Source organism: Pseudoduganella sp. (genome assembly GCF_041914865.1).
GTDB lineage: Bacteria > Pseudomonadota > Gammaproteobacteria > Burkholderiales > Burkholderiaceae_D > Rugamonas.
In genome coordinates this window covers 56447-110449 of the sequence record NZ_JAYSCO010000002.1, presented here as the reverse complement: position 1 = coordinate 110449, position 54003 = coordinate 56447, and the positions used below count along the sequence as shown (strand labels likewise).

Annotated in this window: 59 protein-coding genes, 1 tRNA gene and 1 riboswitch (2 of these 61 only partly in view); of the genes, 34 read left to right on the top strand and 26 right to left on the bottom strand. The window is 64.5% G+C overall.

Annotation, left to right across the window (positions count from 1 at the left end; translation table 11 throughout):
- Together ACE3TQ_RS01530 and ACE3TQ_RS01525 are read right to left on the bottom strand one after the other, a co-directional pair.
- Nucleotides 1–44 carry the 5' end (the start) of a nuclear transport factor 2 family protein gene (locus tag ACE3TQ_RS01530; protein ID WP_374580145.1) on the bottom strand. The gene continues 1072 nt to the left of window position 1, outside the view, so only the first 44 of its 1116 coding nucleotides appear in the window; the start codon lies at nt 42–44; its stop codon lies off the left edge, out of view.
- Between the two features lie 105 nt (nt 45–149).
- Nucleotides 150–1148 (bottom strand): helix-turn-helix domain-containing protein, encoded by a 999-nt coding sequence (locus ACE3TQ_RS01525; protein WP_374580144.1) that lies wholly within the window; start codon nt 1146–1148, stop codon nt 150–152.
- Between the two features lie 89 nt (nt 1149–1237).
- On the opposite strand from ACE3TQ_RS01525, the gene ACE3TQ_RS01520 reads away from it, so the two are divergent.
- From ACE3TQ_RS01520 to ACE3TQ_RS01500, 5 genes are all read left to right on the top strand, one after another.
- A tRNA-Gly gene (locus ACE3TQ_RS01520) sits at nt 1238–1311 on the top strand.
- Between the two features lie 19 nt (nt 1312–1330).
- Complete coding sequence (locus ACE3TQ_RS01515) at nt 1331–2158, top strand: AraC family transcriptional regulator (RefSeq protein ID WP_374580143.1); 828 nt, start codon at nt 1331–1333, stop codon at nt 2156–2158.
- A gap of 47 nt (nt 2159–2205) precedes the next feature.
- Nucleotides 2206–3138, top strand: a complete 933-nt coding sequence (locus tag ACE3TQ_RS01510; RefSeq protein WP_374580142.1) for a DMT family transporter — start codon at nt 2206–2208, stop codon at nt 3136–3138.
- A gap of 69 nt (nt 3139–3207) precedes the next feature.
- Nucleotides 3208–3702 (top strand): DUF3592 domain-containing protein, encoded by a 495-nt coding sequence (locus ACE3TQ_RS01505; protein WP_374580141.1) that lies wholly within the window; start codon nt 3208–3210, stop codon nt 3700–3702.
- A complete protein-coding gene (locus tag ACE3TQ_RS01500) occupies nt 3699–4388 on the top strand; it encodes a DUF4197 domain-containing protein (protein ID WP_374580140.1) in 690 nt (229 codons plus the stop codon). Before ACE3TQ_RS01505 ends, ACE3TQ_RS01500 begins: the two co-directional genes overlap by 4 nt.
- Here the strand turns inward: ACE3TQ_RS01500 and ACE3TQ_RS01495 are convergent.
- Both ACE3TQ_RS01495 and ACE3TQ_RS01490 read right to left on the bottom strand, forming a co-directional pair.
- Nucleotides 4381–4614: a hypothetical protein gene (locus ACE3TQ_RS01495; protein ID WP_374580139.1), complete on the bottom strand. Its 234-nt coding sequence runs from the start codon at nt 4612–4614 to the stop codon at nt 4381–4383. The genes ACE3TQ_RS01500 and ACE3TQ_RS01495 overlap by 8 nt on opposite strands.
- Nucleotides 4615–4680: 66 nt before the next feature.
- The gene (locus ACE3TQ_RS01490; protein ID WP_374580138.1) at nt 4681–5397 is read right to left on the bottom strand and encodes a hypothetical protein; all 717 of its coding nucleotides are present in this window, start codon (nt 5395–5397) and stop codon (nt 4681–4683) included.
- Nucleotides 5398–5571: 174 nt separating this feature from the next.
- Between ACE3TQ_RS01490 and ACE3TQ_RS01485 the strand changes: the two genes are divergently transcribed.
- Nucleotides 5572–6336, top strand: coding sequence for a hypothetical protein (locus ACE3TQ_RS01485; protein WP_374580137.1), 765 nt, complete (start codon nt 5572–5574; stop codon nt 6334–6336).
- Here the strand turns inward: ACE3TQ_RS01485 and ACE3TQ_RS01480 are convergent.
- On the bottom strand, nt 6333–6836 hold the full coding sequence (locus ACE3TQ_RS01480) for a hypothetical protein (RefSeq protein ID WP_374580136.1): 504 nt from the start codon (nt 6834–6836) through the stop codon (nt 6333–6335). The genes ACE3TQ_RS01485 and ACE3TQ_RS01480 overlap by 4 nt on opposite strands.
- Nucleotides 6837–6973: 137 nt before the next feature.
- Here ACE3TQ_RS01480 and trmB point away from each other — a divergent pair, with 137 nt between their 5' ends.
- Entirely contained in the window at nt 6974–7654 is a 681-nt protein-coding gene (gene trmB, locus ACE3TQ_RS01475; RefSeq protein WP_374580229.1) for a tRNA (guanosine(46)-N7)-methyltransferase TrmB, read from the top strand.
- Here the strand turns inward: trmB and ACE3TQ_RS01470 are convergent.
- Both ACE3TQ_RS01470 and ACE3TQ_RS01465 read right to left on the bottom strand, forming a co-directional pair.
- Entirely contained in the window at nt 7644–8552 is a 909-nt protein-coding gene (locus ACE3TQ_RS01470) for a DMT family transporter (RefSeq protein WP_374580135.1), read from the bottom strand. The two genes, trmB and ACE3TQ_RS01470, sit on opposite strands and share 11 nt — an antisense overlap.
- A 52-nt stretch (nt 8553–8604) precedes the next feature.
- Nucleotides 8605–9168, bottom strand: a complete 564-nt coding sequence (locus ACE3TQ_RS01465) for a PEP-CTERM sorting domain-containing protein (RefSeq protein ID WP_374580134.1) — start codon at nt 9166–9168, stop codon at nt 8605–8607.
- Nucleotides 9169–9394: 226 nt separating this feature from the next.
- On the opposite strand from ACE3TQ_RS01465, the gene ACE3TQ_RS01460 reads away from it, so the two are divergent.
- Both ACE3TQ_RS01460 and ACE3TQ_RS01455 read left to right on the top strand, forming a co-directional pair.
- The gene (locus tag ACE3TQ_RS01460) at nt 9395–10369 is read left to right on the top strand and encodes a helix-turn-helix domain-containing protein (protein ID WP_374580133.1); all 975 of its coding nucleotides are present in this window, start codon (nt 9395–9397) and stop codon (nt 10367–10369) included.
- A 95-nt stretch (nt 10370–10464) separates the two neighbouring features.
- Nucleotides 10465–11496 carry a hypothetical protein gene (locus tag ACE3TQ_RS01455; RefSeq protein WP_374580132.1) on the top strand — a complete coding sequence of 344 codons (1032 nt, stop codon included), beginning with the start codon at nt 10465–10467 and terminating at the stop codon, nt 11494–11496.
- Here the strand turns inward: ACE3TQ_RS01455 and recQ are convergent.
- The 6 genes from recQ to ACE3TQ_RS01425 form a co-directional block, all read right to left on the bottom strand.
- Entirely contained in the window at nt 11471–13291 is a 1821-nt protein-coding gene (gene recQ, locus ACE3TQ_RS01450) for a DNA helicase RecQ (protein ID WP_374580131.1), read from the bottom strand. The genes ACE3TQ_RS01455 and recQ overlap by 26 nt on opposite strands.
- A 3-nt stretch (nt 13292–13294) precedes the next feature.
- Nucleotides 13295–14128, bottom strand: coding sequence for an undecaprenyl-diphosphate phosphatase (locus ACE3TQ_RS01445; RefSeq protein WP_374580129.1), 834 nt, complete (start codon nt 14126–14128; stop codon nt 13295–13297).
- Nucleotides 14129–14251: 123 nt separating this feature from the next.
- Complete coding sequence (locus tag ACE3TQ_RS01440; protein ID WP_374580128.1) at nt 14252–15394, bottom strand: MFS transporter; 1143 nt, start codon at nt 15392–15394, stop codon at nt 14252–14254.
- 52 nt (nt 15395–15446) lie between these two features.
- On the bottom strand, nt 15447–15710 hold the full coding sequence (locus tag ACE3TQ_RS01435; RefSeq protein WP_374580127.1) for a YkgJ family cysteine cluster protein: 264 nt from the start codon (nt 15708–15710) through the stop codon (nt 15447–15449).
- Between the two features lie 22 nt (nt 15711–15732).
- Nucleotides 15733–15990 (bottom strand): YkgJ family cysteine cluster protein, encoded by a 258-nt coding sequence (locus ACE3TQ_RS01430; RefSeq protein WP_374580126.1) that lies wholly within the window; start codon nt 15988–15990, stop codon nt 15733–15735.
- Nucleotides 15991–16029: 39 nt separating this feature from the next.
- Nucleotides 16030–16338, bottom strand: coding sequence for a hypothetical protein (locus tag ACE3TQ_RS01425; RefSeq protein ID WP_374580125.1), 309 nt, complete (start codon nt 16336–16338; stop codon nt 16030–16032).
- A gap of 108 nt (nt 16339–16446) precedes the next feature.
- Between ACE3TQ_RS01425 and ACE3TQ_RS01420 the strand changes: the two genes are divergently transcribed.
- The 11 genes from ACE3TQ_RS01420 (at nt 16447) to ACE3TQ_RS01370 (ending at nt 31893) form a co-directional block, all read left to right on the top strand.
- A complete protein-coding gene (locus ACE3TQ_RS01420) occupies nt 16447–18552 on the top strand; it encodes an acyltransferase family protein (protein WP_374580124.1) in 2106 nt (701 codons plus the stop codon).
- A gap of 25 nt (nt 18553–18577) precedes the next feature.
- A riboswitch (cobalamin riboswitch) is annotated at nt 18578–18796 on the top strand.
- A 37-nt stretch (nt 18797–18833) separates the two neighbouring features.
- Complete coding sequence (locus tag ACE3TQ_RS01415) at nt 18834–23312, top strand: cobaltochelatase subunit CobN (protein WP_374580123.1); 4479 nt, start codon at nt 18834–18836, stop codon at nt 23310–23312.
- Complete coding sequence (locus ACE3TQ_RS01410) at nt 23309–23752, top strand: MotA/TolQ/ExbB proton channel family protein (RefSeq protein WP_374580122.1); 444 nt, start codon at nt 23309–23311, stop codon at nt 23750–23752. Before ACE3TQ_RS01415 ends, ACE3TQ_RS01410 begins: the two co-directional genes overlap by 4 nt.
- The gene (locus ACE3TQ_RS01405) at nt 23749–24126 is read left to right on the top strand and encodes a hypothetical protein (protein WP_374580121.1); all 378 of its coding nucleotides are present in this window, start codon (nt 23749–23751) and stop codon (nt 24124–24126) included. The genes ACE3TQ_RS01410 and ACE3TQ_RS01405 overlap by 4 nt, the downstream gene beginning before the upstream one ends.
- Nucleotides 24123–26201, top strand: coding sequence for a TonB-dependent receptor (locus ACE3TQ_RS01400; RefSeq protein ID WP_374580119.1), 2079 nt, complete (start codon nt 24123–24125; stop codon nt 26199–26201). Before ACE3TQ_RS01405 ends, ACE3TQ_RS01400 begins: the two co-directional genes overlap by 4 nt.
- Nucleotides 26189–27658 carry a PepSY domain-containing protein gene (locus ACE3TQ_RS01395; protein ID WP_374580118.1) on the top strand — a complete coding sequence of 490 codons (1470 nt, stop codon included), beginning with the start codon at nt 26189–26191 and terminating at the stop codon, nt 27656–27658. The genes ACE3TQ_RS01400 and ACE3TQ_RS01395 overlap by 13 nt, the downstream gene beginning before the upstream one ends.
- A 29-nt stretch (nt 27659–27687) precedes the next feature.
- Complete coding sequence (locus ACE3TQ_RS01390) at nt 27688–28692, top strand: 2-hydroxyacid dehydrogenase (protein WP_374580117.1); 1005 nt, start codon at nt 27688–27690, stop codon at nt 28690–28692.
- A gap of 65 nt (nt 28693–28757) precedes the next feature.
- Nucleotides 28758–29402: a TetR/AcrR family transcriptional regulator gene (locus ACE3TQ_RS01385; protein WP_374580116.1), complete on the top strand. Its 645-nt coding sequence runs from the start codon at nt 28758–28760 to the stop codon at nt 29400–29402.
- 148 nt (nt 29403–29550) lie between these two features.
- On the top strand, nt 29551–30204 hold the full coding sequence (locus ACE3TQ_RS01380; protein WP_374580115.1) for a protein-L-isoaspartate O-methyltransferase: 654 nt from the start codon (nt 29551–29553) through the stop codon (nt 30202–30204).
- Between the two features lie 10 nt (nt 30205–30214).
- Nucleotides 30215–30538 (top strand): rhodanese-like domain-containing protein, encoded by a 324-nt coding sequence (locus ACE3TQ_RS01375; RefSeq protein WP_374580114.1) that lies wholly within the window; start codon nt 30215–30217, stop codon nt 30536–30538.
- A 44-nt stretch (nt 30539–30582) separates the two neighbouring features.
- Nucleotides 30583–31893: a TolC family outer membrane protein gene (locus ACE3TQ_RS01370; RefSeq protein WP_374580113.1), complete on the top strand. Its 1311-nt coding sequence runs from the start codon at nt 30583–30585 to the stop codon at nt 31891–31893.
- 85 nt (nt 31894–31978) lie between these two features.
- Here the strand turns inward: ACE3TQ_RS01370 and gloA are convergent, their stop codons facing one another.
- Genes gloA through ACE3TQ_RS01355 form a run of 3 tightly spaced genes read right to left on the bottom strand, consistent with a single transcriptional unit; the run spans nt 31979 to nt 33993 of the window.
- Nucleotides 31979–32389, bottom strand: a complete 411-nt coding sequence (gene gloA, locus ACE3TQ_RS01365) for a lactoylglutathione lyase (protein WP_374580112.1) — start codon at nt 32387–32389, stop codon at nt 31979–31981.
- Between the two features lie 12 nt (nt 32390–32401).
- Entirely contained in the window at nt 32402–33712 is a 1311-nt protein-coding gene (locus ACE3TQ_RS01360; protein ID WP_374580111.1) for a sorbosone dehydrogenase family protein, read from the bottom strand.
- An 8-nt stretch (nt 33713–33720) separates the two neighbouring features.
- Entirely contained in the window at nt 33721–33993 is a 273-nt protein-coding gene (locus ACE3TQ_RS01355) for a hypothetical protein (protein WP_374580110.1), read from the bottom strand.
- Between the two features lie 97 nt (nt 33994–34090).
- Between ACE3TQ_RS01355 and ACE3TQ_RS01350 the strand changes: the two genes are divergently transcribed.
- On the top strand, nt 34091–34963 hold the full coding sequence (locus tag ACE3TQ_RS01350; RefSeq protein ID WP_374580109.1) for a DUF3667 domain-containing protein: 873 nt from the start codon (nt 34091–34093) through the stop codon (nt 34961–34963).
- Nucleotides 34964–34979: 16 nt separating this feature from the next.
- On the opposite strand, the gene ACE3TQ_RS01345 is transcribed toward ACE3TQ_RS01350, so the two are convergent.
- From ACE3TQ_RS01345 to ACE3TQ_RS01320, 6 genes are all read right to left on the bottom strand, one after another.
- Nucleotides 34980–35354 (bottom strand): energy transducer TonB, encoded by a 375-nt coding sequence (locus ACE3TQ_RS01345; protein ID WP_374580108.1) that lies wholly within the window; start codon nt 35352–35354, stop codon nt 34980–34982.
- Between the two features lie 19 nt (nt 35355–35373).
- Nucleotides 35374–35628 (bottom strand): hypothetical protein, encoded by a 255-nt coding sequence (locus ACE3TQ_RS01340; protein WP_374580107.1) that lies wholly within the window; start codon nt 35626–35628, stop codon nt 35374–35376.
- A gap of 14 nt (nt 35629–35642) precedes the next feature.
- Complete coding sequence (locus ACE3TQ_RS01335; protein ID WP_374580106.1) at nt 35643–36053, bottom strand: hypothetical protein; 411 nt, start codon at nt 36051–36053, stop codon at nt 35643–35645.
- A 5-nt stretch (nt 36054–36058) separates the two neighbouring features.
- Nucleotides 36059–36472 (bottom strand): hypothetical protein, encoded by a 414-nt coding sequence (locus ACE3TQ_RS01330; RefSeq protein ID WP_374580105.1) that lies wholly within the window; start codon nt 36470–36472, stop codon nt 36059–36061.
- Nucleotides 36462–36707, bottom strand: a complete 246-nt coding sequence (locus tag ACE3TQ_RS01325; RefSeq protein ID WP_374580104.1) for a hypothetical protein — start codon at nt 36705–36707, stop codon at nt 36462–36464. The genes ACE3TQ_RS01330 and ACE3TQ_RS01325 overlap by 11 nt, the downstream gene beginning before the upstream one ends.
- A gap of 80 nt (nt 36708–36787) precedes the next feature.
- Nucleotides 36788–37228, bottom strand: coding sequence for a hypothetical protein (locus ACE3TQ_RS01320; RefSeq protein WP_374580103.1), 441 nt, complete (start codon nt 37226–37228; stop codon nt 36788–36790).
- A 160-nt stretch (nt 37229–37388) separates the two neighbouring features.
- Here ACE3TQ_RS01320 and ACE3TQ_RS01315 point away from each other — a divergent pair, with 160 nt between their 5' ends.
- Both ACE3TQ_RS01315 and ACE3TQ_RS01310 read left to right on the top strand, forming a co-directional pair.
- Nucleotides 37389–37751 (top strand): hypothetical protein, encoded by a 363-nt coding sequence (locus tag ACE3TQ_RS01315; RefSeq protein ID WP_374580102.1) that lies wholly within the window; start codon nt 37389–37391, stop codon nt 37749–37751.
- Complete coding sequence (locus tag ACE3TQ_RS01310; RefSeq protein ID WP_374580100.1) at nt 37751–38167, top strand: hypothetical protein; 417 nt, start codon at nt 37751–37753, stop codon at nt 38165–38167. Before ACE3TQ_RS01315 ends, ACE3TQ_RS01310 begins: the two co-directional genes overlap by 1 nt.
- Here the strand turns inward: ACE3TQ_RS01310 and ACE3TQ_RS01305 are convergent.
- Nucleotides 38106–38489, bottom strand: a complete 384-nt coding sequence (locus ACE3TQ_RS01305) for a VOC family protein (RefSeq protein WP_374580099.1) — start codon at nt 38487–38489, stop codon at nt 38106–38108. The genes ACE3TQ_RS01310 and ACE3TQ_RS01305 overlap by 62 nt on opposite strands.
- Nucleotides 38490–38628: 139 nt before the next feature.
- Here ACE3TQ_RS01305 and ACE3TQ_RS01300 point away from each other — a divergent pair, with 139 nt between their 5' ends.
- On the top strand, nt 38629–39528 hold the full coding sequence (locus ACE3TQ_RS01300) for an NAD kinase (protein WP_374580098.1): 900 nt from the start codon (nt 38629–38631) through the stop codon (nt 39526–39528).
- Complete coding sequence (recN, locus tag ACE3TQ_RS01295; protein WP_374580096.1) at nt 39528–41174, top strand: DNA repair protein RecN; 1647 nt, start codon at nt 39528–39530, stop codon at nt 41172–41174. Before ACE3TQ_RS01300 ends, recN begins: the two co-directional genes overlap by 1 nt.
- Here recN and ACE3TQ_RS01290 read toward each other — a convergent pair.
- On the bottom strand, nt 41128–42930 hold the full coding sequence (locus tag ACE3TQ_RS01290; RefSeq protein ID WP_374580095.1) for an ABC transporter ATP-binding protein/permease: 1803 nt from the start codon (nt 42928–42930) through the stop codon (nt 41128–41130). The two genes, recN and ACE3TQ_RS01290, sit on opposite strands and share 47 nt — an antisense overlap.
- A gap of 126 nt (nt 42931–43056) precedes the next feature.
- On the opposite strand from ACE3TQ_RS01290, the gene ACE3TQ_RS01285 reads away from it, so the two are divergent.
- From ACE3TQ_RS01285 to ACE3TQ_RS01255, 7 genes are all read left to right on the top strand, one after another.
- A complete protein-coding gene (locus tag ACE3TQ_RS01285) occupies nt 43057–43455 on the top strand; it encodes a VOC family protein (protein ID WP_374580094.1) in 399 nt (132 codons plus the stop codon).
- 40 nt (nt 43456–43495) lie between these two features.
- Nucleotides 43496–44548: a ferrochelatase gene (hemH, locus tag ACE3TQ_RS01280; RefSeq protein WP_374580093.1), complete on the top strand. Its 1053-nt coding sequence runs from the start codon at nt 43496–43498 to the stop codon at nt 44546–44548.
- 378 nt (nt 44549–44926) lie between these two features.
- A complete protein-coding gene (gene grpE, locus ACE3TQ_RS01275; protein WP_374580092.1) occupies nt 44927–45475 on the top strand; it encodes a nucleotide exchange factor GrpE in 549 nt (182 codons plus the stop codon).
- Between the two features lie 74 nt (nt 45476–45549).
- Complete coding sequence (gene dnaK, locus ACE3TQ_RS01270; RefSeq protein WP_374580091.1) at nt 45550–47493, top strand: molecular chaperone DnaK; 1944 nt, start codon at nt 45550–45552, stop codon at nt 47491–47493.
- An 86-nt stretch (nt 47494–47579) separates the two neighbouring features.
- Nucleotides 47580–48704, top strand: a complete 1125-nt coding sequence (gene dnaJ, locus ACE3TQ_RS01265; RefSeq protein WP_374580090.1) for a molecular chaperone DnaJ — start codon at nt 47580–47582, stop codon at nt 48702–48704.
- A 5-nt stretch (nt 48705–48709) separates the two neighbouring features.
- Nucleotides 48710–49366 carry a carbonic anhydrase gene (locus tag ACE3TQ_RS01260; protein WP_374580089.1) on the top strand — a complete coding sequence of 219 codons (657 nt, stop codon included), beginning with the start codon at nt 48710–48712 and terminating at the stop codon, nt 49364–49366.
- A 107-nt stretch (nt 49367–49473) separates the two neighbouring features.
- Nucleotides 49474–50244 (top strand): tetratricopeptide repeat protein, encoded by a 771-nt coding sequence (locus ACE3TQ_RS01255; RefSeq protein ID WP_374580088.1) that lies wholly within the window; start codon nt 49474–49476, stop codon nt 50242–50244.
- Between the two features lie 9 nt (nt 50245–50253).
- On the opposite strand, the gene ACE3TQ_RS01250 is transcribed toward ACE3TQ_RS01255, so the two are convergent.
- Nucleotides 50254–51522 (bottom strand): hypothetical protein, encoded by a 1269-nt coding sequence (locus ACE3TQ_RS01250; protein ID WP_374580087.1) that lies wholly within the window; start codon nt 51520–51522, stop codon nt 50254–50256.
- Nucleotides 51519–52427, bottom strand: coding sequence for an alpha/beta fold hydrolase (locus ACE3TQ_RS01245; protein WP_374580086.1), 909 nt, complete (start codon nt 52425–52427; stop codon nt 51519–51521). Before ACE3TQ_RS01245 ends, ACE3TQ_RS01250 begins: the two co-directional genes overlap by 4 nt.
- A gap of 65 nt (nt 52428–52492) precedes the next feature.
- Between ACE3TQ_RS01245 and ACE3TQ_RS01240 the strand changes: the two genes are divergently transcribed.
- Together ACE3TQ_RS01240 and ACE3TQ_RS01235 are read left to right on the top strand one after the other, a co-directional pair.
- A complete protein-coding gene (locus ACE3TQ_RS01240; RefSeq protein ID WP_374580085.1) occupies nt 52493–53947 on the top strand; it encodes a flavin-containing monooxygenase in 1455 nt (484 codons plus the stop codon).
- A 19-nt stretch (nt 53948–53966) separates the two neighbouring features.
- A protein-coding gene (locus tag ACE3TQ_RS01235) for a UdgX family uracil-DNA binding protein (RefSeq protein WP_374580084.1) crosses the window boundary here: on the top strand, nt 53967–54003 show its 5' portion. The gene runs 551 nt beyond the window's last position; 37 of the gene's 588 nt are visible here — the first part of the coding sequence; its start codon is at nt 53967–53969; its stop codon lies beyond the right edge, outside the window.

Sequence of the window (54003 nt, the reverse complement as noted above, 5' to 3'; positions counted from 1 at the left end):
AGGCACACGCCCAGCACGGCGCTCAGGAAATGATGCAGGCTCATGAATTGACCTCAAGTTGTTGTCGGGAGCTACAACTTAGCGGCCAAGTGCCTGGCCGGAGTCGCGAAGCATGATTTCGGACTCCGGATACATAATTCCGCAGTGATCTATGGGGCCGCAGCGGCGCGGAAACTGGCCGGCGTCTGCCCGGTGATCTTCTTGAAGGCGGCGAAGAAAGTGGAGTTGGAGTTGAAGCCGCTGCGCTCGGCCACCAGCTCCATGTTCAGGTGCGATTCGCGCAGCAGCAGGTCTTGCGCGTGCTGGATGCGGAATTCATTGATATACAGGTTAAAACTTTTTCCCAGGTTATCGTTAATTACCTGCGAAACCGTGGTCTGCAAATTGCCGACCTTTTTTGCCAGCAGCGCCAGGTTTAAATTCGGATTCAAATACAGCTGCTGCCCGCGCATGACTTCGTCCAGCGCGCCGATTAATGCGCGCGCCTCGGTTTCATCCAGCCTGCGGTTCTGGTATTTGTCCTTTTTCGCATCTGATTGCAGGAAAAAAGTCAGTACCGTGACATGGATCGAGAAAGTAAATGAAAGGGCGCCGACAATATAAGAAGTGATGGGCGTGCTCACATAGGCAGCGAGAATCAGGCAGCTGCTGAAGAAAACACTATGCAGCAAAATGGTCTGGCGCGACAGGACGCGCGCCTGCCATAACTCGCGCCCCGCCAAAAGCAGGTAGAGCAGCCAATAGATATGGACGCCGCCCATGACGTGGTGCCAGATGTAAGGGTAGGCGGAATACGGGAAGACGACCCCCAGGCCAACGATAAGGAGCGCCAGCAGGATGTGCCAGCGCCAGTGCCGGCTGACGGCGCGCTGTTTCAGGTCGGCCAGGCTGCAGTGCACATACAGGTAGGTCAGCGGTCCGATGAACAGGCAGGCCGACATGCCGAACTGCAGGAATTCGACCGCAAGGTCGGGGTTGAAGTAGTAAAAAGTCGATTTGCCGGTGCGTACGCCAACCGCCACCAGCAAGGCGCCCAGCATGCCGTTGGCCAGGCGCTGCGTGCGCCGGCTGAACAGGTAGCACGCCAGGAAGAGGCCATTGACCGCACCGAGGGCGCTAAAAAGGAAGAGAAGTTGTTTGGAAAGCATGGAGGCGCTGTCTGGCCGAAATTGCTCGCATTGCAACATCGGCATGCGATCTTGTCAACTACCATGAAGCCGCATAGAATGCGGGGCACGCGGGTGTAGTTCAATGGTAGAACGGCAGCTTCCCAAGCTTTAGACGTGGGTTCGATTCCCATCACCCGCTCCAGTCCCCTCTCGCACTCGCCATGGCCAAGACAAACTTCCAGGTGTTGCTGTGTGGTGATGCGCGCATCAAGGCAGTGGATGCGCATAGCGTCCAAACCTTTTCCCGGCATACCCACGAACAGTTCGGCATCGGCCTGGTCACGCGTGGTGCGCAGAAGTCCTTCAGCTGCCGTGGCATGGTCGAGGCCACAGCCGGCGACCTGATCACCGTGAATCCCAACGAAGTGCACGATGGCGCGCCGCTGGGCGATGCCGGGCGTAGCTGGAAGATGCTGTACCTGGAGCCTGGCCTGGCAGCGGAGCTGCTGCGGGATGGCTGCGATGATCCTGCGGCGGGCGGCGCCACGGCGCCGGGCGCGCTGGAATTCCAGGCGCCGGTGCTGCGCGACGCGGCGCTGGCGGCGGCGTTCGTGCGCGCGTATGACGCCGCCACCTCGACACTTCCCGGGGCGCGCCTGGCGGCTGAGCAGCATTTACTGGATCTGCTGGCGCAATCGCTGCTGCGGCATCGGCATGCCAAGGCTGGCGCCGTGGCATCGACCAGTGCGGCCCAGTCCATGATGCTGGACGACCCGCTCACCGACTGGTCGCTGGCCGAGCTGGCGCAGGCCTGCGGCATGAGCCGCTTCCAGCTGGTGCGCTCCTTCGCCCGCAACACGGGCTTCACCCCGCATGCCTATCTCCTGCATCGGCGCATTTTGCTGGCACGCCAGCTGATTGCCAGTGGCACGCCTCTGGCCGAAGCTGCTGCGGCCAGCGGTTTCGCGGACCAGAGCCATATGACCCGGGTCTTCGTGCGCAAGTACGGCATTGCGCCGGGAGCCTTTGCAATTTCGTTCAAGACCTGAAGTCCTGCCGGGCCTAGCCTGTCGTTTTCTACTGCGGAGGACGACAAATGGCAGGATATCTGTATTGCGCGCTGGCGATGTTAACGGTCGGCAGCACGGTGGTGGTCAGCAAAAACATTGGGGCCACCTTGCCCCCGTTTACCGCGACGGCACTGCGGTTTTCCATGGCCCTGCCGGTTTTCCTTGTGCTGTGCTGGCTGCTGCGGGCGCGCATGCCGCGTGTTGGATTGCGCGATACGGTGCTGCTGGTGATGCAGGCTTGCGCGGGAAGCGTCGGCTATACGGTGCTCTTGATTTCGGGGACCACGCTGACATCCGCCGCAACCGCTGGCGTATTGCTTGGCACGCTGCCCATCGTCTCGGGCGCCTTCGCGGTGTTGGTGCTGGGCGAGCGCCCCACGCTGCGCCTGCTGGCTGCAATCGGGCTGGCGGCGATCGGCGTGATCGTCGCCAGCGGCATCGCCTGGCCGGCGGCAGTGGCGGTTCCGGCTGCACACTTGATGTCCGATGGGCACGCGCCGGCCCATGCCGTCAACGTCCAACAGGTGCTGGGCTCGGCGCTGATGCTGGCGGCGGTGGCCTGCGAGGCATTTTTCATCTTGCTGCACAAGCGCCTGCGTGCGCCGATCGATGCCTTGCCGCTGTCCACGCTGATGTGTGCCATGGGCTTCCTGTTTGCCGGCGTGGTGGCCTTGTTCGCCGAGCAGCCGTGGCAACTGCAGATCGATGCCGCCACCTGGAAGGCAATGGCGTTCTATGCGCTGGTGCCGACGGTGTTGGGTTTCCTGCTCTGGTATGTGGGGACTTCACGCGTCAGCGGTATGGAGGCGGCGCTGTTTACCGCGCTGGCGCCAGTGTCCGCCACGATACTGGCCAGCACCATCCTGCGCGAACCGATCATGCTGCACCAGCTGGCCGGCCTGGCATGCGTGCTGGCGGCCGTGGCCAGCCTTACCGGCGCCCGGAACAGTCTTGCCTAGGGGATATAATTGACTGGAAGTTCGATCTCTTTAACTACCTTTTCAACGCCTATGCACCGTCGGGATAAAGTGACCAGTTTCCTGATGCTCGGTGCCGCTGCTATTGCGGTACTTGCCATGGCAGGCTCCTTGCTGGTCTCGATGGTATCGATTGGCTCAACGATTTACCACGGCAGTATCGCAGCTGCTAAATGGGAGATGACCGGGGGCGAGATCACCAGTGTTACGGCCGAAAAGGCATGTGGGAGGTCCGGCCAACGGCGCGAGGTCGTTGTTGCATACCGGTATAGTGTGAATGGCGCCCCGTATACGAATGACTGGGTAGGTTTCGACGTCGACGAGTGTGCCTCACCGCGCGAGGCTGATGAATTGCTGGGCGCCTACCGTCGCGGCGCCTTTACAAACGTCTTCTATAACCCGGACAATCCGGCGCAAGCAATTTTGCGCACGGGACTCAAAAGCGAAACATATATCGCCGGTGCGCTATCGCTCCTGTGGATGGTTGCAGCAGTGTATTGGGCTTTCCGCAAGTGGCAACGAATTCAAAGAAGGGTGATGACATGAAAATCTTCAAATACGTAAGCGGCTTTGTGGCCGGGATGGTGCTGGCTGCCAGCGTTCACGCGGACCCGCTGGCTGCGTTGACCGAGAAGGAAGCGGGCGGCGGGCTCAAAGCGGCCCTGGAGGCGGGGTCGGTGGCGGCGGTCGGCAAGCTTGGCGTTGAGGGCGGCTTCCTGAACAACGACGCAGTGCGCATCAAGCTGCCGCGCGCCTTGGAAAAAGCACGGCCCATCCTGGCCCTGGCCGGCCGCGCCGAGCAGTTGGATGAACTGGAAACCGCGATGAACCGCGCGGCTGAGCAGGCCGTGCCGCTGGCCAAGCCGCTGCTGGTGAACGCGGTGAAGTCGATGACGGTGCAGGATGCAAAACAGATCCTGACCGGCGGCGATACCTCGGTGACCGATTTCTTCAAGGAGAAGACGGCGGCGCCGCTGGCGCTCAAGTTCAAGCCGATTGTGAAACGCGTGACCGACAAATCCAAGCTGTCGGCCAAGTTCAATGGCGCCATGGCGCAGGCGAGCAAATTCGGCCTGGCCAGCGAAGAGCAGGCCACGGTGGAAGCCTACGTCACCCAGCGCGCGCTGGATGGCCTGTACCTGATGATTGCGGAAGAAGAAAAGAAAATCCGCGAGAACCCCGTGTCTTACGGCAGCAAGGCGATTGCCAAGGTATTCGGCCTGCTCAAATAAGCGTGCGCCGGCGCGGGTTGCGCGCCTGGGCTGCTGAGTTCAATACTTCCAGCTGCCCGGATTTGAAGGTTTGCTGGTGCTCGCCGTCGCTGTCGCGCCAGCGGCACAGCACATCCTCGTCATCGCCGAGGCCCGAGCGCCCCGGCGTAGTGCGGATCACCAGCATCTTATGGCGCCAGCCCATTGGCCGCACCGCATCGCCTGCCTTTGCCCGTTCACGTTCCATGATTGCCTCCTGCGCGCTACTGGCATCATGATACGCCTGCCGGGGCGGGCAGGGCGCGCGCCAGGCTTAACTGCCGACCAGCTGTACCGCGTCGATTTCCAGACGGTCCGTGGTCACATTGTTGGATTTGGTGATGCGGGCAGCCTTCACCTTGTAGCTGGTTTTCTCGATCGGCTGCACAAACCAGGTACGGGCACCGCGCTTGTCGGCCTTCACCGTATGTACGCCGCTCCAGATGGTGTTCCACTTGCCTTCGGTATCCTGCAGCTCGACCTTGGTGATGCCTTCCAGGCCGTAGCCGTCGTTGATCGCCAGGCGCAGCTGCGTGGCGTTGACGGGTTTTTCGAACGACACTTCCAGCGAGTCGAAACCGACATCGGAATTATTGGTGGACCAGTATTTGCCATCTACCTTTCCGGTTGCGCGCACTGGCTCATAGCTCGAACCGTAGCTGGAAGTGGCGTTGGCGCTGCTGGCCCACTGCGCGCTGGCGTCGTTGATATAGCCGTCTTCCATGTTCGAGTAATCGAGCTTGGCCTGGCGCTTGGCGACTTCTTTTTGCTCGTCGCTCAGGTTCTCCGTGTCGACCTGCGGCGTTTGCAGCGGACCATTGCCGCTGGAAGCGGTCGCAGGGGCGGTTGCCGCCGGGGCCGGCGCTGGCGCTGGGGCAGCGGCAGGTGCTGCAGCTGGCGCGGCCTCCGGAGTTGGGGCTGGCGGAGGTTCCTTCTTGGCGCAGGCTGCCAGCAGTAAGGCTGGCAAGAGCAGGGCGTACTTGACGTTCATGGCTTCCCTTAAATGATTATTAAAACAACAACCATGAAATCTTGGCACAAATGCCAGTGCCATTCAATTGTGCGCGGGGTGCCGGACCTGTTTTGCGCAGCTCTGTGACTTTTCGAGAGAAACAGGTGATGAATTTCCGTTAACCTCGGCCAGTCGTGACCAGATGGGAATTCAATGAAAACACTGTTGTCGGTAATCGCTGCCGTGGCACTCCTGGGGGGCAGCCATTGGTACCTGATGAATGAACCCGCATTCCAGTCAGTCAAACAGGCGCTGTTTGACTCCCGCATTGGCGATCAATTTGCGGAAGGTATCCATACCCTGGTGATTTATCGATACAGCTCCAAGGTCTTTAGCTCCGAAAATGAGCGCGAACAGATCGTGAATGGATGTCGTCGCTATTTCCTCTACGCGCAAGGGCGGCGCGAGCACCGCTTCCTGCAGGTCACCATGCGGCTGGATGTAAGCAACGATCGCGGCTGGCGCATTGTGAGCATTCGGGACGCGGATGAATCGGAGGCGGCATGCAAACCCGGTCTCAGGTCGGCATATACCGCCGCGCAGGTACGCGGCTGGATGGATGACCTCACGACGTCGCCGGACAGCCAGCAAGCGGCCTTGGACAAGTTGTCCTTGCTGGAGGGGACGGGAGAGGGGTACCTATTCCGCTACCTCGAAGACCCCCGGCGACTGGCGGATAGGCAGTTGCGTTTCCTGAATACGCGGCCGGGAGCTGTAAGGCCGCACTATATGGTCGAAGCCAGCACGGTGCAGGAGGCGATGTTGCGCTACCTTTGCTGGCAATCCGATGTCTGCAATCCGCAATTGCCGGCAGGCGAGCTGGTGGCGGCGCGCAAGCAGCTGCTGGCCTATTGCCGCAAAGATGAAGCTTGCGCCGCGCGGGCCATGCTGCACATGGTGGCGGCGCCCGATGTTTAGGCGAGGTTGATGTCGAGCAGCACGGCGTACGACAGGCGCTTGCCTTCGTACAGGTGGCCGCCGCGGATCACGGCATCGGACGAAGTGAGCTGGCCGCTGATCTCGTGCCGGGCCAGCATGGCGCGGAAGGCCAGCGCGTCTTTCGGTGCCAGGTAGCCCACCATCTGGTTGTTGAGGAAGACCGCCACCGCCTTGTCCTCGTAGGGATTGTTATCGTCCGGCAGCAGCAGTGCCTTGTGGTGGGCGTCGGCCGGGGCATCGCCATGCTGGCCGGCCAGCGCGTGGATGGTGTCCGAGTAGCGCGACTCTCCCAGCACTTCCAGCTGGAAGCGGCCCTCGTCGCTCCAGTGGTGCACCGGTTCGCCTTGCGGCAGCGGGGTGTAGGAGCCGCCCGCCGGCTTGCCGCTTGGCGCCGGGGCTGCCTTGGGGCCGCCCTTGAGCAGGAAATACAGCGTGACCAGTGCCAGGATGATGATGACGATATTCAGTGCGAGGGCCATAAAAGGGAGCTTCCAGGGTTGCGTGACCCGCTATTATCGCAGGCCGCCGCGTAAAGGGCGAATAGGCTGCAATGGTATAATCGCCCCTTTTCCTTGCACGTTTAGCCATGTCTTCCGAAACCACGCCAAAGGGCAAAATGCTCTATGACCCGACCGAACACCGCATCCGCAGCTTTGTAACGCGCGCGGGACGCCTGTCCACGGCACAAGAGCGTGCGCTGAAGGACTTCGGGCCACAATTCCTGATCGAACACAAGAAAGAGGCGCTCGACTTCGAGCAGACTTTCGGCCGCAAGGCGCCGGTCGTGCTGGAAATCGGCTTCGGCATGGGCGGCACCACGGCGCACATCGCCAAAGTGATGCCGGAGAAGGACTTCATCGGCGTGGAAGTGCACACTCCCGGCGTGGGCAGCCTGCTCAAGATGATTGGCGAGGAAGGCATTCCCAACCTGCGCGTGATCCAGCATGACGCGGTGGAAGTGCTGCGCGACATGATCCCGGCCGGCTCGCTGGCGGGCGTGCATATCTACTTCCCCGACCCTTGGCACAAGGCGCGCCACAACAAGCGCCGCCTGATCCAGGCGCCATTCGTGAAGACCCTGTGCGAGCACCTGGCGCCGGGCGGCTACATCCACCTGGCCACCGACTGGGAAGACTACGCAGTGCAGATGCTGGAAGTGCTGTCCGCCGAACCAGCGTTGCAGAACACCGCCGACGGCTACGCGCCGCAGCCAGCCTACCGCCCGCTGACCAAGTTCGAAAACCGCGGCCTGAAACTGGGCCACGGGGTGTGGGACCTGGTGTTCGTCAAGAAGTGATTTTTGCGCCGGCGGGCGCACCCGCCGGTTTGCGTGCTGGCATAAAGGCCAGCAGATTCCCCCCGATGACCAGCAGCAGTCCGGCCAGCGCCAGGCTGCTCCACTGGTAGCCTTCGAAGAAGGTCGACACCGTCAGCGCCACCACCGGGAACAGCACCGTGCAGTAGGCCGCGCGGTCCGGCCCGATCCTCCCCACCAGCAGCAGGTAAGCCGTGAAGGCGATCACCGATCCGGGCACGGCCAGGTAGAGCAGTGCGCCGACGTAGCGCGCGCTTGGGTCGAAGGTGAACGGCATGCCAAGCAGCAGGGCACCGAGCGTGAGGATGGTGGCGCCGCACAGCATGGCCCAGGCATTGGTCAGCCATGGCTGCATGCCCAGCGCCTGCATGCGGCTGGAGAGCAGGTTGCCGGTCGAGAAGCACAAGGTGCCCAGCAGCGCCAGGCCCAGGCCGGCCAGCATGCCGCTGTCGTTCCAGTGGCCATGCATGGAGGGCAGGAACAGCATCACGATGCCGGCCAGCCCCAGCACCGCGCCGCCCAGCACTTGCGGGCGGATCGGGCGTTGCATGAACAGGCGGCCGTTGATGGCGTTCCAGATCGGTGCGGTGGAAAACACCACGGCCACCAGGCCGCTCGGCACCCACATGGTGGCGTAGTAGAAGCACAGGAAGTTACAGCAGAACAGGGCCAGGCCTTGCGCCAGCAGGTAGCGCCACGCCGTGCGCGGCGGCAGCATCGGCTGGCGGCGCGCGAGCAGGATCAGCATCAGCACCAGCGCGGCGATCCAGAAACGGTAGGCGATCGAGACCGGCGCCGGCACCACGCCCAGTTGGAATTTGATCGCGATCCAGGTGGTGCCCCAAATGAGCACCGTAGTCAGGTAGAGGGACAGGTTCATAGTGCTGCCAGTGTGCCGCGCCGCGCACACTGGCAGTTGTCTGGCCTTGCGCTTAGTTGCGGCGGCGCGCCAGGCCCAGCGCCGCCAGGCCCAGGCCGAGCAGGGCCAGGCTGCCGGGCAGTGGCACCTGGCGCGTTGGCGCGTCGTTGACGTTGATTTCGGAAATGCCGACGCCTTGCGTGCCGCCATCCTGGTCGATATTGAAGACCACCGAGGTCACATTGCCCATGCCGGCCACGGCCAGCGTGCCGAGCCCGGACAGGACTTGCGTGGCGCCGTTGGAGCCGGTCAGCGTGAGCGAGCTGGCGCCGTCGCTGTAGCCGGCAATGTTCACGTTGAGCAGGCTGAAGCTGGCGCCGAAGAAGTCGAGCACCCAGCTCACATCATCGCCATTCGAAAAGCTGTTGTGGATGCCGATGTCGCCCAGGAAGCCGGGGTCGTAATGGTCGCCGGCGCGCACCATGCGCAGGCGGAAGCCGTCCTCGGTGTAGGTATCGAAGACCACCGAGCCGTTCAGGTTGGCATGCGTGCCGCTGGTCATGTCCAGCGTGACCGGGGCTGCTTGTGCTGCGGAGAAGCAAAGTGCAAGGGCTGCAAGGCAAGCGAGCTTCTTCATCGACCTTCCCCTTTCATCATAATAGTTCTGTTGGCAGTATTGCCGTCGCGACAAGATGCAAGTTTCATGCCCCGCGCCAACAAGTCACTGATTCGCAGGGTTATTTGGTTTCAGCCCGGGCAGCCATGTAAATTTTCCCGACAGGGCTGGGCCCGCATTGTCTGGCCTTGCGCATATCTTGCCGGCACGCCGGCAAGCGCACGGGGCGCGTGCTAGACTTTTCGGCGTGAAGCCTTCGACCGCACCCTCCGAGCAAGCCAAAGCACCACGCCAGCGCGCGGGAGCCGCCGCGCGCGCGGCGCTGGCGGCGCAGCCGGGCGACGCGATGTCGCATGCGGTATTCCGCACCATGTCCGGCACCGACGCCACGCTGGAGCGCTTCGCCTGGCTGGGCGACGGCCTGGCGGCGGCGGTCTGGCAGCGCAATACGCCGGAGGCGCTGACCGAGTACCGCCAGCCGGGCCATCACACCCTGTCCTGCTACCTGGGCGGCGGCTACAGCGTGGAGCGCGAGGGCTTGCCGGGGCAGTATGGCGCGCCCGAGCGCCTTTGCTCGCTGCCCGACTGGCATGAGTCGGAGTGGGTGGTGCGCGGCCAGCTGCGTATGCTGCATGTCTACTTCATGCCCGGGCATTTCACGCAGCGTGCGGTGGCGGAGCTGGACCGCGAGCCGCGCGAACTGACTTTGCAGGACCGCACCTACTTCGAGAACGAGCGCCTGGTGCGCCTGTGTGGCGCCTTGCTGGAGCAGCCGTGGCAGGATGCCGACCAGCTGCTGCGCGCCAACGAGATCACGCATGAAGCCTTGAGCGAGCTGCTGCGATCCCAGTCGGCCCTCAAGCCCGGCCAGCGCCTGCGCGGCGGCCTGGCGCCCCTGGTTAGGCGGCGCCTGCATGACTACATCGAAACCCACCTCGACCAGAACATCACACTGGGCATGCTGGCGCAGCTGGCCTGCATGTCGGAATTCCACCTGGCGCGCATGTTCCGCATCAGCTTTGGCATGCCGCCCTCGGCCTGGATCGCGGCACGCCGCATCGAACGCGCCCGCGGCCTGCTGCGCGCGGGAAGCCTGCCCTTGCAGCAGGTGGCGCAGGCCTGCGGCTATGCCGATGTAAGCCACTTCAGCCACCGCTTCAGTGCCGCGGTCGGCGCACCGCCGGGCCGCTACCGCCAGCTGCTGAGCGGCCTCAAGTCCTGATCCTATCGCGCCACCCCGCACGATAGCGGATGCTGCGCGCGTGCTTGCCGGGCTAAGTGCAGCATGGGCTTCCATGCCTACGCCGGGAGAATGCCATGCTCAAGTTCACCTCCATATTGCTAGCAGTGCTGCTATGGCCGGCGGGCGCCGTTGGCCAGGTAGCGCCCGCTTACCGTGCCACGCTGATTGCCGATTTCTGGGGCGATATGCACATCAACGATCAGGGTGTGATCGCGCTGACACGCTACGGCACGCCCTACACCTGGAGCCGCGGCACGGGCCTGACGCCCATCGCTACCGGTGCGGTCGATGTCCTGATACGCGGATTCAATAACGAGGGCACGGCGGTGGGCTCGGCCATGTGGCCGCCGCACAATGAGGAAATGACCTATTACCTGCCGGTGGCGTCGGTGCAGGGCGGGCCCTTTGAGCGCGTGAATGACTTTGGCCGCAGCGGCGGGGCGGCCGGCATCAACAACCACGGCACGATTGTCGGCGGTGTGCAAGGCGGCTTCGGGGACAGCTGGTACCGGCGCGGTTTCATGCAGCGCGACGGGCAGGATACACAGTTCGTCGACTTCATCCCGCAGGCGATCAACGATGCCGGCGCCATGGTGGGCGTGGGGCTGGAAAACGATGGCGCGACGATTGCCGGCATCAAGGTCTGGCGCGACGGCCAGCTGTCAACGCTGGAGGGCGTGCCGGGCGAGCGGCCCATGTTCATCAACCAGCGCGGGTGGATCGCCGGCACCACCGATGATTACCAGCCCTGGCTGTGGCGCGACGGCGCGCTGACGCAATTGTGGAACGGCACCATTACCGACATGAACGACGCTGGCGTGGTGATCGGCGAGTACTACATCGGCCGCACCGTGCTGTGGTTCGAAGACCAGGTCTACGAGATCGGCGAACGATGGCATGAAGCCGGCTGGGAGGGATGGGAGCTGGCGCACCTTGCCACCATCAATGAAAAAGGTGAGATCGGCGCCTTGCTGTGGGACGAGGGCTTTGGCCAGCGCATGGTCTTGCTGTCGCCGGTGCCGGAGCCGGGCCTCGCGCTGCAGCTGGCGGCCGGGCTGGCGCTGCTGGGCGCCATGCGCCTCAGGAAAGCTCGGCGATCAGCCTGACGATTTCGTCGCCGTAGGACACCAGCTTCTTCTCGCCCACGCCCGACACCACGCGCAGCTCGCCCAGCGAGGATGGGCGCACCTTGGCAATCTCGCGCAGGGTGGCGTCGTTGAAGATGACGTAGGCCGGCACATTGTGCTCGCGCGCCGCGCCCATGCGCCAGGAGCGCAGGCGGTCGAAGATGCGCTGCTCGTCGCCATCGAGGTCGGTCTCGGCATAGCCTTTCGGCGCCGCGCTGCGCTTTTGCTTGACCGGCTTCTGGTACTGGCGCAGCTGTACCTTCTGGCCGCCCTTCAGCACCGGGCGCGCGGCGTCGGTCAGCTTGAGGGAGCTGAATTGCTCATGGTCGACGGTGACCAGACCGAGCGCGATCACCTGGCGCAGGATGGCGCGCCATTCCTGCTCGCTGCGGTCGGCGCCGATGCCGTACACGGACAGCTTGTCGTGGTGCCAGGTCTGGATGCGTTCAGTCTCCACCCCGCGCAGCACCTCGATCACGTGGCCGGCGGCAAAGCGCTGGTCGCAGCGGTAGATGGCCGACAGCAGCTTCTGCACCGGTACCGTGCCGTCGAAGGAGACGGGCGGGATCAGGCAGGTGTCGCAGTTGCCGCATGGGGTGGCCGGTTCGCCGAAGTATTCCAGCAGGCGCATGCGGCGGCAGCTCAGCGTCTCGCACAGGCCCAGCATCGAATCGAGCTTGGCTGACAGCACGCGCTTGAAATTCTCGTCCGCTTCCGACTCGTCGATCATGCGCCGCTGCAGCACCACGTCCTGCAGGCCGTAGGACATCCAGGCACTGGCGGGCAGGCCGTCGCGGCCGGCGCGGCCGGTCTCCTGGTAGTAGCCTTCGATCGACTTGGGCAAATCGAGGTGGCAGACGAAGCGCACATCCGGCTTGTCGATGCCCATGCCGAAGGCGATGGTGGCCACCATCACAATATTGTCTTCGCGCAGGAAGCGCGCCTGGTTGTCGGCGCGTTTGGCGTGCTCCATGCCGGCGTGGTAGGCCAGGGCGCGCACGCCGTGCTCGTTCAGGAATTCCGCCGTCTCTTCCACCTTCTTGCGCGACAGGCAGTAGACGATGCCGGAGTCTCCCGCATGTTCGGAGGTGATGAAGTCCAGCAGCTGCTTGCGGCCGTTGGTCTTCTCCACGATCTGGTAGCGGATGTTGGGGCGGTCGAAGGAGGAGACGAACTGCGCGGCGTCGTTCAGCGCCAGGCGGTGGATGATTTCGTCGCGCGTCTGCTGGTCGGCGGTCGCGGTCAGCGCGATGCGCGGCACGTTCGGGAAGTGCTCGTGCAGCACCGACAGCTTGATGTATTCGGGGCGGAAGTCATGGCCCCATTGCGACACGCAGTGCGCCTCGTCGATGGCGAACAGGGCGATCTGCGAGTCCTGCAGCAGGTCGAAGCAGCGCTGCGTCAGCAGGCGCTCGGGCGCCACGTACAGCAGGTCGATCTGGTTGGTGCGCACCAGGCGTTCGATGCGCGCCGCTTCCTCATAGGTCTGGGTCGAGTTGAGGAAGGCCGCGCGCACGCCCACTTCGGCCAGGGCGTCGACCTGGTCCTGCATCAGCGCGATCAGCGGCGAGACCACCACGCCCACCCCGTCGCGCAGCATGGCCGGGATCTGGTAGCACAGCGATTTGCCGCCGCCGGTCGGCATCAGCACCAGGGCGTCGCCGCCGTTGCCGACATGCTCGACGATCTGCCCCTGCTGGCCGCGGAAGGCTGGGTAGCCGAAGACGGTCTGCAGCAGGTGCAGGGCGCGCTGGCTGGTGTCTTGCTGTTCCATTGTTTATACGTGCCAGGTAACGATGCCGGTGTAGGCGGTGAGCAGCACCACCAGGCCGAACACGATGCGGTACCAGGCGAAGAAGGTGAAGCCGTGGGTGCTGACGTAGCGCAGCAGCCAGCGCACGCACAGGAAGGCGGAAATGAAGGCCGATACGGTACCGACGGTGAACATCGGCAGGTCGGCGAGCGACAGCAGCGCGCGCTCCTTCCACAGCGAATAGAAGGTGGCCGACAGCAGGGTCGGGATGGCCAGGAAGAAGGAGAACTCGGTGGCCGCCTTGCGCGACAGGCCGGCCAGCAGGCCGCCGATGATGGTGGCGCCGGAGCGGCTGGTGCCGGGGATCAATGCGAAGGCCTGGGCGCAGCCCACTTTCAGCGCGTCGCCGATGCTCATGTCGTCCACCGACTGCACGCGCACGGTGACCGGGTTGATGCGCGCGCGGCGCTCCACCCACAGGATGATGAAGCCGCCGATGATGAAAGCCAGCGCCACCGGCACCGGGTGGAACAGCAGGGCGGTGATGCTCTTGTTGAACAGCAGGGCCAGCACGCCGGCCGGCACGAAGCCGACCAGGATGTTGAGCGCGAAACGCTGCGCCTTGGGGTCATGCGTGATGCCGGCCAGTACCTCGCCGATCTTGCGGCGGTATTCCCAGATCACGGCCAGCATGGCGCCGCCCTGGATCACGATTTCAAACACTTTCACCTTGGCCCCCGTGAAGTCGAGCAGGCTGCCGGCCAGGATCAGGTGGCCGGTGGACGAAATTGGCAGGAATTCGGTAAACCCTTCGACCAGACCCATGATCAGAGCCTTCAGTGCGAGAACGATATCCATTGTGAATTTGTTAAGTGTGTCGGTGGCGGGATACTACGCGGGCACGAAGCTTACCATGAGCGCCGGGGCCGAACGACTTAATCCAAGATTAACGTTGCCGGCCCGGGCGCGATTTGCGCTGGATCAGGAATGCACGCGTACCAGGCGCGCGCTGGCGGCCACCAGCAACAGGGCGCCGCCCAGGGCGGCAAAGGCCAGGGTCAGGCTGGAGAGGTGGGCCACGAAGCCGATCAGGGCCGGTCCGGCCAGGATGCCGGCGTAGCCGATGGTGGTGATGGCGGCAATCGCCAGGCTGGCCGGCATGGCCTTCTGGTTGCCGGCGGCCGTAAACAGGATGGGCACGATATTCGAGGCGCCCAGGCCGACCAGCACAAAGCCCACCAGCGCCAGGGCCGCGCCGGGCGCCGCCACCGCGGTGAAGAAGCCCGCGGCGGCGCATAGGCCGCCCGCCAGCAGCACCGGACGCGCGCCAAAGCGGCCCACCACGCGGTCGCCGGTCAGGCGGCCGACGGTCATGGCCACGGCAAAGGCGGCGTAACCGAGGCCCGCACGGCCTTCCTCCAGGCCGCGTTCGGCGGTCAGGAAGACGGCGCTCCAGTCCAGCATGGCGCCTTCGGCCAGGAAGACGATGAAGCACAGGGCGCCGATAAAGATCACCGCGCCGTGCGGCATGACGAAGGCCGGGGTTCCGCCTTCGCGCGCCTCCGGCTCGTGCAGCAGGTCGGGGCTGGCGCGCCACAGCAGCAGTGCCACCAGGGCGACGATGGCCAGGCAGGCGCCGAGCGGACCGCTGCCCAGCCACAGCAGCAGGGCCATGCTGCCGGCGCCGGCAAAGCCGCCCAGGCTGAACATGCCGTGGAAGCCGGACATCAGGGCGCCGCCGCTGGCCTTTTCCACCATCACCGCCTGTACGTTCATGGCCACGTCCATGGTGCCGAGCGCGGCGCCGAAGACGAACAGCACCAGGCCCAGCAGCAAAGGCGTCGGCGCCAGCGCCAGGCCGGGCAGGGCCAGGCACACCAGCAGCGACGACCACAGCACCACCGCGCGGCAGCCAAAGCGCGCCGCCAGCGCGCCGGTCAGCGGCATGGCCAGCAGCGAACCGGCGCCCAGGCACAGCAGGAGCAGGCCGAGCGGCCCCTCGGCCAGGCCCAGGCGCTCCTTGGCATACGGCACCAGCGGCGCCCAGGCCGACATGGCCAGGCCGGCGGTCAGGAAGGCAAGGCGGGTGGAGAGGCGGTGGCGGTGGTCGATAACTTGGTTCATAGCTGAACATTTTAGCCTGAACCGCGCGCCCGGTGCGGCACGCCTGCCGGCGTCAGGCCGGCGCCGTCGCGCGTTCCAGCGCGGTCAGCCAGTGCATGGCCTGCTCGCGCGTCGCGCCGCACATCTCCGCCGAGGGCTGCAGGCCGGCGCAGAAGGCGGGCCGCTCGGGGCGGCCAAAGATCAGGCAGCGGTTATCCTCGCCCAGCTGCACGCAGCGCACACCGGCCGGCTTGCCGTTCGGCATACCGGGAATCGGGGACGTGATGGAGGGCGCCGTGCAGCAGGCGCCGCAGGCGGGGCGGCATTGGAAACTCATGATGGGGCGATATTCTACCTGTTCACGCCTCGGCCCAGCCCAGCCAGCGCATGGCCTGCTCGCGCGTTTCGCCGCAGATCATTTCATCGGCAATGAAGTCGAGGCAGACCTGGGGCCGTTCGGGCAAGCCGTACAGCTTGCAGCGCCGCTGCGCGTCCAGGTGGAGGCAAGGCACACCCGCCGGTTTCCCTTGCGGCATGCCGGGGATGGGGCTGTCGATGGCGGGCGCTGTGCAGCAGGCGCCGCACTGCGGGCGGCACGGGATCGGGTTGCGGTTCATGGCGCACCCACTCCTGCGCGTTGCGCAGTACTGCCTGCGTCAATGCATGACGTGTTGCGCGCGACTGCCAAAGGCTTTCAGTGCATCGGACAGGGAGACTTCGATCTGGCCGAGGTGGGCGTCGGCCATGACCCAGGGCGCCTGTTCGCGCGCGGGCTGGCGCTTGGCCACCTCGCGTTCGACCATGGCTGCCATGCGTTCATGCAGCACTTGCTGGTAGCGGGGCGAATCGGGGTTGCCGGCCTGCGCACGGGCATACATGTCTGCGCCTTCCCACAGTTCCTGTATGCGCTCGTCCCCAAGTCCCGAGGCGGCGGCCAGGACTTGCAAAGTTGTCTTGTTATGCATTTTTCTCTCCCAGACGCGTTCGTAGACGCGCATTTACCAGTAAATACCTTTTCTCTTTGATTTACCAATAATTCTGTAGAATTACATCCTTATAACAACAGTTGTTGTATGCCTAGCTATATTTCAGCGCCACCGGCAGCCCCTGCCTATTACCCCCATATCGATGGATTGCGCGCCCTGGCGGTAGTGGCCGTGGTAGTGTTCCACACCTTTCCGCAGGCACTCCCCGGCGGCTTTGCCGGCGTCGACATCTTCTTCGTCATTTCCGGTTACCTGATCACGGGCATTTTGTTGCGGGCGCTCGATGCCGGTAGCTTTAGTCTTGCCAGCTTCTATGCGCGCCGCGTGCGCCGTATCTTCCCCGCCCTGCTGGTGGTAATGGCCGCCACGCTGGTGCTGGGCTGGCTGCTCATGTTGCCGGAAGAGCTGTCCCAGCTTGGCCGCCACGCGGCGGGGGGCGCCGGCTTCGTGGCCAATTTTCTGTTTTGGCATGAATCCGGCTATTTCGACAATAGTGCGGAAACCAAGCCTTTCCTGCACTTGTGGTCGCTTGGCGTGGAGGAGCAGTTCTATATCGCCTGGCCCTTGCTGCTGTGCTTGCTCTCTCGCTGGCGCCGCGCTTTTGTCCCGGTCACACTGCTCCTGGCACTGGCGTCCTTCGGCTACAGCGTGTACGCGGCGCTCCATGCGCCGGATGCCGCGTTCTACTCGCCAGCGTCACGTTTCTGGGAACTGGCCGTGGGTGGCCTGCTCGCCTGGTGGCATACCTACCACCCGCCGCGTACCACGCCGGCCCCGGTGTGGACACTGGCTGCTGCCATTGCGATTGCGTCGGCTTTCCGGCTAATCGATAAGACCAGTTTATTCCCCGGCTACTGGGCCTTGTTGCCGGTGGCGGGTACCACTGTCCTGCTGGCGGCCGGTCCGGCGGCGACCTTGAATGCATCCCTGTTCCGCCTGGCGCCGGTCACCTGGCTGGGACGTATCAGTTATCCCCTGTATCTATGGCATTGGCCGCTGCTGTCCTTTGCCCATATCCTGCAAGGGGGAAATGTGGCCGAAGCGGTACTGTGGTCGGCATTGGCGCTCAGCGTGCTGTTGGCATGGCTGACCTGCGTTGTCGTGGAAGGACGGCTGCGTTTTGCGATGCAGGGCAAACCGGCGTTGCCGGTGGCGTTGGCGGCGCTGCTGTGCGCACTCGGCGGCTTCGGCTTCCAGCTGTACCGCATGGACGGCGTGCCGCAGCGTGAGTTGCTTAGCCTGAGCCGGTACTTGCCCATGGCCGCCACAGCACCCAGCGTAGCCGCAACGGCGCCGGCCCCGGTCGCCGCCGTGTTGCCGGCCGCCGTGCCGGTGGCGCTCACCCAGGCCGCTATCTTGCCCGACACGCCGGCCACCGCACTGGCCTTGCAGCGCCTGCGCGCCATGCGCGCGGCTGACTACCACTATGTGGGCCGCCTGCAACTGGAGCGCAACCGCATTGAGCGCTACCACAGCTGCCATTTGATGGATATCGAAAGCGCGCCATCCTCCTTCGCAGACTATTACGCGGGGCATGCCGATTGCATCACGCTGGCGCCGCAGCGCCGCAATGTGCTGGTGTATGGCGACAGTGCTGCCGCGGAACTGCACGCGGCGCTGGTGCGCGCCTATCCCGATGTGAACTTCCTGCAGATTACGGGGTCGGCCTGCAAGCCTTTCCAGGCCGCGTACCGCAACAAGGAGCACTATTGCGTGCGTCAGTTGGCGTATGCGCAGCAGTTCGCCGCCAGCCATAAGCTCGATGGTGTGGTGGTGGCATCGGCCTGGCAGGATGATTTCCGCGTTGCGCGCGAGGACCTGCAGCGTTTTCGCGCGGCAGGTCATCCCGTGCTGTTGGCGGGGCCGCCATTGACCTTCAGCGACAACCTGGCCATGGCCATGCTGCGCCTGGACCGCAAACAATCGCTGGCGGCCATTGCCCAAAATATGCTGGAACCGTCGGCGCTGAAGCATGCAGACGCGATGCATGCCTTTGCGCTGGAAAACCGCTTTGGTTACCTGAACCGCCTGCAGTTGTATTGCGAGGGCGGTTGCCCGCTGATATCGCCCAAAGGGGTACCGCTGATCCTCGATCACTTCCACCTGAGTCCACAAGGCGTCGAGTTGCTGGCTGACCGGATCCGCAGCAGCCAGGTGCTCGAACACCAGCTTTGGCTTGGCCAGGGTGGATAGAACGCTGCGCATTCTCTGCTAGAATGGCGCCCGTTACTTGATTGGTTCCGCCTTGCAAGCCTGTAAGGTGGTGAAACGGGAAGCCGGTGACGCGCGGGATAACCATCCCCCGCCAGTCCGGCGCAGCCCCCGCTGCTGTAAGCCAGACGAAGCTGACCAACGCCACTGTGCACATGCACGGGAAGGCCGGGCCAGGGGAGGATGAAGGCAAGCCAGAAGACCGGCCAGTCTTGTTTGATTGTGCAAAACCCGGGGTGTGGTTTTGCGTGCTCGGATTTCCTGTGCCTACCTCTACCTTTGCCCGGATCATTGTGGTCCTGCTATGTGCGTTCGCCTGTGCGCGTCTTAACGCTGCCACGCTGTTCGCCATCGTGACCGAACGTGCCGCACCGGCGGCCATCGAAGCGGCCCACCGCCACCTGGCCGCCTATCCCAGGGACCGCATCATCCTGCGCACGCCGGCGCAGTGGATGGCGGCCGACGACAGGCAGGCCGCGCAATGGCTGGCGCAGGCCGACAGCATCCTTGCGGTTTCGCTGTTCGGCGATCCGGCGCGGCGCCTGAAGGATGCCTTGCCGCGCCACGCGCGCGCCTCGGCAACGGTGCTGGCTTTTAACGGCGAAGCGTCATTGAGCCTGCTCTCGCGCGGGCGCCAGGGCAGCCTGCAGGGCTTTTCACCGGAGACCTTGCGCCAGCTGTCGAGCGAACAGCCGCCGGCGGCGGCCTTGCAGGCGGCGCGCGCGTTGCCGGCGGCCGCCCAGTGGCTGGCGGCACGCCAGGTGTGGCAGGCCGGTGGCCGCGACAACACGGCGGCGCTGTTCGCCCACCTGCTTGACCCGGCGCGCGCGCTGGCCGCGCCGCAGCCGGAACCGACGCTGCGCCTGCGTATGGGCGAGCGCGAGCTGCATGATGCGTCGGCCTGGGGCCGCGCGGCGCAGCTGGGCGTGCAGGCGCGTCCGACGGTGGTGGTGCTGGACCTGTCGAATATGGACGGCATGGTGCCGGCCGCCCTGTGCCGCCAGGTGGAGCGCACCGGCCAGCAATGCGTGCAGGTGCTGCCGCGCTGGGGCGGCGCTTCGCGCGAGGCGCTGGAGCGCTTGCCGGAGCTGATTGCGCCGGCCGTGCCGGCGGCGCTGGTGGTGCTGCAGGACTTCGTGGTGGGTGCGGCCGAAAACCGCGAGGCCGTTAGCGAGGCGTTCAAGCGCCTCGATATCCCCCTGTTCAAGGCGATCCGCCTGTCCGACCGCACCGCCATGCAGTGGCGCCTGTCGCCGGACGGCCTGCCGCCCGATTCGGTGCAGTACCGCGTGGCGCTGCCGGAACTTCAGGGCATCGGCCAGCCGATCGTGGTGGCGGCCCTTGGCGAGGCCCAGCGCGACAAGCTGACCGGCATCGAGAACCGTCCGCCGGTGGTGCTGGGGGCGGAGGCGGAGCGCCTGGCGCTGCGCGTGGAGCGCTGGCTGGCGCTGCGCGCCAAGTCCAACAAGAACAAGCGCGTGGCGCTGGTCTACTACAACCACCCGCCGGGCCGCCAGAACATCGGCGCCGACAACCTGGACGTGCCGGCTTCGCTGTTCGACATGCTGCATGCGCTGAAGGGCGCCGGCTATACGGTGGGCGAACTGCCGGCCACGCCGGAGGCGCTGCTGGACCGCATCATGGCGCACGGCGTCAACCTGCCGGAAGACCGCGCCGGATTGCGCGAGCTGGCGGCGTCTGTGAACAGCGTCAGCGCTGCCGATTACGCGCAGTGGTTCGGCACGTTGTCGCCGCGCGTGCAGGGCGAGATGACCAGCGGTCTGCTGGGCCGCCTGCACGCCGACGTGCTGCAGGCGGAAGCCGCGCGCGAGTGGGCACTGGGCCGCAAGCAGGCGGAAGTCGTGATCAAGGAACTGCAGCACCTGGTGGAGGGCGCCGACCATCCGCAGCGCGAGGCCGCCATGCGCGACCTGCAGGCGCTGGCCGACGGCTACGCCAAATGCCTGCAGGAGCGGGCGCCGCGCCGCTGTGCCGCGCTGGCGCCGCTGCAGCGCCGCCTGGCCACTTACCGCATCGAGGGCATGAAAGGCTGGGGCCCGGCGCCGGGAAAGATCATGGTGGACAGCGGCAAGCTGCTGGTGCCTGGCATCGTGTTCGGCAATGTGTTCATCGGCCCGCAGCCGCCGCGCGGCTGGGAGGTGGACGAGGAGCTGCTGCACGCCAATACCAGCGTGCCGCCGCCGCACCAGTACCTGGCCTTCTACCATTGGCTGCGCGACCGTTTCAAGGCGGACGCGCTGGTGCACGTGGGACGCCATTCGACCTATGAGTTCTTGCCCGGCAAGGCGGTCGGCCTGGCGGCGGACGATTTTTCCAGCCTGATCGCGGGCGACCTGCCGGGTGTCTATCCCTACATCGTGGACGGCGTGGGCGAGGGCACGCAAGCCAAGCGGCGCGGCCTGGCGGTGATGGTGGACCATCTGACGCCGCCGCTGGCGTCGACCCCGCTGTACGACGAGCTGCTGTCGCTGCGCCAGATCGTGGAGAGCTACGAGGCGGCCAGTTCGGAGTCGCTGAAGGCCAAGGCGGCGCAGCTGATGCGCGAGCGCGTGGTGGCATTGAACCTGAAGGCCGAGCTGGAGGCTTCGATGGCGGACGTGCTGGCGGTGCGCGGCATCGGTTTCGATGCGGCGGACGACGATCTGCTGGCGCACGAGGTGGGGCATTACCTGACCAAGCTGCAGGAAAAGTTCATGCCGCACGGCCTGCATATCTTCGGCCGCCAGTGGAAGCAGGAGTCGGTCGACCTGATGCTGGAGTCCATGAAGAAGGGCGGCATCGACGATCCGGAAGTGGCGCGCAAGCTGGCGCAATCGCCGGCCAATGAAATGCGTGCGTTGCTGGCGGGGCTGGATGGCCGCTTCATCGAGCCGGGCAAGGGCAACGATCCGCTGCGCTCGCCGGAGGCGCTGCCGACCGGGCGCAATTTCCATGCTGTCGATGGCGATATCCTGCCGACCAGGATCGGCTACCAGATGGGCGCCGGGCTGGCGGCCAAGGCTGCGGCGCGCGAGCGCTCGTCGGCCGGCAGCGAGGGCATTTTGCTGTGGGCCTCCGACGCGGTGCGCGACGAGGGCGTGATGGTGGCCTTCGCGCTGGCGATGATGGGCGCGGAGCCGGTATGGAATGCGCGCGGCATCGTGAACGACGTGCGCCTGCTGCCGGGGGCGGTGCGGCGCGATGCGCTGGTGACCACCTCCGGCCTGTTCCGCGACCTGTATCCCAACCTGATCCGCCTGATCGACCGCGCCGGCCGCATGGCGCTGGCCGCCTCCGCCGCCGGGGTGGCCGAGCAGGAGCCGGCCATGCGCGAAGCGCTGGAAGCCGCCCTGGCGCCGCTTGGCAGCGTCAGCGCCACCGGCGTCGGCGGCAACGCCGCGTGGGGCCGCGAGCCGGTTGCCGACAACCGCGTGGCGCGCGAATGGCTGGTACGCGTGCGCGCGCTGCAGGCTGGCGGCATGCCGCCGGCGGAGGCCGGACGGGCGGCGGCGCAACGCATCTTCGGCGATGCGCCCGGCGCCTATGGCGCGGGCGTCAACCGCCTGACCGAACGCTCCGGCGCCTGGCGCGAGCGCGATGAAATCGGCAAGGCCTACCGCCTGCGCATGGGCCATGCCTACGGCCTGGATGCGAGCGGCGAATCGAACCATGCCGCCTTCGACGCGGCGCTGGACGGCATCACCCGCACTTACCACGGCCGCGCCAGCAACCTGTACGGCCTGCTGGACAACAACGACGCCTTCGACTACCTGGGCGGCCTGTCGCTGGCGGTGGAAAGCCGCACCGGGCGCGTGCCCGACGCGCTGATCCTGCAGCATGCGCAGCCGGGCCGCGCCGACGTCGAACCGCTGGCGTCGGCCCTGCTGGGCGAGTTGCGCGGCCGCTTCCTGAACCCGGCCTGGCTCAAGCCCTTGATGGGGCACGGCTACGCCGGCGCCCGCACCATGGGCCAGGAATTCCTGGAGAACCTGTGGGGCTGGCAGGTGACCCGACCCGACCTGGTGAAGAACTGGGCCTGGGATGAGGTGAAGTCGGTTTACTTCGACGATGCCCACAAGATCGGCCTGCCGCAATTCCTCGGCCAGCGCCACAACGCGCATGCCAAGGCGCATATGCTGGCCATTTTCATGGTGGCGGCGGAGAAGGGCTACTGGAAGACGGATGACGCCACCATCAAGCAGATGGGCGGCGAACTGGCGCGCCTGGTTGCCAGCAACGGCCTGCCCGGCAGCGGCCACACCGCCCCCGATCATCCAATGTGGCAATGGCTGTCCCCGCAGCTGGAGGCGGCCGACGCGCAGGCCCTCAGCGCGACGCTGGCCAAGGCCCGTGGCGACATGCTGCCGGCCGATGCGGCACGCGGCACAAGCGCTGCGCAAGCCAGCCGCCCAGCGCAAGCCGCCGATGCCGCCCGCGCCGCCGCTGCCGCCGCTGCAGCCGCCGACGCGGCCCCCGCTGCCTGGCGCGCCGACGACGCTGCGCGCCGCGAGCCAAGCCGCAGGAGCACCGACCAGCCAACCGAAGTTGGCAGCGTAGCGCAAGCCGATGCCGCTGCGGAGCCGGCGCGCGCCTACGAGCTGCGCGACCTGGCCGAACCAACCGTATCCCCCGCCGAGCGCGCCATGAAGCTGCTCGCGATCCTGGCCGCCTGCCTGGCGATGTTCGCCCTGGGCCTGCTGCGCGGCACCCGAACAACCATTGCCCAAGGAGCATACAAATGATCGAAAACATCTCTTACGCCTGGCTGCACGACGGCGTCAGCCTGCTGCTGGCACCGGCCCTGCTGGCGCTGCTGGCTGCCTGCGCCATCGCCGCGCTGGAAGCGGGCATCGCCGTCGGCGAACGCTTCAGCGGCCTGGCCAAGCTGCGCGCCGCCGGCAACGCGGCCCGCGTACAGGCCCTGGCGCGCCACCGCCTGGAGCGCGCCGACCTGCTGGCACGCATTCCCCCGATGCTGGGCCTGATGGCCACCATCATCCCCCTTGGCCCCGGCCTGGCCGCGCTCGGCCAAGGCAATCCCGCGCAACTGGCCAGCGCCGTCACGGTAGCCTTCGACGCCACCGTGCTGGGCCTGGTCGCCGGCATCGCCGGCCTGGTGATCGGCAAGCTGCGCCGCCGCTGGTACGAAGAAACGCTGGACGCCATGGAGCAGGCAGCATGAGGGACCAGCCAGAAGCCCAAGCCCAGGCCGGTGCCGGGGCCTTAGGCGGCGCCGGCACCGGCCGCAAGCGCCTGCGCCTGTACCAGCACCTCGACTCGCGCTTCGACGACAGCGATGAAGACCCGCGTTCCAGCCTGGTCAACCTGGTGGACGTCATGCTGGTCTTCGCCTGCGGCCTGATCGCCGCCATCGCCGGCAGCCAGGGCGCGCTGGCCAAACACAAGCCGGTGGAGAAGGGCAAACAGATCGAGCGTCCCGCCGCCGGCATCAGCCAGGCCGGCAGCGGCTACGACCGCGTAGGCGAAGTATTCCGTGATCCAAAAACGGGCCAGCTGGTACTGGTCGAACCTGCAAAACCAGAAGCAAAGAAATGAAGACACACTTAAGCATCATCGCGGCCGCAGCCGCCGTCCTGTGCGCCGCAAGCGCAGCAGCCAGCGACGATATAGCCCTGCCGACCGTCACCGTCAACGGCAGCGCCGACAGCGGCCTGGGACTGGCGCGCCAGAACGCCACCGGCAGCCGCCTTGGCCTGAGCATCGAAGAAACGCCGGCCAGCGTGGAGGCACTGGACACCGACACCATCCGCGCGCGCGGCGACCTGCTGGTGAAAGAGGCCATTACCCGCACCACCGGCCTGACCGACAGCAGCTCGCCCGGCAACGGCATCAGCTATTCCGCGCGCGGCTTCAACGGCAACAGCTCGGTCGCCATGCTGGAGAACGGCCAGCGCCTGCTGGTCGGCTCCGGCACCGCCACCGGCCCTGCAGACCCCTGGGGTTACGACTACATTGAAGTGCTGCGCGGCCCCGGTTCCATCGTGTACGGCAGCGGCACCACCGGCGCCACCATCAATGCAGTGCGCAAGGCGCCGCAGCGCGCCAGCACCTTTGAAGCCCTGGCCGGCTTCGGCGGCGGCCGCGCCCTGCGCGGCGGCATCGGCGGCACCGGCGCGCTGGGCGGGAAGGGCGCTTTCCGCGTCGACGCCTACGCCGACCGCAGCGATGGTTTCATCGACCGTGGCGAAGCCCGTCGCGGCAAAGTGCTGACCAGCGCCGCCTTCGACCTGGCGCCCGGCCTCGACCTGGACCTGCAGCTGGACCACTCCGAGCAGAAGCCGCAACGCTACTTCGGTACGCCGCTGGTCAATGGGCGCATCGCCGGAGAGTTGCGCGGCCAGAACTACAACGTGGCCGACGCGCTGATCAAGTACGTCGACGACAAAGGCGTGGCGCGCCTGGCATGGCAGGCCACGCCTGCCCTCAGCATCAGCAACGAGCTGGCGTACATCAAGGCACGCCGCAATTGGCGCAACGTCGAGAGCTACGTCTACGACGCGCGCGCCAACATGGTTGAACGCAGCGACTACATCGCCATCCAGCACGACCAGGAGCACACCGGCAACCGCCTGGAAGCGCGCTGGAACGAAGGTGCGCACCGCGTGGTGGGCGGCTGGGAAATCGCCACCATCAACTTCACCCATACCAACAATTCGCCATACGGCGGTTCGTCCACCGTGGCGCCGACCGGCTTCCAGCCGGGCGTGTTCGACAGCCCGGACCCGTTCCGCCCCAACTTCACCACCGATACGGTGAGCAATGCGCTGTATGTGGAAGATGCCTACGCGCTGAACGAGCAATGGCTGCTGCTGGCCGGCGCGCGGCACGACCGCTACCGCGTGGCGCGTACCAGCCTGCTGGGCTCCGCCGGTTTCACCTCCACCCTGAACTCCAATGCGCTGCGCCTTGGCGCAACCTGGAAGCTGGCGCCGGGCACCTCGCTGTACGGCCAGGCCAGCACCGGCAGCGACCCGGTCACCAGCCTGCTGTCGCTGAACCTGGCCAATAGCCGCTACAAGCTGACCCGCTCGCGCCAGCTGGAGGCCGGCGTCAAGCAATCGCTGGCGCAGGGCAAGGCGGAATGGACCGCCGCGCTGTACCGCATCACCAAGGACGACATCATCACCCGCGACCCGGCCAATCCGGCGCAATCGATCCAGGGCGGTTCGCAGACTTCGCAAGGCGCCGAGTTCACCGCCAGCGCGGCATTGGCCCCGGGCTGGCGCCTGGATGCCAACGCGGCCTACACCGATGCGTCCTTCGACCAGCTGGTCGAAAGCGGCAACGTCTCGCGCGCCGGCAAGCGTCCGGCGAACGTGCCGAAGGTATCGGCCAACGCCTGGCTGGGCTACCGCACCGAGGCCTGGCGCGCAGGCGCCGGCCTGCGCCATGTCGGCAAGCGTTACATCGACAACAGCAATGTGCAAGCGCTGCCGGCCTACACCACGTTCGATGCCGCGCTGGGCTGGAATGTGAACCGCCGCATGCAGGTGCAGCTCAACCTGCGCAACCTGGGCGACAAGTTGTACGCGCTGACTTCCTACGGCGACAGCCAGTACCTGCTGGGCGAGCGCCGCCACGCGGAGCTCACCGTGCAATGGCAGTATTAAAGCGTCAGCTGCACCTGTGGCACCGCAGGCTGGGCATCGTACTCGGCCTGCTGGTGCTGCTGTGGTTCGGCTCGGGCGTGGTGATGATGTACGTGCCGTATCCCGCGCTCAGCGAGGCGGAACGGCAAGCCTGGCTGGCTCCGCTCGATCCCTCCGCCGTGCAGGTCAGCGCACTGGCAGCCTGGCAGGCGACCGGTTCGCCCTGCCTGCCCACTGCGGTGCGCCTGAACACCGTGGCCGGCCGTCCGGCCTACCACTTCCAGCCTGAAGGCGGCAAAGCGCCGCAAGTGTCGGTCTGGGCCGATACCGGCGCTGCCTTGCAAGTCAGCGACGAGCTGGCGGCCGACAGCGCGAGCCGCCACGCCGCGGCGGCCGGCGTCGGGGCGGGCACGCCCGCAACGGCAGGCCTGGGCATCCAATCCATCGAACGCATTGACCTCGACCAGTGGACCTTCGGCCGCGTCTCCGCGCACCGTCCGCTGTACCGCGTCGCCTACGCGGACGATGCGGGCAGCGTCCTGTACGTCTCCGGCCGCACCGGCGAATTGGTACGCGACACGACCCGCAGCGAACGCGCGTGGAACTGGGCCGGATCGGTCATTCACTGGCTGTACTTCACGCCCTTGCGCGACAAGGCCGAACCGTGGCGGCAAGCCGTCATGTGGTCCTCCGCCATCACCTTCGTGCTGGCCCTGAGCGGCATGGTGCTCGGCATCCAGCGCCTGCGCCTGCGCCGGCGCTACAAGGGTGGCCGCCGCTCGCCCTACAAAGGCTGGCAGGCCTGGCACCACTGGCTGGGCCTGGGCGCCGGCATGCTCACGCTCACCTGGCTGTTCAGCGGCTGGCTTTCCGTCACGCCTTTCGGCTGGCTCGATTCGCCCGGCATTACAGCGCGCGACAGGCTCGCATTCGCAGGCGGAGCGCTGCAACGGGACGACCTGGCTTTGCCGGTGGCCGCCGCCCTGCAAGCCAGCCCCGGCGCGCGGGAAATCGAATGGCGCCGCGTCGCCGGCGCTACCTACTTCGCCACCCTCACAGGCACCGGCCGCAACTTGCTCGACGCGCGCAGCGGCACGCCCGCCGCGCTGGACGCCACGACCCTGCTGCCAGCCGTGCAAGCGATGCGCCCCGGCGTGCCCGTGCAATCGGCTGTGCTGCTCGCCAGCGAAGACAATTACTACTACAGCCACCACAACGAACGCAGCTTCCCTGTCCTGCGCGTGCGTTTCGACACGCCGGAAGGGACCACGTTTTACATCGATCCGCGCCGCGGCCAGTTGGCCGGCTATGTCGACGACAACCGGAAATGGAACCGCTGGCTCTTCAACGGCCTGCACCAGCTCGATTTCATCCGTCCCCGTCCGGCCTGGGACATCCTGGTGATTGCGCTCTGCCTGCTGGGCGCCATGCTGTCCGCCACCGGCATCTACCTCGGATGGCGGCGCATCATCCATTAGAATGGAAGGCGACCGCCCAAGGAGACCATATGAAGACAGCCGTGTTCAGCGCACGCCGCTACGACAAGCTGATGCTGGCGCAGGCAAACCAGGCCGCCGGCCATGAATTGCTCTTCTTCGAAGAGCGCCTGACGCAGGAAAGCGCCGTGCTGGCGCAAGGCTGCCCGGCAGTCTGCGTCTTCGTCAACGACACAGTGGACGCCGCCGTGCTGGACATCCTGGCAAAGCAGGGCACGCGCCTGGTCGCCACGCGCTCCACCGGCTACAACCAGATCGACCTGGCCGCCGCCGACAAGCACGGCATCGCCGTTGTGCGCGTCGCCGACTATTCGCCGCACTCGGTGGCCGAATTCGCCGTCGGCCTGCTGCTGGCCGTGAACCGCAAGATCGCCCGCGCCAGCGTACGCACGCGCGAAGGCAATTTCGAGCTGGACGGCCTGATGGGCTTCGACCTGCACGGCAAAACCGTCGGCATTATCGGCACCGGCAAGATCGGCACCATCTTCGCCCGCATCATGGCCGGCTTCGGCTGTACCCTGCTGGGCAACGACCAGCACCCCAGCGCCGCCTTCCAAGCGCTGGGCGGCCGCTACGTGCCCGTCGACCAGCTGCTGGCCGCCAGCGACGTGGTATCGCTCCATTGCCCGCTGACCAAAGCCACGCGCCACATCGTCAACGCCGCCACCCTGGCGCAGGCCAAGCGCGGCAGCATCCTGGTGAACACCAGCCGGGGCGGCCTGGTCGACACGGAAGCTGCCATCGCGGCCCTGAAAACCGGCCAGCTGGGCGGCCTCGCCATCGACGTCTACGAGCAGGAGGCCAGCCTGTTCTTCCAGGACCTGTCTTCCTCCATCATCTGCGACGACATCATCCAGCGCCTGGTGTCCTTCCCCAACGTGATCGTCACCGGCCACCAGGCCTTCTTCACCTCCGAAGCCATCGGCCAGATCATGCAGACCACCATCGCCAGCATCACTGCCTTCGAGCGCGGCCAGCCGCTGGCCAACCAGGTGTCGTCATGCCCGGCGCCTTGACGTCTGGAGGCGCCGGAACTACCATTAATGACTCATAAGTAAGTTACCTAAACGCAACTTTTATCATGCAAGCCCCGACTGATACCAAGCCCCGCTGGGAGCGGCGCAAGGACGCGCGCCCGCAGGAATTGCTGGCGGCCGCGCTGGAGCTGTTCGTCGATCGCGGATTTGCCGCCACGCGCCTGGAGGACGTGGCCCGTGCCGCCGGCGTCTCCAAAGGCACGCTCTACCTGTATTTCGAAAACAAGCAGGAACTGTTCAAAGCCGTGGTGCGCGAAACCATCGTGCAGACCATCGGCCAGGCCGAAAGCGACGCCGCTGCGGCCGAAGGCATGTCCAGCTGCGAACTGCTGCGCCAGATGCTGCGCCGCTGGTGGACCCAGGTCGGCGCCACCAAGGCCGCTGGCCTGACCAAGCTGATGATGGCCGAATCCGGCAATTTTCCGGAACTGGCCCAGTTTTATAACGAGGAAGTGATTGAGCGCGGCAGCGCCCTGCTGACGCGCATCCTGGAACGTGGCGTGGCGCGCGGCGAATTCCGCCCGGTGGACCCGGTCATGATGACCAACGTGCTGATCGCCCCGGTGCTGACCCTGATGATGTGGAAGCACAGCTTCTTCCCCTGCGAGACGCACGACACGATCGACGCCGACGCCTTCATGGACACCTTCCTCGGCCTGGTGCAGCAAGGCCTGGCCCCGCAAAAATGACCGCAGATTGCCGATTTTGGTCGTTCACCCCCCCAAATCTGCAGACTGTCGCAATTTCCCGCAATCCGTTGTCTTAATCGTTAATATGCCCACCTGACCAGACAAACGATAAAATGACGGATTATTTATCCCTCACCGAGTCAACAAGATGAATATCGAACAAGCCCGTTTCAACATGATCGAACAGCAAATCCGTCCTTGGGACGTGCTGGATACGGACATCCTCGATCTGTTGCTGGTCGTAAAACGCGAGAATTTCGTGCCAGAAGCCTACAAAAACCTGGCTTTTGTCGACACTTTCATCCCGCTGCCGGGTGGCGAGCAAATGCTGACCCCGAAGCTGGAAGCGCGCATCGTGCAGGATGCGCAGATCAAGAAACATGAAAACGTGCTGCTGGTGGGCGCGGGCACCGGCTACCTGGCCGCGCTGCTGGCCCACCGTGCACGCCACGTCACCGCCGTGGAAATCGCGCCTGAACTGAAGGCGCTGGCGGAAAAGAACCTGGCGGACAACGGCGTTGCCAACGTGACCGTGGAACTGGGCAACGGCGCCCAGGGCTGGTCCAACGGCGCACCGTTCGACGTGGTCGTGTTCTCCGGCTCGCTGCCGGTGCTGCCGGAAGCAGTGCTGCAGCAAGTGAAGGTGGGCGGCCGTATCGTGGCCATCATCGGCGAATCGCCGGTCATGTCCGCGCACCGCATCACCCGCACCGGCGACCACGGCTACGACACCGTCAAACTGTTTGAAACCGATGTCAAACCGCTGGACCTGGCGGTGAAACCGTCGTCGTTCACTTTCTAAGGGAACGACAATGCAGCACATTACCGCACCGGAACTGGCTGAATGGCTGAATGACGAAAGCCGCGCCAAGCCGTTCCTGCTGGACGTGCGCGAGAACTGGGAGTACGAGACCTGCCATATCGCAGGCTCGACCCTGATGCCGATGCAGACCATCCCGGCCCGCATCGACGATCTCGACGAGGATGCGCAGATCGTCTGCATCTGCCACCACGGGGCGCGCAGCCTCAACGTGGCAGCCTTCCTCGAGCATCACGGATTCAGCAAGGTAAGCAATCTGACAGGCGGGATTCACGCCTGGGCTGTGCAGGTAGACAGCGCCATGCCCAAGTACTAAGGCACGAAAACTAACCCTTTTTGACGACTCCAACGGAGATGCAAATGCAGAAATCCCTTCTCGCCGTGCTGGTATCCAGCGCACTGTTCTCGCTGAATACGCAGGCGGCTGACCTGGTCCAGGTGTACAAACAGGCGCTCGCCAACGACGCCACCTACGCCAGCGCGCGTGCCGCGCTGGCGGCCGGCCAGGAACGCACGACCCAGGGACGCGCTCTGCTGCTGCCTACCATCGCCGCCAGCGGCAACAACCTGAAGAACGATGGTGAGGTGTCGAAAAACAAACTGGGTTTCGTTGATGCGGAAAACTACAGCGGCCTGATGCAACTGCAACTGACCCAACCGCTGTTCCGCTGGGCCAACTGGGAAGGCTACCAGCAAGGCAAGCTGTCGGCCGCCGCTGCCGAAGCGACCTTCGCGCAGGAACAGCAGAACCTGATCCTGCGTGTGTCGCAGGCTTACTTCGACGTGCTGACCGCGCAGGACAACCTGACCGCGACCCAGGCGCAAAAGGCCGCCACCACCGAACAGCTGGCATCGGCCAAGCGCAACTTCGAAGTGGGCACCCAGACCATCACCGACACGCACGAAGCGCAAGCGGCATACGACCTGGTGGTGGCGCAGGAATTCGCGGCCCAGAACGACCTGGAAGTAAAGCGCACCGCGCTGCAGCAGATCATCGGCGCCGTGCCGGGTTCGCTGGCGCCGCTGCGCACCGGCGTGAGCATCGCCAGCCCGCAGCCTGCCACCCTGGAGCCATGGGTGGCCGCTGCCGAAGAGCAGAACTACGGCGTGACCGGCGCCAAGCTGAATGTGGAAATCGCCAAGCGCGAGATCAGCAAGCAGCGCGCCGGCCATATGCCGACCCTGGACCTGGTGGCCAACTCCACCCGCCAGACCTCGACCGGCGTGACCGGCGGCATCAACAAGAACAACGCCATCGGCGTGAGCTGGAACGTGCCGATCTTCAACGGCTTTGCCGTGACCAGCAAGGTGCGCGAGTCGATCGCGCTGGAAGACAAGGCGCGCAACGACCTGGAGGCATCGCGCCGCCAGGCTGCGCAGACTGCACGCCAGGCATTCTTGGGCGTGAACAGCGGCCTGGCGCAGGTGAAGGCGCTGGAAGCGGCGGAAGTGTCGTCCAAATCCGCGCTGGAATCGAACAAGCTCGGTTACCAGGTGGGCGTGCGTATCAACATCGACGTGCTGAATGCGCAGCGCCAGCTGTACACCACGCAGAAGGACCTGTCCAAGGCGCGCTACGACACCATCATGAATGGCCTGCGCCTGAAGTCTGCTGCCGGTTCGCTGAAGGAAGAAGACCTGGAGCCGATCAACGCTCTGCTGCAGCACTAAAAAACCGCTGGAACCCGGAACCCCGGGTCAGACCCAAGGGTCAGACCCTTGGGTCTGACCCAGGTTTCCCGGGTTTCAGGTTTGCTCAGCGCAGTCCCGCCCCCTGCCCATCAAAGCTGCGCTCAATCAGCTCAATCTTGTACCCATCCGGATCGGTCACAAACGCGATCACAGTCGAACCACCCTTGACCGGCCCCGGTTCCCGCGTCACATTGCCGCCGTTAGCGCGCACCGCCTCGCAAGCCGCATAGATATCCTCCGCCGAGATCGCGATATGGCCATAAGCATTGCCCATATCGTACTTGTCCACGCCGTAGTTATAGGTCAGCTCCAGCTCCGCATGCTCCGGGTTATGCCCGTAGCCCAGGAAAGCCAGCGTGTACTTGTACTCTGGATTATCGCTGGTACGCAGAAGTTGCATGCCCAGCACCTTGGTGTAAAAGTCGATGGATCGCTGCAGGTCACCAACCCGCAGCATCGTATGTAGGATTCGCATGGGGCAATTGTATCAGCGCGCCGCCGGCGCTGCCGGCGCCACCCGCCACACCACATTGCCCACATCGTCCGCCACCAGCAGCGCCCCCGCCTTATCCAGCGCCACTCCCACCGGACGCCCCTTGGCCTTGCCATCGCGCGTCAGGAAACCGATCAGGAAGTCCACCGGCGGCCCGGACGGCCGCCCCTCCGCGAACGGCACGAACACCACCTTATAGCCAGCGAACTCCTTGCGGTTCCACGAACCGTGCTGGCCGATGAACGCACCGCCATGCCAACTGGACGGGAACAGCTTCGCATCATAGAAGGCCAGTCCCAGCGACGCGGTATGCGAGCCCAGGCCGTAATCGGGCATCAGCGCCTTCTGCACCATGTCCGGGCGCGGCGGCTTGACCCGCGTGTCGACACGCTGGCCGAAATAGCTGTATGGCCAGCCATAGAAGCCGCCATCCTTCACCGACGTCAGGTAGTCCGGCACCAGGTCGTCGCCCAACTCATCGCGCTCATTCACCACCGTCCACAGCACCTTGGTCTTAGGCTCCCAGGCCATGCCGTTCGGGTTGCGCAGGCCGGTCGCGAACAGGCGCGACTTGCCGCTGGCACGCTCGTACTCCCAGATCGCCGCGCGGCCTTCCTCCTTCTCCATGCCGTTCTCGGCCACGTTGCTGTTGGAGCCTACCGTCACGTACAGGAAGCGCCCATCCGGGCTGGCCGTGATGTTCTTGGTCCAATGGTGGTTCAGCGGCCCGGCCGGCAAGTCCATCACCTTGATGCCGGGGGTGGTGATCTCGGTCGCCCCTTCGGTGTAAGGGAAGCGCAGCACCGCATCGGTGGCGGCGACATACAAGTCCTTGTCCACCAGCACCATGCCGAACGGCGAATTCAGGTCCTTGAGGAAGACCGTGCGGGTCCTGGCCATTCCGCGCTCGTCGATGTCGCGCAGCAGCGTGATGCGGTTGGCGGAAGGCGTGGCCGAACCGGCCTTCTTCATCATGTGTTTCATGATGGCGCCTTTGATGCCCTTGCCATCCTCCGGTTTGGGCGGCGCCGACGTTTCCGCCACCAGCACGTCACCGTTCGGCAAAACGTACAGCCAGCGCGGGTGGTCGAGGCCGCGCGCCATGGCCGTCACGGCGAAGCCGGAAGCCGGCACCGGCTTGTCCTCGCCCTGCCAGCGCTCGACCGGCGCCACCTTGGCGGTGGGGATCAGCTTCTTGTTCGGCTCCGGCAGCACCGGGTTGGGACCCCAGCCCGTCGGATACGACTGCGCCAGGGCGGCGCTGGCGACAAGGCCGGCCAGGATGGCGACAAAGGCGGTTCGCATGGCGGGCCTCAATCGCGCTTGGTGCCGGGCAGGGGATGCGCTTGCGTGTCGCCGCCCGGCTGGTCGGCAGGCCGCGGCTTCTGCAGGCCCGGCTTGCCGTGCAGGTCGGTATCGACCAAGCCTTGCTCGACATCTTCCGCCGCCTGGCGGATCACGCTGCGGGTGCCCTGCTGGCTCGCACCCTGCGGCGATTCGTCGCGCTCGTGCGGCAGGCGCTTGCCGCCGCTCTTATCCACGGGCGCCTGCGTGTTGACCTTGCGGTCCTTGCTGTTCGGTTCCATGGTGTGACCCTCCTTAGCCCATGGTAGCGAAGCGCGCGTCCAACGGTCGCCACCTTGACTACGTGCAATTCTGCCAAGAAGCCAGTAGCATTATGGGATGGACCATGCAAGCGATCACACCTGCCGCAACTGCGGCGCCACGACTTCCGGTAACTTTTGCGCGAACTGCGGGCAGGAGACCCGCCTGCATGCGCCGAGCTTCGGCGAGTTCATGCACGAATTCATCGGCCACTATGTCGCGCTGGAAGGGCGGCTGTGGGGCACGATCAAACGGCTGCTGTTCCGCCCCGGCCTGCTGACCAACGAATACCTGGCCGGCCGCCGCAGGCGCTATGTCGAACCGCTGCGCCTGTACCTGTCGCTGAGCATCATCTTCTTCGCCGTGCTGAAGCTGACCGATGCCGACGTCGCCACCATCGACGCGCGTCCCGTTCCGCCGGAAGTGCAGCAGCAGGCCAGCCCGGCCGAGGAGAAGGAAAAGAAGGCGCATCCCGAGATCGTCAACGAGAACCTGGAGCAGGTGCTGGAGCGCGAGGCGCCGAGCGTGTTCCATGCCTTCGATCGCTTCGACAAGATGGATGAAAAGCAGAAGAATGCCGTTATCCAGGCCGGCTTTTACAAATACGCGCCGTATGCGATCTTCCTGTTGATGCCGGTGTTTGCCTTATGGCTCAAAGTGCTCTACCTGGGCACCGGGCGGAAGTACGGCGAGCACATGCTGTTCGCGCTGCACACCAATGCCTTTGCCTTCATCATGCTGGGCGTGTTCATCTTCCTGCCGGATGGTTTCCTGAAGTTCCTCGCGCTGTGCTGGGTCGGCGGCTACCTGCCGTGGGCCATGCAGCGCGTCTACCAGAAAGGACGCTGGGGAACCTTGTGGCGCTGGCTGCTGCTGGCCGTGCTGCATAGCGCCTCGCTGACAATCGCCATCCTGGGCGTAATGGCGGCGGGAATCATGTCGGCGCACTGAGGCGCGCCTGCCTTGCCTATTGCATTTTCCAGATCCAGACGAGGTTCATCCACGATTGGACGGGCTTTCCATTCTCTATCGCCGGGTGGAATGTGCAATTTCTGAGCGCGAAATGGGCTGCATTGTCGAGGTCGCGGAAGCCGCTGGACCTTACGACCTTTGAATCGAGCAGCTTGCCGTCGGCATCCACCAGGAACGCCAACGTGACAGCGCCGCTTTCTTCATTGCGGATTGATGATTTAGGCCAAACAGGCTTGCAGTCGGCGGTGTTGGTATAGGCGCGGTAGCTAGCGGGTTCTGGTGGCGATGGGGTGGCGTCTTGTGCGTTAGATATCGTTGCTGCGCATAATGCCGGGATTGCCAACGAAAATAGTCCGAAGTGTTTGGTCATGTTGGATGTTGGTTTGAAATCAGTGTCCCTGGCCCGAGTTGTCGATCAACGCACGGACCGCCGCCGCTTCCACCAGCGTTGACGCAAACGCCTCGTCGGTGGCCGCTGCGAAGTCCTTTTCGAGGAGCTTGAATCTTTGTGCCAGGCTGGCGGCGCGTGCCGCCACTTCGGGCGATACGCTCTTGGGCAGCGCGTCCGTGCTCAGGCCTTCAACTGGGCCGCATATGCGGTGGAAGGCGTAAATGAATCGGCCGATGCGTTCATAGTCTGTCATGCGGTGTCCGTCTCTCAGTTCAGTTGTCCTGCGCGTTGCAGGCGTATGCAATAGATAAAGATGCCGGTCGTGATCATCAGGTCGATCAGCCCCAGTCCTGAATTGGGATGGTAAAGGACCTTTTGCAGGCTCCAGGCAAAGTAAAGGCCGAAGAAATAGCTCGCCGACTTACGCATGTAGAACAGCTGGAGGCCCGCGACAAGGAGCAGGGTCGGGAACAGCAGTCGCCCGACGAACCTGGCCATAGGTTCCGCACCCATTTGCACCAGCGTGACCATGCTTTGCCAGTTATGGCTGACGAAGTAGGCAACGGCGGCGAACTGGATGGCACACCACGCCGCGATCAGGTAGACGGGAACGGTGCGGCGTTGCCGCTTGGGCGCCGGGAAGCCGGCGCCTGGTGGCGCGTAAAGATTGTCTGGCATTGTCGTCAGCGGGGGCACCGGATGGCCGGGTTATTGGTGCGCATCCTTTCGTAGCGGTCAGTTCCGATGCTGGCGGAAGGGATGCGGGTGCAATAGGTGGTGGTGCCGTTGGATATCTTGTATTGGCGCTCGCCTGTCACGGGCGTTGGGATTTCGGCGACCTGCGGTGTGCCAGTCCAGCGTGGAACCGCTGCAGCTGCAATGCCGGCACCAAGGCGTTTCAACGTTGGGTCTTCGGCAGCGCCAAGCTTGGCACCGGATTCGCTGCGCAGTTCCTGGTCGATGCCGGCGGAGGCCAGGCGGGCCCGCTCGATTGGCCCGGGTGCCTGTGCATCTGCCGATGCTGGCGCCGGGTGCAGGGTGGCGGCGAGGGCGAGGAGGAGGAGGCTTTTCGGCATGTTGCTTTGATCAAGCTTCAAAATGGTTGCACAGGCTGCCGCGGCGGGCCAGGAAAACGCCAAGCATCAGGAGCGGCGATTGTACGGCGCCGACAAGCAGGACCATCACGATGTCGGGCTGGTCAACGGTGAGCAGTTTGAGCACTGCGTAAACGGCAATGCTGGCAGGCACGCAAAGGCCAAACGCCATGTCGCCTTTCGGCACGAACTTGCCGATGGCATAACCGGCCATGAGCGCAAAGAACCAGATGAGCAAACCAGACTCCCAGACAGAAATGGGCGTCAGGTTACCAGCTTGTTATTTGTGAAAAATGCGCGAAATGTCACGCCCGACGATTAATAGTCGAATTTGGTGCTGCGTTCGTTCTTTTTGTTGCGCTTGGCGCGCTCGCTGGCGCCGTGCTGGCGGGCTTCGTTCTCGGCGCGCTGGCGCTGACGCAGCTCTTCCGCGACCTGGGCACGGACGGCGCGCTCGTGGTAAATGGCGTCGAGGCGGCACTGGGCTTCGTAGCGCTCGCTCATGTTGGCATAGTGCAGGGCTTGCTGGACGAGGGCGACCAGCCAGGCAATTGCCAGCGCCCACAGCACGAAGGTGTAGACAGATTGCCAAGTCCCGAACGAGCCTTCCAGCAGCGGCTGGGCCTGCGCCAGCGCGCTTTGGCCGACGAATGCCAGGAACGCAGCCATGATGCCCAGGACCACGGTGCCCAGCAGCTGGCGCTTGGCGTCCTGGCGCATGAGATCGAGTTCGGTCTGGATTTCGGAGACGGCTTCCATGATGCAGCTGGCGTGGGGCGGAGATCTTTAATAGCTCAATTTTACATCATATTGCCAGGTGGAAAGCCGCTTCTGGCCGGCGTTTGAGGTGGATCAGCAACCTGCGGAAGGCTTGCGCGCACCATAGGACTTTGTCTTGACACAGGGATGGGGCCTCACCATGATGGCAGCATCGAAGCCGCGCAAGGCGCACAGCAACAAGACGTTGCCGAAGTTGCGCATTCACGACCCGGGAGCAACGCACATTCCGCATCGATTAGGCGGTGGAATCGTGAAAGAGTATGCGGAAATCGAATTGGCGTCGGGCAAACTCTGGCGCTACTCGCCGGTCTACATAAACCCGGCAATTAACTCGCGGGACAACGGCAGGGTACTGGGCTACGACAATGCTCATGGATACCCCCACCGGCACCTGATGGGGAAGATTACGCTAGAGCAAACGATGTCTTGGCCGGAGGTTAGAGACAGGTTCAGGCGTGAGTGGCGTGAGATCGCCAAGCAGTTTGTAGAAGGAGATTGGTGATGGCTATCGTCCCTAAACCCCGCATTACCCTCGACGACTTCCATATTTTTGATGAGATGGAGGAGCGCGGACTCGCCGTTGCGAGAGCGATCGACTGCGGCCAGCCGATGCCCTACTCATTCATCGTCCCAGCCAACCGCGTCAAAGCGCTGCGCAAATCGATCACGGCGCAGCGCTGGGATATGTTGCTGCGGCTGCAGGCCGGGGCGCGCACGTTTGCCGAGCTGGCGGCCGCCCAGCAGCGCGCGGCGGGGGCGGTGGAGAGCGACTTTGCGCGGCTCAGGAAATTCGGGATCGTGCAGCTGGTGACGGCGGGCAGGCGCAAAGCGGTGCGGCTGGCGCCCGGCCAGTTCCTCACTCCGCAGCAGTCGCAGACGGCTCCCACAGTTCGACCTTGTTCCCGTCCGGATCGATGAACCAGCCAAAGCGGCCATAATCGAACGATTGCACGTCGCCCACCAGCGTACCGCCGCCCTCGGCTACCTGCTTGAGCGCGCCGTCCAGGTCATCCACCACGAAATTGATCATGAATTCGCGTTTGGATGGGGCGAAGTAGGAGGTGGTGCTTTTGAACGGGCTGAAGACGGTGGCGCCGTTGGCCGGCATCAGGGAGGGGGCGAAGGAGGCGTAGTCCTTCGATTCAGCGGGCAGGCCCAGGCAGGCCTGGTACCAGGACATCAGCGCTTGCGGGTCCTTGGACTTGAAGAAAATCCCGCCAACGCCCAGTGCTTTTGCCATTCTTGTCTCCCTTGTTATATACTGTGCAAATATACAGTATTTATTCGCGTATCGGCCTGCGTTGCAATGCATGGCATGAGCAAGCATTATGGGTTACTCTGCTGCGTGTTGCCACCCCCATATTTTGACTGAGATTGATATGTCCGCTACGCCACCGTTGTACAACACGATTGCCCTGGTCGTCCGCCCGAACACCACCGGCATCGAAGAACCGGTGCGCGATGTCCTCGACTTCCTGAAAAAGGGCGGCTTCAGCGTGGTGCTGGAGGCCGATACGGCGGAGCACCTGGCCATTTCCGACATCCCGTCCATGAGCGTGCAGGGCATTGGCGAGCGTGCCGATGCCGTGGTGGTGATGGGTGGCGACGGCACCATGCTGGGCATTGCGCGCCAGCTGGCGTCCTACGACACGCCGCTGATCGGCATTAACCAGGGGCGCCTCGGCTTCATGACCGACATCCGCCAGGAAGACATGCTGCCCGTGCTGGGCCGCATCCTGGGCGGCACCCACAAGGCCGAGCGCCGCACCCTGCTGGAAGGGCGTGTGGTGCGCGACGGTAAAGCCATCTTCTTCGGCACTGCGGTGAACGACGTGGTGGTGTCGCGCGGCGCCGGCGCCGGCATGGTGGAGCTGAGCGTCGATGTCGACAACCAGTTCATGTACAACCAGCGTTCGGACGGTTTGATCATCTCCACCCCGACCGGCTCCACCGCCTATGCGCTGTCGGCCGGCGGCCCGCTGCTGCACCCTACGCTGGGCGGCATCGTGATGGTGCCGATCGCGCCGCATGCCTTGTCCAACCGCCCGATCGTGCTGCCCGATTCCAGCGAGATCGTGATCGAGATCAAGCGCGGCAGGGACATCACGGTGAACTTTGACATGCAGACCTTCGCCAGCGCGGCGATTGGCGACCAGATCCACATCCGCCTGTCGCCGCACACCATCACCTTCCTGCATCCGGAAGGCTGGAGCTACTACAACACCTTGCGCGAAAAGCTGCACTGGAACGAATACCCTTCTACTGACGGCAAAATCTGATGCTTCGAACCCTGTCCATCCGCGATTTCGTTATTGTCGATTCGATTGAACTGGAATTTTCCCCTGGCTTCACAGTCTTCACCGGCGAAACCGGTGCCGGTAAATCCATCCTGATTGATGCACTGACGCTGGCGCTGGGCGGCCGGGGCGATGGCAGCATGGTGCGCGAGGGCGCCGCCAAGGCCGACATCACGGCCGATTTCGCGCTGACGCCGCAGGCGCAGGCCTGGCTGGAGGCAAATGAATTCGCGGCGGAGGAGGGCGGCGCCCTGCTGCGCCGGGTGATCGACAACGCGGGCCGCTCCAAGGCCTTCATCAACGGGATTGCGGCCACGGCGGGCCAGCTGCGCGAGCTGGGCGACATGCTGGTGGACATCCACGGCCAGCACGCGCACCAGTCGCTGCTCAAGACCGATTCGCAGCGCGAGCTGCTGGACAACCAGTGCGGCGCCAACGTGCGCGAAGTGACGGCGGCCTACAAGGCCTGGCGCGCGCTGTCGAAACAGCTGGAAGAATACGAGGCCAATGCGGCCAACCTGCAGTTCGAGCGCGAGCGACTGGAGTGGCAGGTGGCGGAGCTGGACAAGCTGGCGCCGAAAAAAGGCGAGTGGGCGGAGATCGGCAACGAGCATTCGCGCCTGTCGCATGCGGCCAGCCTGCTGGAAGGCGCGCAGGAGGCGCTGGCCGTGCTGTCGGAGTCTGACGAGCATCCGGTGCTGTCGCAGGTCACGGCCATCGGTTCGCGCCTGGGCAAGCTGGTGTCGGTCGATGCCGAACTGCAGCCGGTGGTGGAGATGCTGGAGTCGGCCCGCATCCAGCTGCAGGAATCGGTCTACGCCCTGAACAACTATATGGACCGGGTCGAACTCGATCCCGAGCGGCTGCGCCAGGTCGACGCGCGCATGGAGGCGCTGCACTCGGCCTCGCGCAAATTCCGCGTGCTGGCCGATGAACTGCCGGATGAACACGAGCGCCTGTCCGAGAAGCTGGCGCAGCTGGCCGATGCGGCTGACCTGGAAGGCCTGCGCAAGCAGGAGGAAAAGCTGAAAGCGTCCTACCTGGCAGTGGCGGCCGAGCTGTCGGCCACGCGTGCCGCGGCGGCGACGGCGCTGGGCGCCGCCGTCACGCAGGGCATGCAGGAGCTGAGCATGGGCGGCGGACGCTTCGAGATTGCGCTGCGCCCGTGCGAGCCGACCGCCTACGGCGTGGAGCAGGTGGAATTCCTGGTGGCGGGGCATGCCGGCGTGGCGCCACGGCCATTGGCCAAGGTGGCATCCGGCGGCGAGCTGGCGCGTATTTCGCTGGCGATCTCGGTGATCACCTCGCACGCGACCACGGTGCCGACGCTGATCTTCGACGAGGTCGATAGCGGCATCGGCGGCGGCGTGGCGGAAGTCGTGGGCCGCCTGCTCAAGCGCCTGGGCCAGGAGCGCCAGGTGCTGTGCGTGACGCACTTGCCGCAAGTGGCCAGCCAGGGCAACCAGCACTTCCAGGTGGCCAAGGGCACGTCGGACAACGGCCGCACCGCATCGCGCATCGAAGTGCTGGACCAGAAGGCGCGCATCGAGGAAGTGGCGCGCATGCTGGGCGGCCTGGAAATCACGGCGACAACACGCAAGCACGCGCGCGAGCTGCTGGCTTCCTAGCGGGCGGATCTTCCGGCACGCTGTCGAACGCGAATTCGCCGGCATCATACAGCTTCCATGCCCCTTCGCCGAGGAATTGCAGCACGTGGGTATGGTGGCGCAGCACGGCGGGGCGGTGGGCGATGCTGACCAGGGTGGTCCCGTTGGCGCGCAAGCGGCTGTACAGCGCGGCTTCGTTGGCGCTATCGAGCGCGCTGGTGGCTTCGTCCAGGATGACGATCGCCGGTTCGTGCACCAGCACCCGTGCGAACGCCAGCCGCTGCTGCTCGCCCACCGATAGTATCTTTTCCCAATCCTGCACGGTGTCCAGGCCGCCCATTTGCTCGATCAGGTGCGGCAGCTGGACTGTTTGCAGGATCTCCTCCAGCTGCCCGTCGCTCAACTCCGTCGTCTGGCTGGGGTAGATCACCTGGCTGCGCAAGGTGCCGTGCTGCAGGTAGGGCTGCTGCGGCAGGAAGAAGAAGTCCTCCATTGGCGGATGCTGGATCTGGCCGCTGCCGGTGCGCCACAGTCCCGCGATGGCGCGGATCAGTGAACTTTTGCCGCAGCCGCTTTCGCCGGTGATCAGCAGCGCGTCGCCTGGCTGCAGGACCAGGCTGACTTCCTTGATCAGCACCCGCTCCGACTGCGGTGGGTGCAGGGTGAGCGATTGCAGGGCCAGGTGCCGGCCCGGCGTGCGTTCGATGCGCGGCGTATTGCTGCCCATCGCCGCGTGCGCGCTTGCCTCCGGCAGCACCAGGGCTGACAGGGTTTGCAGGCGGCCCAGCCCCGCCACAAAGCGGCTCAGGCTCTCGAAGTTTTCGACGATGACACCGACAGCAGCGAGAACCGCAGTGAACGCTCCAACGGCCTGGGTGGCGCGGCCCACTTCCAGCTGGCCGGACAGGACGTCATGGGCCAGGATCACGCCCGGCAGCACCAGGGTCAGTTGGCTGAAACTGCGCTGGAACAGGTTGAGCGAGCGCTGCCTGACGATCAGCCGTGAAAAGTTATGGATGACCTTCTCAAAGCGGCTGTCGATATGGGCCCGTTCCTGCGCCTCGCCGCGGTAGAAGGCGATGGATTCCGCGTTCTCGCGCAGGCGCATCAGGCTGAAACGGAAGTCCGCCTCGCGCCGCAGCTGCCAGAAATTGAGCTGGATCAGCGGCTTGCCGAAGACCCACAGCGCCACCACGGTGCCCACCAGCGCGTACACCGCCAGCACCGCCACCAGGACGTGGGAAATCGACCACAAGACGGCGCTGAAAGCCACCAACTGCATGATGGAGCCCAGGAAGATCAGCAGGAAGTGGGTGGAGCGGCCGGTAAATGTGTTGATGTCCTCGCTGATACGCTGGTCCGGGTTGTCGATCTCGCTGTCGGTGCCCAGTTCATAGTATTTGCGCGAGTCCAGGTAGCCGTCGAGGAAGCGGCCGGTGAGCCAGCGCCGCCACTGGTTGGCGAACATGTCGCGCATGTAGTAATAGAAAGCGTAGACCGGCACCGCGAAGGCCAGCACCAGCAGGCAGTCGCGCACCGAATCCCAGAAACGCCCGCCATTGCGCGCGGCCAGCGCCGACGTCATTTCGCCGGTCTGCTCGTTCAGCATGACTGCCAATTGGGTCTCCACCAGCATCAGCGCGATCAGGAGCGCCAGCAGGAACCATGCGTTTTTCCGCTCGCTGCCCAGCCAATAGGGCTTCGCCACCTTGAGGAACTGCCTCCAGGCTTCGAGCGATAAGGGGGAGGGCCGGCGGCCTTTTACGGGGGTGTCCATGCCTCTACCATATGGCTTGGCTTGCAGCCGTTCAGTGCGGAAACAGACATAAAATCACGGATGTTGTCGATTTCGCGTCGCGTCGTTCGTCGTAGGCAGGCAGTACCCCACTTCCAAGGAGACGACATGAACAATTCAGTGATATTCAACCTGCCGGTCAAGGACCTGGAGAAGTCCCGCGCTTTCTTTTCCGCGCTGGGATTCAGCTTCAAGCCGGAATTCTGCAGCCAGGACGCGGCTTTCATGCGGATCGCCGGCGATACCGTCCAGGCCATGCTGATGACGGAAAGCTTCTTCACCTCGCTGACTTTCAAGCCGGTGGCGCAGGCGAAGGAGTGCAATGAGGTCATCATCTGCCTGAGCTGCGAGAGCCGCGCGGAAGTCGACAGCCTGGTGGCCAAAGCGCTGGCCGCCGGCGGCAGCACGCCGCACCCGCCCGAGGACCACGGTTTAATGTACCACCAGGGCTTCCAGGATATCGACGGCCATTTGTGGAACCTGGTCTGGAGCGCGCCGCAGGAATGAATTTATAATGGTCGGCTCACGATCAGGAAAAAGAGCCTCCATGCCGTTTGCCAAAGAACCACCATCGCCGCAGGGCGCCGTCACCCGAACCGCCGTCGTGCTGGTCAACCTCGGTACGCCGGACGCGCCCACGCGCGGCGCCGTGCGCCGCTACCTGAAGGAATTCCTGTCCGACCCGCGCGTGGTCGAAATCCCGAAGGCAGTCTGGTGGTTCATCCTGAACGGCATCATCCTGCCGTTCCGCTCCGGCCAGTCGGCGCAGAAGTACGCCTCGATCTGGACCAGCGACGGCTCGCCGCTGAAATTCCATACCCAGGCCCAGGCCAAGCTGCTGCGCGGCCTGCTGGGCGAGCGTGGCCATAACGACGTGACGGTGGCCATGGCCATGCGCTATGGCGCACCATCGCTGCCGGAGGTGCTGGGCAAGTTGAAAGCCGACGGCCACGACCGCATCCTGATCCTGCCGGCTTACCCGCAGTATTCCGGCACCACCACCGCCTCGGTCAGCGACGCCGTGTTCGACCACTATAAGAAGGTGCGCAACATTCCCGAGCTGCGTTTCGTGCGCGATTACCACGACCACGATGGCTATGTGGACGCGCTGAAGAAGACCGTACTGGCCCACTGGGAAACCCACGGCCGCGGTGACAAGCTGCTGATGAGCTTCCACGGCGTGCCGAAACGCACCATCGACCTGGGCGACACCTACCAGGCCGAATGCCTGGAAACGGCCCGCCTGCTGGCGGACAAGCTGCGCCTGGGCCAGGACCAGTACCTGGTGACTTTCCAGTCGCGCTTCGGCAAGGCCGAGTGGCTGCAGCCCTACACCGCCCCCACCGTGGCCCAGCTGGCCAAGGACGGCGTGCGCAAGCTGGACGTGATCTGCCCCGGTTTCACCAGCGATTGCCTGGAAACCCTGGAAGAGATCGCCATGGAGGTGCGGCACGATTTCCTGTCCAACGGCGGCAAGGAATTCAACTACATTCCTTGCCTGAACAGCCATCCGGCCTGGATCCAGGCCCTGACCGAGATCGCCGAACAACACATGATCGGCTGGCCGACCATGTCGTCCATGCGCAAGCTGCGCAGGTAACTCCTTTGTTAGCACTTGCAGGGGACGAGTGCTAACCTGCTAAAATAGCTGGTTAGGGGATGAGTTCGCTGAAGACGATCAGCGCCGTGGCAAGAAAGCTCCAGGCGATGACCGATGCTGTAATAAATGGCAACTTCATGATGCGCTCCGAGGGGGGCGGCGTCCACGCGCCGCATACGATTCATCTTAGTCAAAACCCCCGGTAAACGTATCTCTCAGTTTTGTAATATTTGTAACTCTGCTGTTACAGGACCATCCCGCCGGCGTGCGCCGGGCCTTTGCGCCGAGGGGCAGAATACCCCTTGAAAAGATAGGGGAAAGCCCCATTTCTTGCGCGTGCAGTAGTCAACCAAATATGTTTTTGTAGGAGTCTTTTAGATGCAAGACCAGGAAAACCAGCCAAGCCAGAACCCGGAAGTAGTGGAACAGGCCGAAGTCCAGGCGACTCCAGCCGAAGCTCCAGCAATGTCTGACCTGGAAGCGCAGCTGTCCGCGACCGAGGCAAAACTGGCCGAAATGCACGATGCGTTCATGCGCGCCAAAGCCGAAGGCGAGAACATCCGCCGCCGCGCCCAGGAAGACGTCGCCAAAGCGCATAAATTTGCTGTTGAAAGCTTTGCCGAAGCCATGGTGCCGGTGAAAGACAGCCTGGAAATGGCCCTGAAAGTCGAGAACCCGACCCTGGAATCGCTGAAGGAAGGCGTCGAAATGACGCTGAAGCAGCTGAATTCCGCCTTCGAGCGCAACCGCCTGGTGGAGGTGATGCCTGCCGCCGGCGACAAGCTGGACCCGAACAAACACCAGGCCGTGGCCATGGTACCTGCCGAGCAGGAAGCGAATACCGTTGTAGCAGTGCTGCAAAAGGGGTACATGATTGCGGACCGCCTGCTGCGTCCCGCCATCGTGACGGCTGCCCAGCCAAAGTAAGGCACTTGAAATCAAATCAGATTTTCCACATATAAGAAGCATTCAAAACTTAGTATTTAAAGGAAGAACAAATCATGGGCAAGATTATCGGTATTGACCTGGGCACCACCAACTCCTGCGTCGCCATCATGGAAAATGGCACGCCGAAGGTCATCGAGAATGCGGAAGGCGCGCGTACCACCCCTTCCATCATCGCCTACCAAGACGACGGCGAGATCCTGGTTGGCGCGCCTGCCAAGCGCCAGGCCGTGACCAACCCGAAAAACACCCTGTTCGCAGTGAAGCGCCTGATCGGCCGTAAGTTCACCGAGAAAGAAGTCCAGAAGGACATCTCGCTGATGCCTTACGAAATCGTCAAGGCTGACAATGGCGACGCCTGGATCGGCGTACGCGACAAGAAGCTGGCTCCTCCACAGATCTCCGCGGAAGTGCTGCGCAAGATGAAGAAGACCGCTGAAGACTACCTGGGCGAAGACGTGACCGAAGCGGTCATCACCGTGCCTGCGTACTTCAACGACTCGCAGCGCCAGGCAACCAAGGATGCCGGCCGTATCGCTGGCCTGGACGTCAAGCGCATCATCAACGAACCGACCGCAGCGGCACTGGCATTCGGCCTGGACAAGACCGACAAGGGCGACCGCAAGATCGCCGTGTATGACCTGGGCGGCGGTACCTTCGATATCTCGATCATCGAAATCGCGGACGTGGACGGCGAGAAGCAGTTCGAAGTGCTGTCGACCAACGGCGACACCTTCCTGGGCGGCGAAGACTTCGACCAGCGCGTGATCGACTACATCATCGACGAATTCAAGAAGATCAACGGCCTGGACCTGAAGAAGGACCCGATCGCCCTGCAGCGTATCAAGGCATCGGCCGAGCGCGCCAAGATCGAACTGTCGTCCTCGCAGCAGACTGAAATCAACGAGCCTTACATCGCCATGGCGAACGGCGCGCCAGTCCACCTGAACCTGAAGATGACCCGCGCCAAGCTGGAGTCCCTGGTTGAGGAACTGATCACCGCCACCATCGAGCCATGCCGCACCGCGATCAAGGACGCCGGCGTGAAAGTGTCCGACATCGACGACATCATCCTGGTCGGCGGTATGACCCGTATGCCGAAGGTGCAGGAAAAGGTCAAAGAGTTCTTCGGCAAGGATCCACGCAAGGACGTGAACCCGGACGAAGCCGTGGCTGTCGGCGCCGCGATCCAGGGCGCAGTGCTGTCGGGCGACCGCAAAGACCTGCTGCTGCTGGACGTGACCCCGCTGTCCCTGGGTATCGAAACCCTGGGCGGCGTGATGACCAAGATGATCCACAAGAACACCACGATTCCTACCAAGTTCTCGCAAGTGTTCTCCACCGCCGACGACAACCAGCCGGCCGTGACCATCAAGGTGTACCAGGGCGAGCGCGAAATCGCAGCAGGCAACAAGGGCCTGGGCGAATTCAACCTGGAAGGCATCCCACCGGCAGCACGCGGTGTGCCGCAGATTGAAGTGACCTTCGACATCGACGCCAACGGCATCCTGCACGTGGGCGCGAAAGACAAGGCCACCGGCAAGGAAAACAAGATCACCATCAAGGCGAACTCCGGCCTGTCCGAAGAGGAAATCCAGAAGATGGTGAAGGACGCGGAACTGAACGCGGAAGAAGACAAGAAGCTGAAGGAACTGGCCGAGTCGCGCAACCAGGCCGACGCGCTGGTGCACTCCACCCGCAAGTCCCTGACCGAATACGGCGACAAGCTGGAAGGCGGCGAGAAAGAGAAGATCGAAGCTGCGATCAACGACCTGGAAGCCACCCTGAAGGATGGCGACAAGGCAGCGATCGACGCCAAAGTGGCAGCACTGTCCGAAGCTTCGCAGAAGCTGGGCGAGAAGATGTATGCTGACATGCAGGCGCAGCAGGGTGCTGCAGGTGCCGCCGGCGCCGGTGCGGCAGGCGCGGGCGCCGAGTCCAAGCCAGCCCAGGACGACGTGGTCGACGCCGACTTCAAGGAAGTCAAAGACAGCAAGTAAGCTTCACAATCCGGTCTGAGTAATGACCTGCCGAGCGACGCATCCAGACGGGGCTCGCTCGGCTTTTTCGCATAAATTGGTACACCATGGCAAAGCGTGATTTTTACGAGATCCTCGGGGTCGCTAAGAACTCGTCCGAAGACGAAATCAAAAAAGCCTATCGCAAACTCGCGATGAAATACCATCCGGACCGCAATCCGGATAACAAAGAGGCTGAGGAAAAGTTCAAGGAGGTCAAAGAGGCCTACGAGATGCTGACCAACCCGGAGAAACGCGAAGCGTACGACCGCTACGGCCACGCCGGCGTTGACCCGAATATGGGCGGCGGCGGCGGTGGTGGCTTCGGCGGCTTCGGCGATGCGTTCGGCGACATCTTCGGCGACATCTTCGGCGGCGGTGGCCGCGGCCGCTCGTCCGGCCCGCAGGTTTACCGCGGCGCCGACCTGCGCTACAACCTGGAGATCACCCTGGAGCAGGCCGCGCACGGCTTCGACACCACGATCCGCGTGCCGAGCTGGGACAAGTGCGACACCTGCCACGGTTCCGGCGCCAAGCCGGGCACCTCGCCGGTCACCTGCAACACGTGCGGCGGCCACGGCCAGGTCCGCATGCAGCAGGGCTTCTTCAGCATCCAGCAGACCTGCCCGAAATGCCACGGCACCGGCAAGATCATTCCCGAGCCATGCCCATCGTGCTCCGGCGCCGGCCGCATCAAGCGCAACAAGACGCTGGAAGTGAAGATCCCGGTCGGTATCGACTCCGGCATGCGCATCCGCTCCACCGGCAACGGCGAGCCAGGCACCAACGGCGGACCGCCGGGCGACCTGTATGTGGAAATCCACATCAAGCCGCACAGCGTGTTCCAGCGCGAAGGCGACGACCTGCACTGCGAAATGCCGATCAGCTTCGCCAAGGCGGCGCTGGGCGGCGAGATCGAAGTGCCGACGCTGGACGGCAAAGTTTCGTTCACCGTGCCGGAAGGCACGCAGTCCGGCAAGACCTTCCGTCTCAAAGGCAAGGGCATCAAGGGCGTGCGCTCCGGTTATCCGGGCGACCTGTTCTGCCACGTCGCCGTTGAGACCCCGGTCAAGCTGACGGACAAGCAGAAGGAACTGCTGCGTGAATTCGAGCGCTCCACCACCGAAGGTGGTGCGAAGCACAGCCCACAGACCAAGTCCTTCATGGACAAGGTCAAAGACTTCTTCGAGTGAGTAAGATGAGTGACGACGTAATGAAGCACCTGCTGGAGAACAACCGCAAATGGGCGGAAACCAAGGTCGCGCAAGACCCTGACTACTTCCGCAACCTGTCCATGGTTGGCCCGGAATACCTGTGGATCGGCTGCTCCGATTCGCGCGTACCGGCAAACGAGCTGCTTGGCCTGCCGCCAGGCAAAGTGTTCGTACACCGTAACATCGCCAACGTGGTGGTGCACTCCGACCTGAATTCGCTGTCGGTGCTGCAGTTCTCCATCGAAGTGCTGAAGGTGAAGCACGTGATCATCGTCGGTCACTACGGCTGCAAAGGCGTGCACACCGCGCTGACCGGCGGCCGCGTCGGCCTGGTCGACAACTGGCTGCGCCATGTGCAGGACGTGGCGCAGAAGCACGAACGCTACCTCGGCTCCGCGCTGGCTGAAGTCAGCCAGCAAAGCGAGCGCCTGTGCGAGCTGAACGTGGTGGAACAGGTCAACAACGTCTGCCAGACCACCATCGTGCAGGACGCCTGGGAGCGCGGCCAGGAGCTGACCGTACACGGCTTCGTCTACGGCCTGAAAGACGGCCTGCTGCACGACCTGGGCATGAACATCTCGTCCCTGGCCGACCTGCAGCCAAGCATCGACGCCCGCCTGGCCGACTACGCCAAACAGTAAGACTAAAAAAAATGGGGACGTACCCCATTTAATCAGCAACGTTCTCGTTGAGAATGTTGCCGATTAAATGGGGTACGTCCCCATTTTTTTCGCGTACACTCGCGTACATGCTGAAATTCATCTCGACCTTCATCGCTTCCCTGCGCAAGCCGGGCGCGGCGCAGTTTTGCCCGACGGCGCAACTCGCCGTCACGGCGGGCGATGTGCTGGCGCAGCCGCTGCCGAACGGGCAGGGCTGGTCGGTGCTGAAGGTGTTTGCCGTGCTGGATGGCGTGGCGCATTTCCTGACTTATGAGCCCTTGCCGGCCAAGCCGGCGCTCAGCACGCTGGCGGAAGCGACGGTACGGCTGGCGCATGCGCAGCGCAGCGCTGCCGCGCTGGCGGACGGCTGGGAGCTGATCGGCAACCAGCCGGCCAGCGCCAGCGAGCTGCAAGGCTTGAAATACATGGACTTCGATCTGTACGTGCAGCTGACGGGGCAGGATGCCGACAGTATCCTGCGCAGCGCGCGCGAGCATTTCGAACGCGCCGGCGTGCACGGCGCCGAAGGCCGCCGCATCGAGGCCATCAATGAATACGGCAAGGCGATCGAGCTGTACCCGGCCTACGTCGAGGCGCTGGACAAGCGCGCCTTCTATTTCATGGAACTGGGCTTGTACGAAAAGGCCCTGCGCGACCTGGAAGAGTCGCTCTATATCAATGAGGACGGCATGGCGGCCTTCTTCAGCAAGGGCGAATGCCTGATGAAGCTGGGCCACCTGGATGAGGCGGCAGCCATCTTCACCGAAGGCCAGGAGCGCTTCCCGGAGCACGCCAGCCAGTTCAACGAATTCCTCAAGCGCACCCGCGCCTTCGCACTGACCGGCCGCCCGGCCTGAGCCTTAGCCTTAGCCCGGGCCGCAGGCGTAGCTGTAGCGGTCCGCCCCGAGCACTTTCCACGCTCCGCCGATATTTGCCAATGCCAGGCGGTACCAGCGCTGGTCGCTCGCATCGCCGCCCCAACCGGCCTGGCTGACGCCTTCGCCTTCCCAGATGGCGAGATCGGCGGTGCCGTCCTTGTCGACATCGTAGTACAGGTAAGTGCCGCGCGCGAAGCCGGTGCGGGCGCGCTCCATGGCGACCGTGTGCGTGCTGACGGCAGCGCTGGCGGCAGGCAATGCGGACTTGCGGTAGAAGGTGTACACGCTGCCTTCCGGCCGGGCGGCGGCAAAGCCTTCCTTCCAGCCGGTGCAATCGGTGCCCAGGCCGTCGCGCCACACCAATTCGTCCTTTTGCAGCGTGCTGCTTTCGCTGCGCAGCCTGCCGTCGCGGAACAACTGCAGGCGCTGGACCGGTGCGGCCAGCATGGCCTTGCGCCGCAGGATGTCGTAGACCCCGGGCGCCGTGCCGTCGCCATCGCTCTTGCCGGCCTGGCGGCGCGTGGTGGTGGCCTGGCGCACCACAATGCTGAAGCGGCCGCCGGCCTCCTCGGCGCTCGCGTTGTGCGGCGCCAGCTCGGACTCGCTGCGGAACAGCGATGGCCGCACCGGCGCGAATTCCAGCGCACGCACCAGGCCAATGGTCAGCTTGGCGTAGTCGTCTGCAAAAGGATTGTGGACGGCGCCCAGCAAGCCGAGCGCATCGTACAGTTCGTCGGCCGCATCCTTCTGCTGCGGTTCGGCCTCCGCCACGTGTTTCAGGTGCTGCCAGTCGGCGAAGGCGGGCGGCGGCGCGGCCAGCACGCCCTCGGCCAGACGGGCTTTCATCTTCTCGAACTCCGCATCGCGCGGGAATTTGCCCGACCAGACGGCCTCGCGGTGCTTTTCTTCCACCGTGAACGAGTAGTGCTCCAGTGCGCGCCAGCCCGGCGCACGCCAGAACAGGGCGGCGGGATCGGCGATGACGGGCTTGCCGTTGGGCGCCACCGGCTCGGAACCCAGGAGCGCGCACGGCGTGTAGCCCGACACGGCCTCGTGCTGCACTTCGCAAAAGGCGCCCGAGCGCTGGCCAAGACGCACCTCCGTGCCCCGCGGCAGGGTGCCGAGCACGCGCGTATTGCGGCTGGTCTGCACATGCAGTTCGGCCTCGTCGGCCAGCACCCAGGCGGGCTTGGTCTTGGGGGCCGCCAGCAGCAAGGACGGCGACAGCAGGAGCAGGAAGGTGGCGGTCCGTTTCATGCGTTGTGCACGCCCAGTCCGCGCTGGAAGTCGAGGAAGTCATTCGCTGTGCGGCGCGTCGCCTCCAGCATCGGCAAATGGCCTATGCCTTCCATCATGACCAGGCGTGCACGCGGCAGCAGGGCTTTGGTGGCGGCAGCGGCCTTCGGGCTGAGGATGCGGTCTTCGCTGCCCCAGACGATCAGGGCCGGCGTATCGATCGGGCCTTGCAGGCGCGGCGAGCCGACCAGCTCTTTCATGATGGCGCAATGCAGCTGGTAGTCCGCCACGGCACGCCGCGCCAGCACGTGCTTCATGCAGTAAGGGAAGTAGGGCGGCTTCGCCATGCAGGCCGCCATCAGCGCGTCGAAGGCGCGCGGCTCCGGCACCAGCAGCGGCATGCCGCCGCCAGCCAGGTAATGCTGGAAGGCCGGCAGCTGCAGCGATTCGTCGGTGCCGCCCGGATCGAGCAGCCACAGACTCTCCACCTGTTCCGGATAGCGCGATGCATACTCGGCGGAGATGAAGCCGCCCATGGAGTTGCCGCCCATATGGAAGCGCTGCACGCCCAGCTCCGCCATGAAGGCGCGCAGGTTCTCCACCTGGGTCGCCATATCGTGCCTGGCACCGGGATCGCGCCGCGCATCGCCAAAGCCGGGCAGGTCGGGAATGATGACGCGGTAGCGTTGCACCAGGTGCGCCGCAATGCGCGTGAAGTTGTCCTTGTCGCCGGCGAAACCGTGCACCAGCAACAACACCTCGTCGCCGCTGCCGCCCTCCAGGTAGGGCAGCGATGCGTGGCGCAGCGTGAGCCCGGCCCGTTTGCGTTCGAGCGCCAGCGCCGCCCGGGCCATCGGCACGGGCAGCAAACGGTTGGCCGCCGCCAGGGCCAGCGCTGCGCCGCCCAGTGCGTACAAAAGGAACATCCCGCCTCCATATTGACTTGTTATTAGGGCAAAATTATAGTCTGCCAAACCATCCGGGGGGCGCAATGCAATACGATGTCGTGATCGTGGGGAGCGGCTTTGGCGGCATCTGCAGTGCAATCAAGCTGAAGGAAGCGGGCATCGAGCATTTCGTCATACTGGAAAAGGACGAACAGTTCGGCGGCACCTGGCGCGTCAACAGCTACCCCGGCGCAGCCTGCGACATCCCCAGCCACCTGTATTCCTTTTCCTTCGCGCAGAACGCGCACTGGAGCCGCCTGTTCCCGCGCCAGGACGAATTGCTCGCCTACACCCAGCGCGTGGTGCGCGATTACGCGCTGGAACCGCACCTGCGCCTGGGCCACGCGCTGCAGTCGGCGCAGTATGACGAAACGGCCGGGCGCTGGCGCATCGCCACCAGCAAAGGCGACTACGTCGCCCGCACCGTGATCTTCGCCATCGGCCTGCTGGGCCGCCCCAGCAAGCCGCACTTCCCGGGCGCGGAACGCTTCCGCGGCGCCAGCTTCCACTCCGCCCAGTGGGACCACGGCATCGATTTGCGCGGCAAGCGCGTGGCCGTGATCGGCAGCGGCGCCAGCGCCGTGCAGTTCGTGCCCGAGATCCAGCCGCAGGTGCGGCAGCTGGACCACTACCAGCGCACCGCGCACTGGGTACTGCCGCGCCCCGACCGCGCCGTGACGCGCGTCGAGCAGTGGCTGCTGGAGCGGGTGCGTCCTTTGCAGCTGCTGTACCGCGCCAAACACTACGTGCAGTTCGAATCGCGCGTGGTGATGTTCCTGTTCCTGCCGGTGCTGGCCAAGGCCATGCAATGGCAAGCCCTGCGCCACCTCAAGCGCCAGGTACCCGACGCTACGCTGCGCTCCAAGCTGGTGCCGAACTACACGCTCGGCTGCAAGCGCGTGCTGCTGACCAATGACTACTACCCGGCGCTGGCGCAGCCGAACGTGGCGGTGCTGAAGGACGGCATCCGCGAAATCCGCGAGCACAGCATCGTCACCGGCAGCGGCGAAGAGCGCCCGGTGGACGTGATCATCTACGCCACCGGCTTCGACGTCGAACACGCCTACGGCCCGATCGACCTGCACGGCCGCGATGGCCGCAGTCTCGCGCAAGCGCTGGAGCAAGGCGCCGGCGCCTACAAGGGTGCTACCGTGGCGGGCTTCCCCAATTTCTTCATGATCACCGGCCCCAACACCCTGCTGGGCCACAACTCCATGGTGTACATGATTGAATCCAGCGTGCGTTATGCGGTCGATGGCGTGCGCCGGGTGCTGCGCGGCGGCCTGCATTCGGTCGAGGTCCAGCCGGGAGTGCAGGACGCCTACAACCGCAGGCTGCAGCGCAAGCTCAAGGGCACGGTATGGCACACCGGCTGCAAAAGCTGGTACCTCGATTCGCGCGGCCGCAACCTGGTGATCTGGCCCGGCTTCACCTTCCACTACCGCCACCTCACGCGGCGCTTCGATATCGACAGCTACATCGTGCGCCGCGCAGGCTAGGGCGCCGTACAATGGGCGCATGCAAGCCAAGCCGGAACAGCTGCCCGCCACGCTGG

Excerpts from the sequence above, each read along its gene's own strand:
- ACE3TQ_RS01470 (WP_374580135.1), bottom strand. The coding sequence starts at position 8,552 with ATGAACCTGTCCCTCTACCTGACTACGGTGCTCATTTGGGGCACCACC.
- ACE3TQ_RS01285 (WP_374580094.1), top strand. The coding sequence starts at position 43,057 with ATGAACAATTCAGTGATATTCAACCTGCCGGTCAAGGACCTGGAGAAG.
- ACE3TQ_RS01335 (WP_374580106.1), bottom strand. The coding sequence starts at position 36,053 with ATGCCAGACAATCTTTACGCGCCACCAGGCGCCGGCTTCCCGGCGCCC.
- dnaK (WP_374580091.1), top strand. The coding sequence starts at position 45,550 with ATGGGCAAGATTATCGGTATTGACCTGGGCACCACCAACTCCTGCGTC.
- ACE3TQ_RS01370 (WP_374580113.1), top strand. The coding sequence starts at position 30,583 with ATGCAGAAATCCCTTCTCGCCGTGCTGGTATCCAGCGCACTGTTCTCG.
- ACE3TQ_RS01360 (WP_374580111.1), bottom strand. The coding sequence starts at position 33,712 with ATGCGAACCGCCTTTGTCGCCATCCTGGCCGGCCTTGTCGCCAGCGCC.
- ACE3TQ_RS01400 (WP_374580119.1), top strand. The coding sequence starts at position 24,123 with ATGAAGACACACTTAAGCATCATCGCGGCCGCAGCCGCCGTCCTGTGC.
- ACE3TQ_RS01420 (WP_374580124.1), top strand. The coding sequence starts at position 16,447 with ATGCCTAGCTATATTTCAGCGCCACCGGCAGCCCCTGCCTATTACCCC.
- ACE3TQ_RS01395 (WP_374580118.1), top strand. The coding sequence starts at position 26,189 with ATGGCAGTATTAAAGCGTCAGCTGCACCTGTGGCACCGCAGGCTGGGC.
- ACE3TQ_RS01495 (WP_374580139.1), bottom strand. The coding sequence starts at position 4,614 with ATGGAACGTGAACGGGCAAAGGCAGGCGATGCGGTGCGGCCAATGGGC.
- ACE3TQ_RS01480 (WP_374580136.1), bottom strand. The coding sequence starts at position 6,836 with ATGGCCCTCGCACTGAATATCGTCATCATCATCCTGGCACTGGTCACG.
- gloA (WP_374580112.1), bottom strand. The coding sequence starts at position 32,389 with ATGCGAATCCTACATACGATGCTGCGGGTTGGTGACCTGCAGCGATCC.
- ACE3TQ_RS01305 (WP_374580099.1), bottom strand. The coding sequence starts at position 38,489 with ATGGCAAAAGCACTGGGCGTTGGCGGGATTTTCTTCAAGTCCAAGGAC.
- ACE3TQ_RS01455 (WP_374580132.1), top strand. The coding sequence starts at position 10,465 with ATGCTCAAGTTCACCTCCATATTGCTAGCAGTGCTGCTATGGCCGGCG.
- ACE3TQ_RS01255 (WP_374580088.1), top strand. The coding sequence starts at position 49,474 with ATGCTGAAATTCATCTCGACCTTCATCGCTTCCCTGCGCAAGCCGGGC.
- grpE (WP_374580092.1), top strand. The coding sequence starts at position 44,927 with ATGCAAGACCAGGAAAACCAGCCAAGCCAGAACCCGGAAGTAGTGGAA.
- ACE3TQ_RS01240 (WP_374580085.1), top strand. The coding sequence starts at position 52,493 with ATGCAATACGATGTCGTGATCGTGGGGAGCGGCTTTGGCGGCATCTGC.
- ACE3TQ_RS01350 (WP_374580109.1), top strand. The coding sequence starts at position 34,091 with ATGGACCATGCAAGCGATCACACCTGCCGCAACTGCGGCGCCACGACT.
- ACE3TQ_RS01385 (WP_374580116.1), top strand. The coding sequence starts at position 28,758 with ATGCAAGCCCCGACTGATACCAAGCCCCGCTGGGAGCGGCGCAAGGAC.
- recQ (WP_374580131.1), bottom strand. The coding sequence starts at position 13,291 with ATGGAACAGCAAGACACCAGCCAGCGCGCCCTGCACCTGCTGCAGACC.
- dnaJ (WP_374580090.1), top strand. The coding sequence starts at position 47,580 with ATGGCAAAGCGTGATTTTTACGAGATCCTCGGGGTCGCTAAGAACTCG.
- ACE3TQ_RS01340 (WP_374580107.1), bottom strand. The coding sequence starts at position 35,628 with ATGACAGACTATGAACGCATCGGCCGATTCATTTACGCCTTCCACCGC.
- ACE3TQ_RS01380 (WP_374580115.1), top strand. The coding sequence starts at position 29,551 with ATGAATATCGAACAAGCCCGTTTCAACATGATCGAACAGCAAATCCGT.
- ACE3TQ_RS01465 (WP_374580134.1), bottom strand. The coding sequence starts at position 9,168 with ATGAAGAAGCTCGCTTGCCTTGCAGCCCTTGCACTTTGCTTCTCCGCA.
- trmB (WP_374580229.1), top strand. The coding sequence starts at position 6,974 with ATGCTCTATGACCCGACCGAACACCGCATCCGCAGCTTTGTAACGCGC.
- ACE3TQ_RS01425 (WP_374580125.1), bottom strand. The coding sequence starts at position 16,338 with ATGCATAACAAGACAACTTTGCAAGTCCTGGCCGCCGCCTCGGGACTT.
- ACE3TQ_RS01440 (WP_374580128.1), bottom strand. The coding sequence starts at position 15,394 with ATGAACCAAGTTATCGACCACCGCCACCGCCTCTCCACCCGCCTTGCC.
- ACE3TQ_RS01500 (WP_374580140.1), top strand. The coding sequence starts at position 3,699 with ATGAAAATCTTCAAATACGTAAGCGGCTTTGTGGCCGGGATGGTGCTG.
- ACE3TQ_RS01515 (WP_374580143.1), top strand. The coding sequence starts at position 1,331 with ATGGCCAAGACAAACTTCCAGGTGTTGCTGTGTGGTGATGCGCGCATC.
- ACE3TQ_RS01250 (WP_374580087.1), bottom strand. The coding sequence starts at position 51,522 with ATGAAACGGACCGCCACCTTCCTGCTCCTGCTGTCGCCGTCCTTGCTG.
- ACE3TQ_RS01310 (WP_374580100.1), top strand. The coding sequence starts at position 37,751 with ATGGCTATCGTCCCTAAACCCCGCATTACCCTCGACGACTTCCATATT.
- ACE3TQ_RS01290 (WP_374580095.1), bottom strand. The coding sequence starts at position 42,930 with ATGGACACCCCCGTAAAAGGCCGCCGGCCCTCCCCCTTATCGCTCGAA.
- ACE3TQ_RS01430 (WP_374580126.1), bottom strand. The coding sequence starts at position 15,990 with ATGAACCGCAACCCGATCCCGTGCCGCCCGCAGTGCGGCGCCTGCTGC.
- ACE3TQ_RS01315 (WP_374580102.1), top strand. The coding sequence starts at position 37,389 with ATGATGGCAGCATCGAAGCCGCGCAAGGCGCACAGCAACAAGACGTTG.
- ACE3TQ_RS01375 (WP_374580114.1), top strand. The coding sequence starts at position 30,215 with ATGCAGCACATTACCGCACCGGAACTGGCTGAATGGCTGAATGACGAA.
- ACE3TQ_RS01300 (WP_374580098.1), top strand. The coding sequence starts at position 38,629 with ATGTCCGCTACGCCACCGTTGTACAACACGATTGCCCTGGTCGTCCGC.
- ACE3TQ_RS01355 (WP_374580110.1), bottom strand. The coding sequence starts at position 33,993 with ATGGAACCGAACAGCAAGGACCGCAAGGTCAACACGCAGGCGCCCGTG.
- hemH (WP_374580093.1), top strand. The coding sequence starts at position 43,496 with ATGCCGTTTGCCAAAGAACCACCATCGCCGCAGGGCGCCGTCACCCGA.
- ACE3TQ_RS01445 (WP_374580129.1), bottom strand. The coding sequence starts at position 14,128 with ATGGATATCGTTCTCGCACTGAAGGCTCTGATCATGGGTCTGGTCGAA.
- ACE3TQ_RS01405 (WP_374580121.1), top strand. The coding sequence starts at position 23,749 with ATGAGGGACCAGCCAGAAGCCCAAGCCCAGGCCGGTGCCGGGGCCTTA.
- recN (WP_374580096.1), top strand. The coding sequence starts at position 39,528 with ATGCTTCGAACCCTGTCCATCCGCGATTTCGTTATTGTCGATTCGATT.
- ACE3TQ_RS01435 (WP_374580127.1), bottom strand. The coding sequence starts at position 15,710 with ATGAGTTTCCAATGCCGCCCCGCCTGCGGCGCCTGCTGCACGGCGCCC.
- ACE3TQ_RS01390 (WP_374580117.1), top strand. The coding sequence starts at position 27,688 with ATGAAGACAGCCGTGTTCAGCGCACGCCGCTACGACAAGCTGATGCTG.
- ACE3TQ_RS01485 (WP_374580137.1), top strand. The coding sequence starts at position 5,572 with ATGAAAACACTGTTGTCGGTAATCGCTGCCGTGGCACTCCTGGGGGGC.
- ACE3TQ_RS01525 (WP_374580144.1), bottom strand. The coding sequence starts at position 1,148 with ATGCTTTCCAAACAACTTCTCTTCCTTTTTAGCGCCCTCGGTGCGGTC.
- ACE3TQ_RS01345 (WP_374580108.1), bottom strand. The coding sequence starts at position 35,354 with ATGACCAAACACTTCGGACTATTTTCGTTGGCAATCCCGGCATTATGC.
- ACE3TQ_RS01490 (WP_374580138.1), bottom strand. The coding sequence starts at position 5,397 with ATGAACGTCAAGTACGCCCTGCTCTTGCCAGCCTTACTGCTGGCAGCC.
- ACE3TQ_RS01260 (WP_374580089.1), top strand. The coding sequence starts at position 48,710 with ATGAGTGACGACGTAATGAAGCACCTGCTGGAGAACAACCGCAAATGG.
- ACE3TQ_RS01510 (WP_374580142.1), top strand. The coding sequence starts at position 2,206 with ATGGCAGGATATCTGTATTGCGCGCTGGCGATGTTAACGGTCGGCAGC.
- ACE3TQ_RS01320 (WP_374580103.1), bottom strand. The coding sequence starts at position 37,228 with ATGGAAGCCGTCTCCGAAATCCAGACCGAACTCGATCTCATGCGCCAG.
- ACE3TQ_RS01245 (WP_374580086.1), bottom strand. The coding sequence starts at position 52,427 with ATGTTCCTTTTGTACGCACTGGGCGGCGCAGCGCTGGCCCTGGCGGCG.
- ACE3TQ_RS01410 (WP_374580122.1), top strand. The coding sequence starts at position 23,309 with ATGATCGAAAACATCTCTTACGCCTGGCTGCACGACGGCGTCAGCCTG.